This window comes from Nonomuraea sp. ATR24 (assembly GCF_041950485.1).
Classification (GTDB): Bacteria; Actinomycetota; Actinomycetes; order Streptosporangiales; family Streptosporangiaceae; genus Nonomuraea; species Nonomuraea ceibae.
This window is the reverse complement of sequence record NZ_JBGNUU010000005.1, coordinates 273,188-327,098: the sequence shown is the minus strand read 5'-3', so window position 1 is coordinate 327,098 and position 53,911 is coordinate 273,188. Positions and strand designations below refer to the sequence as shown.

General features: G+C 70.1%; 60 protein-coding genes and 1 pseudogene (2 of these 61 cut by a window edge). 45 read left to right on the top strand and 16 right to left on the bottom strand.

Features of this window, described 5'->3' with window-relative positions; all coding sequences use genetic code 11:
* Together ACBI99_RS15815 and ACBI99_RS15810 are read left to right on the top strand one after the other, a co-directional pair.
* On the top strand, positions 1-520 hold the 3' portion of the coding sequence (locus ACBI99_RS15815) for an RNA polymerase sigma factor (RefSeq protein WP_219509598.1). It extends 65 nt beyond the left edge of the window; the window shows 520 of its 585 coding nt (coding positions 66-585); its start codon lies beyond the left edge, outside the window; it ends in the stop codon at positions 518-520.
* A 2-nt stretch (positions 521-522) separates the two neighbouring features.
* Complete coding sequence (locus ACBI99_RS15810; protein ID WP_375072584.1) at positions 523-1,518, top strand: LCP family protein; 996 nt, start codon at positions 523-525, stop codon at positions 1,516-1,518.
* A 20-nt stretch (positions 1,519-1,538) separates the two neighbouring features.
* Here the strand turns inward: ACBI99_RS15810 and ACBI99_RS15805 are convergent, their stop codons facing one another.
* From ACBI99_RS15805 to ACBI99_RS15795, 3 genes are all read right to left on the bottom strand, one after another.
* Positions 1,539-2,414 (bottom strand): HAD family phosphatase, encoded by an 876-nt coding sequence (locus ACBI99_RS15805; RefSeq protein ID WP_219509600.1) that lies wholly within the window; start codon positions 2,412-2,414, stop codon positions 1,539-1,541.
* A 10-nt stretch (positions 2,415-2,424) separates the two neighbouring features.
* On the bottom strand, positions 2,425-3,126 hold the full coding sequence (locus ACBI99_RS15800; RefSeq protein ID WP_375072583.1) for a DUF5667 domain-containing protein: 702 nt from the start codon (positions 3,124-3,126) through the stop codon (positions 2,425-2,427).
* A 71-nt stretch (positions 3,127-3,197) separates the two neighbouring features.
* A complete protein-coding gene (locus tag ACBI99_RS15795; RefSeq protein WP_219504424.1) occupies positions 3,198-3,836 on the bottom strand; it encodes a sigma-70 family RNA polymerase sigma factor in 639 nt (212 codons plus the stop codon).
* A 178-nt stretch (positions 3,837-4,014) separates the two neighbouring features.
* Here ACBI99_RS15795 and ACBI99_RS15790 point away from each other — a divergent pair, with 178 nt between their 5' ends.
* Positions 4,015-5,469: a putative quinol monooxygenase gene (locus tag ACBI99_RS15790; RefSeq protein WP_219504425.1), complete on the top strand. Its 1,455-nt coding sequence runs from the start codon at positions 4,015-4,017 to the stop codon at positions 5,467-5,469.
* On the opposite strand, the gene ACBI99_RS15785 is transcribed toward ACBI99_RS15790, so the two are convergent.
* Positions 5,466-5,702: a glutaredoxin family protein gene (locus ACBI99_RS15785; RefSeq protein ID WP_219504426.1), complete on the bottom strand. Its 237-nt coding sequence runs from the start codon at positions 5,700-5,702 to the stop codon at positions 5,466-5,468. The two genes, ACBI99_RS15790 and ACBI99_RS15785, sit on opposite strands and share 4 nt — an antisense overlap.
* A 125-nt stretch (positions 5,703-5,827) precedes the next feature.
* Between ACBI99_RS15785 and ACBI99_RS15780 the strand changes: the two genes are divergently transcribed.
* From ACBI99_RS15780 to hemL, 7 genes are all read left to right on the top strand, one after another.
* Positions 5,828-6,505: a redox-sensing transcriptional repressor Rex gene (locus ACBI99_RS15780; RefSeq protein WP_219504427.1), complete on the top strand. Its 678-nt coding sequence runs from the start codon at positions 5,828-5,830 to the stop codon at positions 6,503-6,505.
* The gene (locus tag ACBI99_RS15775; protein ID WP_219504428.1) at positions 6,502-7,758 is read left to right on the top strand and encodes a glutamyl-tRNA reductase; all 1,257 of its coding nucleotides are present in this window, start codon (positions 6,502-6,504) and stop codon (positions 7,756-7,758) included. Before ACBI99_RS15780 ends, ACBI99_RS15775 begins: the two co-directional genes overlap by 4 nt.
* Complete coding sequence (hemC, locus tag ACBI99_RS15770) at positions 7,755-8,675, top strand: hydroxymethylbilane synthase (RefSeq protein ID WP_219504431.1); 921 nt, start codon at positions 7,755-7,757, stop codon at positions 8,673-8,675. Before ACBI99_RS15775 ends, hemC begins: the two co-directional genes overlap by 4 nt.
* The gene (locus ACBI99_RS15765; protein ID WP_357584707.1) at positions 8,672-10,216 is read left to right on the top strand and encodes a uroporphyrinogen-III synthase; all 1,545 of its coding nucleotides are present in this window, start codon (positions 8,672-8,674) and stop codon (positions 10,214-10,216) included. Before hemC ends, ACBI99_RS15765 begins: the two co-directional genes overlap by 4 nt.
* Complete coding sequence (gene hemB, locus ACBI99_RS15760; RefSeq protein ID WP_219504435.1) at positions 10,213-11,196, top strand: porphobilinogen synthase; 984 nt, start codon at positions 10,213-10,215, stop codon at positions 11,194-11,196. The genes ACBI99_RS15765 and hemB overlap by 4 nt, the downstream gene beginning before the upstream one ends.
* Before the next feature lie 129 nt (positions 11,197-11,325).
* Entirely contained in the window at positions 11,326-11,955 is a 630-nt protein-coding gene (locus tag ACBI99_RS15755; RefSeq protein WP_219504444.1) for a bifunctional DNA primase/polymerase, read from the top strand.
* 17 nt (positions 11,956-11,972) lie between these two features.
* On the top strand, positions 11,973-13,262 hold the full coding sequence (gene hemL, locus ACBI99_RS15750; RefSeq protein ID WP_219504446.1) for a glutamate-1-semialdehyde 2,1-aminomutase: 1,290 nt from the start codon (positions 11,973-11,975) through the stop codon (positions 13,260-13,262).
* A 59-nt stretch (positions 13,263-13,321) separates the two neighbouring features.
* On the opposite strand, the pseudogene ACBI99_RS15745 reads toward hemL, so the two are convergent.
* Positions 13,322-14,020, bottom strand: a pseudogene (locus ACBI99_RS15745) (EamA family transporter); the annotation flags it as partial.
* Between the two features lie 249 nt (positions 14,021-14,269).
* Here ACBI99_RS15745 and ACBI99_RS15740 point away from each other — a divergent pair.
* The 6 genes from ACBI99_RS15740 (at position 14,270) to ccsA (ending at position 19,791) form a co-directional block, all read left to right on the top strand.
* On the top strand, positions 14,270-15,190 hold the full coding sequence (locus ACBI99_RS15740) for a LysR family transcriptional regulator (protein WP_219504448.1): 921 nt from the start codon (positions 14,270-14,272) through the stop codon (positions 15,188-15,190).
* Positions 15,191-15,318: 128 nt separating this feature from the next.
* Positions 15,319-15,960: a histidine phosphatase family protein gene (locus tag ACBI99_RS15735; protein ID WP_219504451.1), complete on the top strand. Its 642-nt coding sequence runs from the start codon at positions 15,319-15,321 to the stop codon at positions 15,958-15,960.
* A gap of 56 nt (positions 15,961-16,016) precedes the next feature.
* Entirely contained in the window at positions 16,017-16,583 is a 567-nt protein-coding gene (locus ACBI99_RS15730) for a TlpA family protein disulfide reductase (protein WP_375072582.1), read from the top strand.
* The gene (locus tag ACBI99_RS15725; protein WP_219504455.1) at positions 16,576-17,298 is read left to right on the top strand and encodes a cytochrome c biogenesis CcdA family protein; all 723 of its coding nucleotides are present in this window, start codon (positions 16,576-16,578) and stop codon (positions 17,296-17,298) included. The genes ACBI99_RS15730 and ACBI99_RS15725 overlap by 8 nt, the downstream gene beginning before the upstream one ends.
* Entirely contained in the window at positions 17,298-18,857 is a 1,560-nt protein-coding gene (locus tag ACBI99_RS15720) for a cytochrome c biogenesis protein ResB (protein ID WP_219504457.1), read from the top strand. Before ACBI99_RS15725 ends, ACBI99_RS15720 begins: the two co-directional genes overlap by 1 nt.
* Positions 18,847-19,791, top strand: a complete 945-nt coding sequence (gene ccsA, locus ACBI99_RS15715) for a cytochrome c biogenesis protein CcsA (RefSeq protein WP_357584704.1) — start codon at positions 18,847-18,849, stop codon at positions 19,789-19,791. The genes ACBI99_RS15720 and ccsA overlap by 11 nt, the downstream gene beginning before the upstream one ends.
* Positions 19,792-19,939: 148 nt before the next feature.
* Here the strand turns inward: ccsA and ACBI99_RS15710 are convergent, their stop codons facing one another.
* Positions 19,940-20,236 carry a PLD nuclease N-terminal domain-containing protein gene (locus tag ACBI99_RS15710; protein ID WP_219504470.1) on the bottom strand — a complete coding sequence of 99 codons (297 nt, stop codon included), beginning with the start codon at positions 20,234-20,236 and terminating at the stop codon, positions 19,940-19,942.
* 276 nt (positions 20,237-20,512) lie between these two features.
* Between ACBI99_RS15710 and ACBI99_RS15705 the strand changes: the two genes are divergently transcribed.
* Both ACBI99_RS15705 and ACBI99_RS15700 read left to right on the top strand, forming a co-directional pair.
* A complete protein-coding gene (locus tag ACBI99_RS15705; protein WP_375072581.1) occupies positions 20,513-21,406 on the top strand; it encodes a hypothetical protein in 894 nt (297 codons plus the stop codon).
* A 10-nt stretch (positions 21,407-21,416) separates the two neighbouring features.
* Positions 21,417-21,659, top strand: coding sequence for a hypothetical protein (locus ACBI99_RS15700; RefSeq protein ID WP_219504474.1), 243 nt, complete (start codon positions 21,417-21,419; stop codon positions 21,657-21,659).
* 130 nt (positions 21,660-21,789) lie between these two features.
* Here ACBI99_RS15700 and ACBI99_RS15695 read toward each other — a convergent pair whose 3' ends face one another.
* Entirely contained in the window at positions 21,790-22,011 is a 222-nt protein-coding gene (locus tag ACBI99_RS15695) for a BldC family transcriptional regulator (RefSeq protein WP_181616591.1), read from the bottom strand.
* A gap of 257 nt (positions 22,012-22,268) precedes the next feature.
* On the opposite strand from ACBI99_RS15695, the gene ACBI99_RS15690 reads away from it, so the two are divergent.
* Complete coding sequence (locus ACBI99_RS15690; protein ID WP_219504476.1) at positions 22,269-22,487, top strand: DUF4229 domain-containing protein; 219 nt, start codon at positions 22,269-22,271, stop codon at positions 22,485-22,487.
* Here the strand turns inward: ACBI99_RS15690 and ACBI99_RS15685 are convergent.
* Positions 22,484-23,689 carry a hypothetical protein gene (locus tag ACBI99_RS15685; protein ID WP_219504477.1) on the bottom strand — a complete coding sequence of 402 codons (1,206 nt, stop codon included), beginning with the start codon at positions 23,687-23,689 and terminating at the stop codon, positions 22,484-22,486. The two genes, ACBI99_RS15690 and ACBI99_RS15685, sit on opposite strands and share 4 nt — an antisense overlap.
* Before the next feature lie 79 nt (positions 23,690-23,768).
* On the opposite strand from ACBI99_RS15685, the gene ACBI99_RS15680 reads away from it, so the two are divergent.
* From ACBI99_RS15680 to ACBI99_RS15600, 17 genes are all read left to right on the top strand, one after another.
* Complete coding sequence (locus ACBI99_RS15680) at positions 23,769-24,485, top strand: demethylmenaquinone methyltransferase (RefSeq protein ID WP_219504479.1); 717 nt, start codon at positions 23,769-23,771, stop codon at positions 24,483-24,485.
* Between the two features lie 149 nt (positions 24,486-24,634).
* Entirely contained in the window at positions 24,635-25,879 is a 1,245-nt protein-coding gene (locus tag ACBI99_RS15675) for a geranylgeranyl reductase family protein (RefSeq protein ID WP_219504481.1), read from the top strand.
* A 67-nt stretch (positions 25,880-25,946) separates the two neighbouring features.
* Entirely contained in the window at positions 25,947-26,342 is a 396-nt protein-coding gene (locus ACBI99_RS15670) for an NADH-quinone oxidoreductase subunit A (RefSeq protein ID WP_219504483.1), read from the top strand.
* Positions 26,343-26,344: 2 nt separating this feature from the next.
* On the top strand, positions 26,345-26,896 hold the full coding sequence (locus ACBI99_RS15665; protein WP_219504486.1) for an NADH-quinone oxidoreductase subunit B family protein: 552 nt from the start codon (positions 26,345-26,347) through the stop codon (positions 26,894-26,896).
* Positions 26,893-27,588 (top strand): NADH-quinone oxidoreductase subunit C, encoded by a 696-nt coding sequence (locus ACBI99_RS15660; RefSeq protein WP_219504488.1) that lies wholly within the window; start codon positions 26,893-26,895, stop codon positions 27,586-27,588. Before ACBI99_RS15665 ends, ACBI99_RS15660 begins: the two co-directional genes overlap by 4 nt.
* Positions 27,589-27,634: 46 nt before the next feature.
* Positions 27,635-28,960 (top strand): NADH-quinone oxidoreductase subunit D, encoded by a 1,326-nt coding sequence (locus tag ACBI99_RS15655; protein WP_219504490.1) that lies wholly within the window; start codon positions 27,635-27,637, stop codon positions 28,958-28,960.
* Positions 28,957-29,613: an NADH-quinone oxidoreductase subunit NuoE gene (gene nuoE, locus ACBI99_RS15650; RefSeq protein WP_219504492.1), complete on the top strand. Its 657-nt coding sequence runs from the start codon at positions 28,957-28,959 to the stop codon at positions 29,611-29,613. Before ACBI99_RS15655 ends, nuoE begins: the two co-directional genes overlap by 4 nt.
* Complete coding sequence (nuoF, locus tag ACBI99_RS15645; protein WP_375072580.1) at positions 29,610-30,899, top strand: NADH-quinone oxidoreductase subunit NuoF; 1,290 nt, start codon at positions 29,610-29,612, stop codon at positions 30,897-30,899. Before nuoE ends, nuoF begins: the two co-directional genes overlap by 4 nt.
* On the top strand, positions 30,896-33,283 hold the full coding sequence (locus ACBI99_RS15640; RefSeq protein WP_375072579.1) for an NADH-quinone oxidoreductase subunit G: 2,388 nt from the start codon (positions 30,896-30,898) through the stop codon (positions 33,281-33,283). Before nuoF ends, ACBI99_RS15640 begins: the two co-directional genes overlap by 4 nt.
* A complete protein-coding gene (gene nuoH, locus ACBI99_RS15635) occupies positions 33,280-34,593 on the top strand; it encodes an NADH-quinone oxidoreductase subunit NuoH (protein WP_219504498.1) in 1,314 nt (437 codons plus the stop codon). Before ACBI99_RS15640 ends, nuoH begins: the two co-directional genes overlap by 4 nt.
* A complete protein-coding gene (gene nuoI, locus ACBI99_RS15630; protein WP_219504500.1) occupies positions 34,580-35,095 on the top strand; it encodes an NADH-quinone oxidoreductase subunit NuoI in 516 nt (171 codons plus the stop codon). The genes nuoH and nuoI overlap by 14 nt, the downstream gene beginning before the upstream one ends.
* Positions 35,088-35,846, top strand: coding sequence for an NADH-quinone oxidoreductase subunit J (locus ACBI99_RS15625; RefSeq protein ID WP_219504501.1), 759 nt, complete (start codon positions 35,088-35,090; stop codon positions 35,844-35,846). Before nuoI ends, ACBI99_RS15625 begins: the two co-directional genes overlap by 8 nt.
* Positions 35,843-36,139, top strand: coding sequence for an NADH-quinone oxidoreductase subunit NuoK (gene nuoK / locus ACBI99_RS15620; protein ID WP_082309927.1), 297 nt, complete (start codon positions 35,843-35,845; stop codon positions 36,137-36,139). The genes ACBI99_RS15625 and nuoK overlap by 4 nt, the downstream gene beginning before the upstream one ends.
* Before the next feature lie 73 nt (positions 36,140-36,212).
* The gene (gene nuoL / locus ACBI99_RS15615; RefSeq protein ID WP_219504694.1) at positions 36,213-38,066 is read left to right on the top strand and encodes an NADH-quinone oxidoreductase subunit L; all 1,854 of its coding nucleotides are present in this window, start codon (positions 36,213-36,215) and stop codon (positions 38,064-38,066) included.
* Entirely contained in the window at positions 38,066-39,631 is a 1,566-nt protein-coding gene (locus tag ACBI99_RS15610; protein ID WP_375072578.1) for an NADH-quinone oxidoreductase subunit M, read from the top strand. The genes nuoL and ACBI99_RS15610 overlap by 1 nt, the downstream gene beginning before the upstream one ends.
* Complete coding sequence (nuoN, locus tag ACBI99_RS15605) at positions 39,628-41,214, top strand: NADH-quinone oxidoreductase subunit NuoN (protein ID WP_219504506.1); 1,587 nt, start codon at positions 39,628-39,630, stop codon at positions 41,212-41,214. The genes ACBI99_RS15610 and nuoN overlap by 4 nt, the downstream gene beginning before the upstream one ends.
* A gap of 10 nt (positions 41,215-41,224) precedes the next feature.
* A complete protein-coding gene (locus tag ACBI99_RS15600; RefSeq protein ID WP_219504508.1) occupies positions 41,225-42,214 on the top strand; it encodes a polyprenyl synthetase family protein in 990 nt (329 codons plus the stop codon).
* Here ACBI99_RS15600 and rarD read toward each other — a convergent pair.
* Entirely contained in the window at positions 42,182-43,108 is a 927-nt protein-coding gene (gene rarD / locus ACBI99_RS15595) for an EamA family transporter RarD (RefSeq protein ID WP_219504509.1), read from the bottom strand. The two genes, ACBI99_RS15600 and rarD, sit on opposite strands and share 33 nt — an antisense overlap.
* A 114-nt stretch (positions 43,109-43,222) precedes the next feature.
* On the opposite strand from rarD, the gene msrA reads away from it, so the two are divergent.
* Positions 43,223-43,882, top strand: a complete 660-nt coding sequence (gene msrA, locus ACBI99_RS15590) for a peptide-methionine (S)-S-oxide reductase MsrA (protein WP_375072577.1) — start codon at positions 43,223-43,225, stop codon at positions 43,880-43,882.
* Positions 43,883-44,234: 352 nt separating this feature from the next.
* Here the strand turns inward: msrA and ACBI99_RS15585 are convergent, their stop codons facing one another.
* Positions 44,235-44,735, bottom strand: a complete 501-nt coding sequence (locus ACBI99_RS15585; RefSeq protein WP_375072576.1) for a helix-turn-helix domain-containing protein — start codon at positions 44,733-44,735, stop codon at positions 44,235-44,237.
* Between the two features lie 304 nt (positions 44,736-45,039).
* On the opposite strand from ACBI99_RS15585, the gene ACBI99_RS15580 reads away from it, so the two are divergent.
* The 5 genes from ACBI99_RS15580 (at position 45,040) to ACBI99_RS15560 (ending at position 46,965) form a co-directional block, all read left to right on the top strand.
* The gene (locus tag ACBI99_RS15580) at positions 45,040-45,351 is read left to right on the top strand and encodes a hypothetical protein (RefSeq protein WP_219504514.1); all 312 of its coding nucleotides are present in this window, start codon (positions 45,040-45,042) and stop codon (positions 45,349-45,351) included.
* Positions 45,327-45,743 carry a type II toxin-antitoxin system VapC family toxin gene (locus ACBI99_RS15575; protein WP_219504516.1) on the top strand — a complete coding sequence of 139 codons (417 nt, stop codon included), beginning with the start codon at positions 45,327-45,329 and terminating at the stop codon, positions 45,741-45,743. The genes ACBI99_RS15580 and ACBI99_RS15575 overlap by 25 nt, the downstream gene beginning before the upstream one ends.
* A gap of 349 nt (positions 45,744-46,092) precedes the next feature.
* Positions 46,093-46,440 (top strand): type II toxin-antitoxin system RelE/ParE family toxin, encoded by a 348-nt coding sequence (locus ACBI99_RS15570; protein WP_375072575.1) that lies wholly within the window; start codon positions 46,093-46,095, stop codon positions 46,438-46,440.
* Positions 46,440-46,739 carry a helix-turn-helix transcriptional regulator gene (locus tag ACBI99_RS15565; RefSeq protein ID WP_219504518.1) on the top strand — a complete coding sequence of 100 codons (300 nt, stop codon included), beginning with the start codon at positions 46,440-46,442 and terminating at the stop codon, positions 46,737-46,739. The genes ACBI99_RS15570 and ACBI99_RS15565 overlap by 1 nt, the downstream gene beginning before the upstream one ends.
* 49 nt (positions 46,740-46,788) lie before the next feature.
* Positions 46,789-46,965, top strand: coding sequence for a hypothetical protein (locus ACBI99_RS15560; protein WP_375072574.1), 177 nt, complete (start codon positions 46,789-46,791; stop codon positions 46,963-46,965).
* A 721-nt stretch (positions 46,966-47,686) separates the two neighbouring features.
* Here the strand turns inward: ACBI99_RS15560 and ACBI99_RS15555 are convergent.
* Both ACBI99_RS15555 and ACBI99_RS15550 read right to left on the bottom strand, forming a co-directional pair.
* Positions 47,687-48,652, bottom strand: coding sequence for an ankyrin repeat domain-containing protein (locus tag ACBI99_RS15555; protein ID WP_375072573.1), 966 nt, complete (start codon positions 48,650-48,652; stop codon positions 47,687-47,689).
* An 84-nt stretch (positions 48,653-48,736) separates the two neighbouring features.
* Positions 48,737-49,153 carry a VOC family protein gene (locus ACBI99_RS15550; RefSeq protein ID WP_219504520.1) on the bottom strand — a complete coding sequence of 139 codons (417 nt, stop codon included), beginning with the start codon at positions 49,151-49,153 and terminating at the stop codon, positions 48,737-48,739.
* Positions 49,154-49,245: 92 nt separating this feature from the next.
* Here ACBI99_RS15550 and ACBI99_RS15545 point away from each other — a divergent pair, with 92 nt between their 5' ends.
* On the top strand, positions 49,246-49,869 hold the full coding sequence (locus ACBI99_RS15545; protein ID WP_219504521.1) for a DUF2306 domain-containing protein: 624 nt from the start codon (positions 49,246-49,248) through the stop codon (positions 49,867-49,869).
* Here ACBI99_RS15545 and ACBI99_RS15540 read toward each other — a convergent pair.
* From ACBI99_RS15540 to ACBI99_RS15530, 3 genes are read right to left on the bottom strand one after another with little or no spacing between them, the layout of a single operon-like run.
* On the bottom strand, positions 49,866-51,041 hold the full coding sequence (locus ACBI99_RS15540; protein WP_375072572.1) for a CU044_5270 family protein: 1,176 nt from the start codon (positions 51,039-51,041) through the stop codon (positions 49,866-49,868). The genes ACBI99_RS15545 and ACBI99_RS15540 overlap by 4 nt on opposite strands.
* Positions 51,034-51,600: an RNA polymerase sigma factor gene (locus ACBI99_RS15535; protein ID WP_219504523.1), complete on the bottom strand. Its 567-nt coding sequence runs from the start codon at positions 51,598-51,600 to the stop codon at positions 51,034-51,036. The genes ACBI99_RS15540 and ACBI99_RS15535 overlap by 8 nt, the downstream gene beginning before the upstream one ends.
* Positions 51,601-51,659: 59 nt before the next feature.
* On the bottom strand, positions 51,660-52,046 hold the full coding sequence (locus ACBI99_RS15530) for a hypothetical protein (RefSeq protein WP_219504525.1): 387 nt from the start codon (positions 52,044-52,046) through the stop codon (positions 51,660-51,662).
* A gap of 89 nt (positions 52,047-52,135) precedes the next feature.
* On the opposite strand from ACBI99_RS15530, the gene ACBI99_RS15525 reads away from it, so the two are divergent.
* Positions 52,136-52,432, top strand: coding sequence for a GNAT family N-acetyltransferase (locus ACBI99_RS15525; protein ID WP_375072571.1), 297 nt, complete (start codon positions 52,136-52,138; stop codon positions 52,430-52,432).
* Here ACBI99_RS15525 and ACBI99_RS15520 read toward each other — a convergent pair.
* Entirely contained in the window at positions 52,419-53,048 is a 630-nt protein-coding gene (locus tag ACBI99_RS15520) for a hypothetical protein (protein WP_375072570.1), read from the bottom strand. The two genes, ACBI99_RS15525 and ACBI99_RS15520, sit on opposite strands and share 14 nt — an antisense overlap.
* Positions 53,049-53,174: 126 nt before the next feature.
* On the opposite strand from ACBI99_RS15520, the gene ACBI99_RS15515 reads away from it, so the two are divergent.
* Positions 53,175-53,911, top strand: the 5' portion of a protein-coding gene (locus tag ACBI99_RS15515) for a helix-turn-helix domain-containing protein (protein WP_375072569.1). Its footprint extends 361 nt past the window's final position; 737 of the gene's 1,098 nt are visible here — the first part of the coding sequence; the start codon lies at positions 53,175-53,177; its stop codon lies beyond the right edge, outside the window.

Genomic DNA, 53,911 nt, shown 5'->3' with positions numbered 1-53,911 from the left:
ACCCGAAGCGTTCGCCAACCTGTTCGACCGCTACTCCGCCATGCTCTACCGGTACGCCTCCCGGCGTCTGGGCCCCGAGCCCGCCGAGGACGTCGTCGGGGAGACGTTCCTGGTGGCCTTCTCCCGCCGCACCAGCTACGACCTGAGCTGCCCCGACGCCAGGCCGTGGCTGTTCGGCATCCTCACCAAGCTCATCTCCCGGCACCGCCGCACCGAGGCCGCCCGCTACCGCGCGCTGATGCGCGTCGCCGCCGACCGGGACGTGGAGTCGCCCGCCGACCGGGTGGCCGCCGGCGTGAGCGCGCAGGCGGCCGGTCCCGGCCTCGCCAGCGCGCTGGCCGCGCTGCCCGCCAAGGACCGCGACGTCCTGCTGCTCATCGCCTGGGGCGATCTCACGTACGAGGAGGCCGCGCGGGCGCTCGGCATCCCGATCGGGACCGTGCGCTCCCGCCTCAACCGGGGCAGGCGGAAGGTACGCGCGGCGCTCGGCGACACCAATCCGCTGCTGGGGGAGGAGTGACGATGGACGATCTGAAGCTGCTGCGTGACTTCGGCCGGCAACTGGAGCACGAGCCGCCTCCCACGCTGGTCCGCCAGCGTGACCGCCTGCTGCGGTCGGGGACCCGCGGGCCGGGGCGGCGCAGGCTCGGCTGGATGACGGCCGGGCTGGTCGCGGTCGCCACCGCGCTGGCCGTGGCCGTGCCCGCGCTGCTGGTCGGCGGCCACAACACGGCGGGCGTCGCCACGGGGCCGCTCGGGGCGAAGGCGACCGGCGCGCTCAACGTGCTGCTGGTCGGCACCGACAGCCAGGCGGGCACCGAGCGCTTCCGCAACGGCGCGCGTACCGACGCGATGATGCTCGTCCACCTGACCGCCGACCGCGAGAAGGTCACGGTCCTCAGCATCCCCCGCGACTCGCTGGTGAAGATCCCGTCGTGCGGCGGCAAGCCGGCGCGGGAGGGAATGATCAACTCCGCCTACGACACCGGCGGGATGGCGTGCGCGGTCAAGACCGTCGAGTCGCTGACCGAGGTGCGGGTCGACCACACGGTCGAGGTGGACTTCTCCGGGTTCGCCGCCCTGGTGGACGCGCTCGGCGGCGTCGAGGTCAAGCTGCCGCAGGCGGTGGACGACCGGGCCGCCAAGCTGCGCCTGCCCGCGGGCCGGCAAGAGCTCGACGGTGAGCAGGCCGTCGGCTACATGCGGCTGCGTCACGTCGGCGACGGCTCCGACATCGCCCGCATCAAGCGCCAGCACGCGGTGGTGATGGCCATGCTGAAGAAGGCGAAGAGCGAGCTGGCCGACCCGGACCGGCTGCGGGAGTTCGTGACGGCGGCGTCACGGGCGGTCAGGACGGACGCGGGGCTGAACGTGGACACGCTGATCGAGCTGGCCGGCGCGGTGCGGGGGAGCAAGGTCAGCCTCGTGACGGTCCCTTGGCGCCCCCACCCGGAGGACCCGAATCGGGTGGCCTGGCAGCAGCCGGACGCCGACCGGCTCTTCGCCCGCTTCCGCTGACGGACCGGCGAGCGCGGGGGTCAGCGGGAGGAGCGGTAGTGGCGGCGCAGGGCCAGGCCGGCGGCCACTCCTCCCGCCACGGCGCCGACCCCGGCGGCGATCGGCAGCGCCGTCATCGTGGCCTTGCGGCCGGTGCGGAAGTCCTTGATCGGCCAGTCGTGCTTCCTGGCGTGCTCGCGCAGCTCGCTGTCGGGGTTGATGGCCACCGCCTGCCCGACCAGCGACAGCATGGGCAGGTCGTTGGAGGAGTCGCTGTAGGCGGTGCACCGGGTCAGGTCGAGGCCCTCGCGGCGGGCCAGCGCGCGCACCGCCTCGGCCTTGGCCGGGCCGTGCAGCAGGTCGCCGACCAGGCGGCCGGTGTAGATGCCCTCGCTGGTCTCCGCCACCGTGCCGAGCGCGCCGGTCAGGCCCAGCCGCTGGGCGATCACCCGGGCCAGCTCGACCGGCGTGGCCGTCACCAGCCACACGCGCTGCCCCTGGTCGAGGTGGCTCTGCGCGAGCGCCCTGGTGCCGCCCCAGATGCGGTCGGCCATGACCTCGTCGTAGATCTCCTCGCCCAGCCTGACGACGTCGTCGACCTTGGCCCCGGCGACGAACGCCAGCGCCGTCTCGCGGGCCACCGCGATGTGCTCGGGGTTCTCGTTGCCGCGCATGCGGAAGACGGCCTGCCCGACGGCGAACTTGAACAGGTCGGAGGTGTTGAACATGCCCCGCGTCGCCAGCCCCCTGGCGAAGTGGTAGATCGACGCCCCGCGCATCATCGTGTTGTCGACGTCGAAGAAGGCCGCGGCCTGGAGGTCGGGCTCGGCGGGAGGCGCCACGACGGCGGCCGCCGCGGCGGCCTCACCGGCGATCTCCGCCTCGACCTCGTGTCGTCGTCGGATTAGGCGCCACATGGGCCTCAGCTTACCTAGGCGGGACGAGCCCCTCGATGTAGTCCAGGTAGCCGACCGCCTGGTCCTGCTGCGGGCCGTCGAGGCGTTCGAGCATCGGCCCGACCATGTTGCGCTGGTCCTCGGCGAACTTGTCGATCTTGGGGGAGCGCGGCTCGGCGCGGCGGAGCCTGCTGATGCCGGCCCGGGTCGCGCGCTCCATGTCCTTGAGCGTCCTGCTGACGAGCGGGCCGGCCTCCGACGAGCCGAGGAGCTGGGCGACCTCCTCGGCGCGCGTCTTGGCCGACACCAGCTCGCGCTCGCCCCGTACGACGTCGTCGGTGCTGAGGCGGACCAGCGTGCTCTCGGCGGCGCGCTTGAGCGGGTAGAGGGCGTCGCCGGGCACCGAGTCGTACGTGACGACCGCGGTCAGCATCATTGCGGTCACCAGCCCGAACGAGACCAGCGCGGAGGCGGGCGAGCGCCGCCGAGGGCGCGGCCTGCGGCGGGAGTGACGCCCGCCGGCCCGGCTCGCCGAGCGCGGCCGGGACGCGACCCCGGCGGCCCCGGCGGTGGCTGCCGTGGTGGCCGCCGGGGTGGTCGCGGCGCGGGCGGCGGCGAGCTCGTCGCGCAGGCGGGAGCGGAAGGCCGGGTCCGGGCCGCCGCCCAGCGGGGTCCTGCTGAGCTCGGCGAGATGCTCCAGCACCCGCTCCTGCGATCTGCGCGCCCTACTCATGGCGGCCCCCTGATGCCCCCGCGGCTCGGTCCTGTGGTGATACCTGCCTAACGACGTTCCGTGGCGAAAGGTTACGCAAGGTCGTGTTTGAGCGCCCTGGCCAGCGCCCTGACGGCACGGAACTGCAGCGCTTTGATCGCTCCACTCTTCTTCCCCATGATCAGCGCGGTTTCCGCGAGCGACAGGCCGTGCAGGAATCGCAGGACGACGCACTCCTGCTGTTCGGGGTTGAGATCCCGGACGGCGCGCAGCACCCGGTCGTTGATGATGGCGGTGACCACGGCGTTCTCGGGGATGTGCGAGCCGTCCAGGGGGACGTCGAGCACCTCGCCGGTCGGGACCTCCAGGCGGTAGCGTCCGGACTTGAAGTGGTCGGTCACCAGGTTTCTGGCGATGGTCACCAGCCAGGCGCCGAAGTCGCGGCCCTGCCAGGTGAAGTCGGCGATGCGCCGCAGCGCCCGCAGGAAGGTCTCGCTGGTCAGGTCCTCGGCGAGCGGGTGGGAGCCGACCCGGAAGTAGATGTAGCGGTAGACGAGGTCCACGTAGCGGTCGTAGAGCGTGCCAAAGGCGTCCGAGTCGCCGGTCTTGGCGTGCAGGACGAGGGTGCGCAGGTCGTCGGGGAGGTCTTCGCGCACGGCAGGCTCGGTCGCCGGAGCGGGGCCAGCGACTGCTGGCGCGAGCAGCCCGGCGAACGGCCACGAGTCAGGCATCCGTTATCCCTAGGGCGAAGGGGTGCGGCGTGCTCGAACACTCTAGAAATCAACCGGAAATTCCACAATCCGCATCCTCTTGGTAAGACTCCCCGCAATCGGCAGATACGGTGTGGACGCACCCGTTCCCTTTTCGGCTACCGGTTGAGAGGCGTAGTCCGGCAGCATTGGAGTCACCATGGAGATCCTCGTTGCTGTCATCGCCTTCGCCGGAGCCATCCTGGCAGGAGTCGCCTCGGGCGCCCTGGTCAGCCGGTTGCGTGAGGAGCCCGAGGGCTGGCTGATCGCCTGGACCGTTTCAGCGGCGGCGCTCTGCCTCGCGCTGGGCGTGGCGGGATTCGGCCACCTCATGGGGTTCGGGACCGTCACGTTCAAGCTCGTCCAGATCACCGGATCGCTGCTGGCGCCGCTCTGGCTGGCGATCGGGCTGATCCAGCTCCTGGCGGAGAAGACGCCGCCGAAGTTCCTCGGCTGGCTGTTCGGCATCGCCTACACGTTCGTCGCCTTGGTCATCATGGTCGTCGACCCGCTCGTCAGCGACGAGATGGGCAAGTCGCTGCCCGACGCGTCGGCGCACTGGGCGCTCATCCCGTCGTCGCTGCTGACCGGCGTGCACGCGATCGCCGCGCTGATCATGCTGGCGGCGGTGGTGGTCGCCGCGCTGCGCTGGCGCAACGGCGACGAGTACGACACCGACAACCTCCACGCCACCGTCATCATCGCCCCCTCGGGGCTCGCGCTGATGGGCGCGATGCAGTTCCTGAGCAACGGGTTCTTCATCATCGTGCTGCTCCTTGTCGCCGCCGCGGCGATCTGGTACTGCGTGCTGCGCCCGCTCGCCCCGTACGAGGACGACGACGAGGACGACGAGCTCGCGGCGGCGGAGAGCCGGCGCGCCGAGCGGGCGGCCGGGCACCGCGACGACCGGCCGGTGGCCGGGCACCGCCAGGAGCCGGTGGGCCGCCGTGAGGCGCCGGAGCCGATCGCCGAGCCGGTACGGCCGCGCAAGTCGGGGCTGGGCGACCTGGTGGCCGAATACCGGGCCACCGACGACGTCGACTACGCCGCCCGCATGTCGCCGCCGTCCGACCCTGGCCCGTCGACCGGCTACATCATGAACGGCGAGCGTGCCGACTACGCCATGCCCGCGCCGAGCGAGCGGCCCGACCCCACGATGCCGTCCACCGGCTCGATGCCCGCCGCCGGCGCCGCCTTCTCGGGCGCCGAGCTGTTCTCCCCGCGCACCGGCCCCCAGTCGGTGCCCCAGCCGGTCGTGCAGCCCGCCCCGCAGACGGGCAGGCTCTCGCCGAGCATCTACGGCATGCTCACCGTCTTCACGCTCATGGACGGCTCGGGCGCGGCCTTCGACCGGCTCGCCGAGCAGACCGTCGAGGCGGTGCGCCGGGGCGAGCCCGACACGCTCGTCTACGCCTGCCACTCGGTCAAGTCGGCGCCGCTGCAGCGCATCGTCTACGAGCTCTACCGCGACGAGGTGGCCTACCGCGACCACCAGCGGCAGCCGCACATCGAGCGCTTCATCGCGGACCGGCAGTCGATGGTGCTGGCCACGAACATCATCGAGCTCAACGTCAACGCGGCCAAGGTCGTGCCGCTGCCGACGGCCATGTTCTAGCCGGTGAGCGCCGCCCGCAGGCGCTCCTCGGACACCCGCCAGAAGTCGTGCTGCTCCCCGTCGATCAACGTGACCGGGATCATCTCCCAGTAGCGTTCGCGCAGCTCGTCGGAGGAGTCGATGTTCACTTCCTCCCACGGCACGCCCAGCTCGCCGGCCACGCGGGCGATGATCTCGCGCGCGTCGTCACACAGGTGGCAGCCGGGCTTGCCGAGCAGGGTGATGCGGTGCATGGCCTCCACGGTAGCGCTCGCTGGAAGGTGACTTTGTGCATCGGTTCACAAAAGGATTAACCTGAAAGACGGTTCTAATCCACTCACGCGGCCTGAGGCCGCCCGTTCCCCTGGAGCTCCGGCACGTGAAGAGCCCGTCCCACCCCCGTGATCGCGGCATTCCCGAGGCAACGGTCGCCCGGCTGCCGCTCTACCTGCGGGCGTTGCACGGGATGGCCGAGCGCGGGGTGGCGACCGTGAGTTCGGAGGACCTCGCCGTGGCCGCCGGCGTCAACTCGGCCAAACTCCGCAAGGACCTGTCACATCTGGGCTCCTACGGCACCCGTGGCGTCGGCTACGACGTCGAGTACCTCGTCTACCAGATCTCCCGTGAGCTTGGTCTCACGCAGGACTGGGCCGTCGCCATCGTCGGCGTCGGCAACCTGGGCCGCGCGCTCGCCGGTTACGGCGGGTTCGTGTCGCGGGGATTCCGCATCGCCGCCGTGTTCGACGCCGACCCCGAAATCGTGGGCGACGACATCGCGGGGTTGAATGTGGAGCACATCGACGAACTGGAAGCCGTGATCAAGCGGCGTGGAGTCTCGATCGTGGTTCTGGCGACACCGGCGGCGGCCGCACAGGAAGTATGCGATCGTGTGGTGGCCGCCGGGGTGACCAGCATCCTCAACTTCGCCCCGGTCGTGCTCACCGTTCCGGACGGCGTCGATGTCCGTAAAGTCGACCTATCCATCGAACTGCAGATCCTTGCGTTCCACGAGCAACGCAAAGCTGGGGGGCCACTCATGGCAGTGGACAGTCAATGAGTGTTCTGGCGATCGGGCTCAGCCACCGCACGGCGCCGGTGGCCCTGCTGGAGCGTGTCTCCGTAACGGGTGACGCGCTCGTCAAGCTCCTGCACGACGTGCAGCAGGACCCCTGCGTGGCCGAGGCCTTCGTGGTCTCGACCTGCAATCGGGTCGAGGTCTTCGTCGCCGTGGACCGCTTCCACGCCGCCGTCAACGCCGTCACCGGGATGCTCAGCCTCCACTCGGGCGTGCCGGTCGACGAGCTGACCCCGCACCTCTACGTGCACTACGAGGAGCGGGCCGTCGAGCACCTGTTCTCGCTGGTGTGCGGCCTCGACTCGATGGTCGTGGGCGAGGGCCAGATCCTCGGCCAGGTCCGGCGGGCGCTCAAGCTGGCGCAGAAGCAGGGCACGGTCGGCGCGACCCTCAACGAGCTGGCGCAGCAGGCGCTGCGCGTGGGCAAGCGCGCCCACACCGACACCGGCATCGACCAGGCGGGCGCCTCCCTGGTGACCGCCGGGCTGGCGCTGGCGGGCGACCTGACCGGCCTGCGCGCCCTGGTGGTCGGCGCGGGCTCGATGAGCTCGCTGGCCGCCGCCACGCTGGCGCGCGCCGGCGTCACCGACATCGTGATCGCCAACCGTACGTACTCGCGCGGCGCGCGGCTGGCCGAGACCGTCGGCGGCCGGGCGGTGGAGTTCGCCGCGGTCGCCGGTGAGCTGGCCGAGGCCGACCTGGTGATCACCTGCACCGGCGCGGGCAAGCACGTGATCACCGCCGACATGGTCACGCGCGGCGCGTTCCTGCTGGACCTGGCGCTGCCGCACGACATCGACCCGGCTGTGCGCGCCGTCCCCGGCGTGACGCTGGTCGACCTGGAGACGATCCAGGAGTCCGGCATCGGCTCGCGCGAGGGCGACGCGGTCAGGGCCGTGCGCGCGCTGGTCGCCGAGGAGCTGACGGCCTACCTCGACGCCGAGCGGGCGGCCCGGGTGACCCCCACCGTGGTGGCGCTGCGCAGCAAGGCGGCCGGCGTGGTCGAGTCGGAGTTGGGGCGCCTGCTGATGCGGGTCCCCGAGCTTGACGGCAAAATCAAGGACGAGGTGACGCTCACCGTGCAACGGGTCGTTGACAAACTGCTCCACGAGCCGACCGTGCGTGTCAAGCGGCTCGCCACCTCGCCCGGAGGCGATCATTATGCCGAGGCGCTGCGCGAGCTGTTCGACCTGGATCCGAAGATGCCCGAGGCCGTGAGGGAGGTGGAGCTGTGACTCCGCAGACGGGGCCGCTGCGGCTCGGCACGAGGCGCAGCCTGATGGCGACGACGCAGTCCCAGATGGTCGCCGACGCCTACACCGAGCGCACCGGCAGGGCGATCGAGCTGGTCGGCGTCACCACGTTCGGCGACGTGAGCAAGGCCCACCTGGCCCAGCTCGGCGGCACCGGCGTGTTCGTCAGCGCGCTGCGCGACAAGCTGATCGAGGGCGAGGTCGACTTCGCCGTCCACTCGCTGAAGGACCTGCCCACCAAGCCCGACCCGCGCATCGCGCTGGCCGCGCTGCCCGCCCGCCACGACCACCGCGACGCGCTGGTCGGCCGCTGCTCCTTCGCCGACCTCCCGGCCGGCGCCAAGGTCGGCACCGGCTCGCCGCGCCGTGTCGCCATGCTCCGGGCCATGCGCCCCGATCTGGAGTACGTGCCGATCCGCGGCAACGCCGACACCCGGATCGGCAAGGTCACCTCCGGCGAGCTCGACGCCGTCGTGCTGGCCTCGGCCGGCCTCACCCGGATCGGGCGGACCGCCGAGATCGCCCAGATCTTCGAGGTCGAGGAGCTGCTCCCGGCCCCCGGCCAGGGCTCGCTGGCCGTGGAGTGCCTGGCCGACCGCGACGACCTGGTCGCCTTCCTCGGGCAGCTCGACGACCCGCGGACCCGCTCCGCGGTGGCCGCCGAGCGGTCGGTGCTGGCCGCCCTGGAGGCAGGCTGCTCGGCGCCCGTGGGTGCGTTCGCGCTCGATGACGGGCACACTCTGAACCTGACCGCAGCGGTCGTCGCCATCGACGGCGCCCGCGCGGTGCGCAAGTCCACCGCCGGCTCTCCTTCGGAGGCGGAAGATCTGGGTCGCCGGCTCGCGGCCGAGATGCTTCACGAAGGGGCCGACAGATTGATGGGGGAGCATTCCCATTGAGCTCCGATAGTCCGACCTCCGGTTTCGTCGCGTTCGTAGGCGCGGGGCCCGGCGACCCGAACCTTCTCACGCTCCGCGGCGCCGAGCTGCTGGGCAAGGCCGACGTGGTGATCCTCGACGAGGACCTGCACGGCCCCCTGCTCAAGCACTGCCGCCCCGGGGTCGAGGTCGCCGCCGACGACCTCGTCAAGCACGCCAAGTCAGGCCGGCTCGTGGTGCGGCTGTGCGAGGGCGACCCGATGCTGTTCTCCTCGATCACCGAGGAGGCCGCGGCGCTCGCCGCGGCGGAGGTGGACTTCGAGATCGTGCCCGGGGTGCCGCCCGCGACGGCCGTGCTCGGCTACGCGGGCATCCCGCCGGCGTCGTCGGTGCCCGAGTTCCGGGTCGTCGACGCCGCGCAGGACCAGGACTGGTCCTCGCACGCGGCCTGTCCCGGCACGCTGGTGATCTACAACGGCATCACCGAGGCCGTGGCGATCGGCAAGGCGCTGATCGCCGGCGGCAAGCCCGACAGCACCCCGGTGGCCGTCAGCAGCGGCGGCACCACCACCGAGCAGTACACGGTCGTCTCCTCGCTCGGCAGGCTGCAGGCCGACCTCAAGCACGCGGGCTTCACCGAGCCGGCGCTGATCGTCGTCGGCGAGGCCGTGGGGCTGCGCGACAAGCTGTCGTGGTTCGAGACCAAGCCGCTGTTCGGCTGGCGGGTGCTGGTGCCGCGCACCAAGGAGCAGTCCAAGAGCCTGTCGGAGCAGCTCACCTCCTACGGCGCGGTGCCCGAGGAGGTGCCGACCATCTCGGTCGAGCCGCCGCGCACCCCGCAGCAGATGGACCGCGCGATCAAGGGCCTGGTCACCGGCCGCTACGAGTGGGTGGCCTTCACCAGCGCCAACGCGGTCAAGGCGGTGCGCGAGAAGTTCGAGGAGTACGGGCTCGACGCGCGGGCGTTCGCCGGGCTCAAGGTGGCCGCCGTGGGCGACGCCACCGCGCGGGCGCTGGTCGAGTTCGGCGTCAAGCCCGACCTGCTGCCGTCGGGCGAGCAGTCGTCGGAGGGCCTGGTGGCCGAGTGGCCGCCCTACGACTCGATGCTCGACCCGATCAACCGGGTGCTGCTGCCGCGCGCCGACATCTCCACCGACACGCTCGTGGCCGGGCTGACCGAGCTGGGCTGGGAGTGCGACGACGTGACGGCCTACCGCACCGTGCGGGCCGCGCCGCCGCCCGCGCCGATCCGCGAGGCCATCAAGGGCGGCGGTTTCGACGCGGTGCTGTTCACCTCGTCCTCCACGGTCCGCAACCTGGTGGGCATCGCGGGCAAGCCGCACAACGTCACCGTGATCGCCGTCATCGGGCCGCAGACGGCCAAGACGGCCGAGGAGTTCGGGCTGCGCGTCGACGTGATGGCCGACAAGGCGTCCGCGTCGGCGCTGGCGGCCGCGCTCGCCGAGTACGGCGCCAAGCAGCGCAGCGCCGCGCTGGCCGCCGGTGACACGCCGCGCAGGCCGTCGCAGAACCGCAGAGGAGCCAGGAGGAGAGCCAAGTGAGTGCCGAGTTCCCCGTCGCCCGTCCGCGACGGCTGCGCCGCTCCCCGGCGCTGCGCCGGATGGTCGCCGGCACCCGCCTGCACCCCGCCGACCTGATCCTGCCGATGTTCGTCAAGGAGGGCATCGACGAGCCGAGCCCGGTCGCGTCGATGCCCGGCGTCGTCCAGCACACCCGCGACTCGCTGCGCAAGGCCGCCCACGAGGCCGCCGAGGCCGGGGTCGGCGGGCTGATCCTGTTCGGCATCCCGGCGGTCAAGGACGCGCGCGGCTCGGCGGGCGACGACCCCGACGGCATCCTCCAGGTGGCGCTGCGCGAGGTGAGCGCCGAGGTGGGCGACGCCATCGTGGTGATGGCCGACACCTGCCTCGACGAGTTCACCGACCACGGGCACTGCGGGATCCTCACCGAGTCCGGCGACGTCGACAACGACCTCACGCTGGAGCGCTACGCCTCGATCGCGGTCGCGCAGGCCAGGGCGGGCTCCCAGGTCGTGGCGCCGAGCGGCATGATGGACGGCCAGGTGGGCGTGATCCGGGCGGCGCTCGACGCGGAGGGCTTCTCCGGGGTGCCGATCCTCGCCTACTCCGCCAAGTACGCCTCCGCCTTCTACGGGCCCTTCCGCGACGCCGCCGAGTGCGCGCCGCAGTTCGGCGACCGCAGCACCCACCAGCAGGACCCCGCCGGGCCGCTGGAGGAGGCGCTGCGCGAGGTGCGGCTCGACCTGGCCGAGGGCGCCGACGCCGTCATGGTCAAGCCCGCGCTGGCCTACCTCGACGTCATCCGCGCCTTCCGCGACGAGGTGGACGTGCCGGTGGCCGCCTACCAGGTGAGCGGCGAGTACGCGATGGTCGAGGCCGCCGCCGCCAACGGCTGGATCGACCGCGAGCGCACGATCATGGAGTCGCTGGTGGCGATCAAGCGCGCCGGCGCCGACCTGATCCTCACCTACTGGGCGACCGAGGTGGCACGCCGCCTCTAACAGGGGGTTTCCCGTCGGGTCCTGGGACCTGTGCGTTAGAGTGCCATGACAAGTGCTGGTGTGTCCCGCGTGGCTATTGAGCCCGGAGAGCCGGGGCCTCCTCAGGCACCGAAGCGACGGGAGACACCAATGGTGGGGGTACCTCTGGCTCGGCGTACCAGGAAACGGTCCCGGCCGACGCGGATCGACGCCGTGCTGGGCTACGCCGCACTGGGCTGGCCGAGCGTGCCGGGAGCCTTCCCGCTGCGGCGGGGCACCCGAGCGTGTTCCTGTGACCGGCTCGGCTGTCCCGACCCGGGCGCGCACCCCATCTCCCCCGCCTGGAGCATTCAGGCCACCACCGACGCCACCCAGCTCACCCGCTGGTGGCAGCGGGAGCCCGAGGCCAACGTCATCCTGCCCACGGGGCGGGTGTTCGACGTCTTCGACGTGCCCCTCGCGCTCGGCCTGTCGGCCCTCACCCGGATCGACAACGCAGGCGCGGACTCCGGCCCGGTCGCCGCCAACGGCGACCGGGTCTTGTTCTACGTGGCCACGCGCGGCAACCCGGAGGACGAGGACGAGTGGTGGTCGTGCCAGCTCGACTGCGACCCGGCCACGATCGAGGACACGCCGGGGCTGCGCTGGCACTGCCGCGACAGCTACGTGCTGGCCCCGCCCTCCACGCTGCCCACCGGACAGCCGGTCTCGTGGCTGCGCCCGCCCGACGGCCGGCCGCTGCCCGACCCGCTCCGCCTGCTTGAATGGCTGGCCGACTAGGGGACTAACCTGGTCTGGTGAGCCGTACACGCATCTCCGAGGACCTGTTCGCCCGCGCCAGCGCCGTCGTGCCGGGGGGTGTCAACTCGCCGGTCCGCGCGTTCGGGGCGGTGGGCGGCACTCCGCGTTTCATGGCCTCCGGGCAGGGCCCGTACATCACGGACGTCGACGGCAACCGCTACGTCGACCTGGTGTGCTCGTGGGGCCCGATGATCCTGGGGCACCGGCATCCGGCCGTGGTGGAGGCCGTGTCGCAGGCGGTGGCCCACGGGTTCTCGTACGGGACGGCCACGCCGGGCGAGGTGGAGCTGGCGGAGGAGATCGTCCGCCGGGTCGCGCCGGTGGCGAAGGTGCGGCTGGTGAGCTCCGGCACCGAGGCGACGATGAGCGCGGTGCGGCTGGCGCGCGGGTTCACCGGACGGTCCAAGGTGATCAAGTTCGCCGGGTGCTATCACGGGCACGTCGACGCGCTGCTGGCCTCGGCGGGGTCGGGTGTCGTGACGTTCGGGCTGCCGGACACGCCCGGGGTGACGGGGGCGTCGGCGGCCGACACGATCGTGCTGCCCTACAACGACGTCAAGGCGGTGGAGGAGGCGTTCGCCTCGGCCGAGATCGCCTGCGTCATCACCGAGGCGTGCCCGGCCAACATGGGCATCGTGCCGCCGCTCGACGGGTTCAACGCCCGGCTGCGCGAGCTGTGCACGGCCAACGGGGCGCTGCTCATCGTCGACGAGGTGCTGACCGGCTTCCGCGTCTCGCCGTCGGGCTGGTACGGGCTGGACCCGGTGGAGGCCGACCTGATGACGTTCGGCAAGGTGATGGGCGGCGGACTGCCGGCGGCGGCGTTCGGCGGCCGGGCCGAGGTGATGGCCCATCTGGCGCCTGAGGGTCCCGTCTACCAGGCGGGCACGCTGTCGGGCAATCCGCTGGCCTGCGCGGCCGGGCTGACCACGCTGCGCACGCTCGACGCCGACGCCTACGCGAAGGTTGGCGCGGCCGCTTCGGCGGTGGCGCGAGCGGCCACCGAGGCGCTGTCGGAGGCGGGGGTGCCGCACCGGCTGCAGACGGCGGGCAGCCTGTTCTCGATCTTCTTCACCGACCGGCAGGTGACGAACTTCGCCGACGCCCAGACGCAGAGCACGGCCGCGTACAAGGCGTTCTTCCACGCGATGCTCGACCGGGGCGTCTACCTGCCGCCGTCGGCGTACGAGGCGTGGTTCCTGTCGGCGGCGCACGACGAGGAGGCGCTGGAGCGGGTCGCCGACGCGCTGCCCGCCGCCGCCAAGGCGGCCGCCGCGGTCCTCTGATTGGCGAACAGCACCCCGGCCACGATGAGCACGGCCGCCACCGCCTTGAGCCAGGTCAGCGGCTCACCGGTGAAGAGGGCGGCCGACGACATGCCGAAGACCGGCACGAGCAGCGTGTACGGGGCCACGGTGGAGGCGTCGTAGCGGCGCAGCAGATAGCCCCACACGCCGAAGCCGCCGAGCGTCGAGACGAACGCCACGTACGCCAGCGACAGCCAGCCCTCGGCCGGGGCTGCGAGTGACGGGACGCCCTCGACCAGCAGCGACAGCAGCAGGAGCGGGGGCGCCGACAGGGCGCTCACCCAGACCATGAAGCGCAGCGAGTCGGGCGGGGCGGCCTTGCGCTGGGCGACGTTGCCGAGACCCCAGGCGGCGGCCGCGGCCACGCAGAGGGCGAAGGCGCCGGCCGGGCCGGACAGGCCGAAGTCGACGGCGACCAGGGCCAGGCCGCCGAAGGCGACGGCCAGGCCGGCGACGCGACGGGCGGTGAGCCGCTCGCCGAGGAGCGTCACCGCGAACACGATGGTGAACAGGACCTGCGCCTGCAGGACCAGGGAAGTCAGCCCGGCCGGCATCCCGGCGCGCATGCCGATGAGCAACAGCCCGAACTGGCCGACTCCGAGAGTGGCAGCCACCGCGCCGACCCATCGCCAGGGAACTCCGGGCCGCCCCACGAGGAGCAGCGCGGGCAACGCCGCCAGCGCGAACCGCAGGCCCGCGTACAGCAGGGGCGGGAAGTGCTCCAGCCCCACCTGCATGACGACGAAGTTCACTCCCCAGACGGCCGCGAGGCCGACGGCGAGGGCCAGGTGGCCAGGTCTCACGCGGCGGACGTCTTGCGGTAGCGGATGCGCTGCTCGCGGGCCTGCTCGGCGAGGGCCTTCAGGTAGGAGGTGGTCTGGTGGGTCTGCTTCTTCGTCTTAAGGATTCGCATGCATATATTTTCCAACGCTACACCTTTAACGACAAGCGAGACTTTCTATGCTTAACCCTTTAGACTGGCTTACATGTTGGACTTGAACCGGCTCAAGGCCCTACATGCCGTGCACGTCTACGGCTCGGTCGGCGCCGCCGCCGACGCGCTCATGGTCACGCCGTCGGCCGTCTCGCAGCAGATCGCCAAGCTGGAGCGCGAGACCGGCGCCAGGCTGGTCGAGCGCAACGGGCGCGGCGTGCGGCTGACCGACGCCGCCGGGCTGCTCGCCGAGCACGCCGAGCGCATCCTGGCCCTGGTCGAGACCGCCGAGGCCGACTTCGAGGCGCTGCGCGGCCAGGTCGTCGGCCGGCTCAACGTGGGCGCGTTCCCCACCGCCGCGCGCGGCCTGATGCCCGCCGCGCTCGCCGAGCTGCGCGAGCGCCACCCCGACCTGCTCATCCAGCTGTACGAGCGCGAGCCCGAGCGGGTGATCCGCGAGGTGGCCAGGGGCGAGCTCGACCTGGTCATCGTCCAGGACTGGCTCAACCGGCCGATCGCCATCCCCGAAGGACTGTCCCGGAAGTCGCTGCTCGAAGACGTGGCCGACGTGGCCGTCCCGGCCGACCACCCGCTGGCCGGCCACAAGGAGATCGCGCTGTCGGCGCTCCAGGGCGAGCGCTGGATCAGCTCCACGCCCGGCACGATCTGCCACGACTGGCTGGTGTTCACGCTGCGCAGCGCCGAGGTCGAGCCGGAGATCGCCTGCATGGCCGACGAGTATCCGACCCACCTCGCCCTCGTGGCCGCCGGGCTGGGCTGCGCGATCGTGCCCAGGATGGGCCGCGACCCGGTGCCCGACGGCATCCGCTTCATTCCGATCCGTCCTGGTCAGAGCCGCCGCATCTACGCGCTCTGGCGCACCGACGCGGCCCGCCGCCCCGCGATCCGCGCCACCGTCGAGGCGCTCGTACGCTCCAGCAGCCGCCACGAGAACGCCTGGGCGGTCACCTAGGACAGGGCGATGACCACCAGGCCGCCCAGGATGACCCCCGCGGCCAGCAGCCGGTGGTCTCCTTCCGACCGGCCAGACTCCATCCACCCGCGAGCCGGGCCCGGCGAGCGGCTAAGCTGAAGCCCACCATGGCTGAAACCACTGTCGTTCACCTTTTGCGCCACGGTGAGGTGCACAACCCTGGCGGCATCCTCTACGGCAGGCTCCCTGGTTACCACCTGTCCGAGACCGGCCAGCTGATGGCCAAGACCGTCGCCAAGTCCGTGGCGGGGCGCGACATCGTCGCCCTCTACAGCTCGCCGCTGGAGCGTGCGCAGGAGACCGCCGCGCCGCTGGCCGCCACGCTCGGCCTCGACATCGTCAGCGACGACCGGCTGCTGGAGGCCGGCAACCTGCTGGAGGGCCGGATCTCCGGGCCCGGCCTGCAGTTGCTGCGCAGCCCGCGCAACTACCGCTACTTCTGGAACCCGATGCGGCCCTCGTGGGGCGAGCCCTACCCGGTGATCGTCGCGCGGATGAAGTCGATGGTCGAGGATGCCAGGGAGGCGGCGCGCGGGCACGAGGCGGTGCTCGTCAGCCACCAGCTCCCGATCTGGGCGATCCGGATGGCGGCCGAGGGCCGGCGCAGGCTCTGGCACGACCCTCGCCGCAGGCAGTGCGCGCTGGCCAGCCTCACCACGTTCACCTTCGACGGCAACCGGCTCGTCAGCGTCGGCTACAGCGAGCCGGCGGGGTCGCTGGACCGGGGACCCAGCGTCCCGGGCGCATGACAGCGCCGGTAGAGTTGCAAGCTCTACCGCTTGTAGTACAAGGAGATCATCCTCCCGTGCGCGCGACGTCAATCTCACTGGCCCTCATCGCCGTCCTGGCCGCGGGCTGCGCGGGCAACCAGGGCGGTCAGCCCGCGGCGGGTGACACCCGCTTCGTCGCCGGCGACGGGAAGATGCAGGTGTTCGCGACGGCCGAGCGCGAGCCGGCGCCCGCCGTCGAGGGGCCCACGCTGGAGGACGGCACCGCCTCCCTGGCCGCCCACAAGGGCAAGGTCGTCGTGCTCAACTTCTGGGCCTCCTGGTGCGGGCCCTGCCGGGCCGAGGCGCCCGTGCTCAAGGAGGTCGCGGCCAAGACCAAGGGCACCGGCGTGGAGTTCATCGGCATCGACTTCAAGGACCGCAAGGCCGACGCGCTCGCCTTCGAACGCACCGAGAAGACCGGCTACCCGAGCATCTTCGACCAGCCGGGCAAGATCGCGCTCGCCTTCCAGGGCACGGTGCCGCCCGCGGCCATCCCGTCCACGCTGATCATCGACAAGCAGGGCCGGATCGCCGCCCGGGCGCTCGGCGCCGTCCGCTACACCGACCTGATGGACACGGTGACCAAGGTGCGCGATGAGTGACGTGGTCGCGTCCGGCTCGCTGCTGCTGGCGGTGCCGATTGCGGTGCTGGCCGGCGTGGTCTCGTTCCTGTCGCCGTGCGTGCTCCCGCTCGTCCCCGGCTACCTGTCGTACGTCACGGGCATGAGCGCCGACCCCAAGCGGGGGCGGCTGGTGCTGGGCACGCTGCTGTTCGTGGCGGGGTTCGCCGCCGTGTTCGTCGTCAGCGGGGCGCTGTTCGGCGGGCTCGGCGCGGCGCTGCTCGGCAACGCCGAGATCATCACGCGGGTGCTCGGCGTGCTCACCATCCTGCTCGGGCTGGCGTTCCTCGGCGTGGTCCCCGGGCTGATGCGCGACGTGCGCATCCACAGGATGCCCTCCGCGGGGCTGGCCGGCGCGCCGCTGCTCGGCGTGGTGTTCGGGCTCGGCTGGACGCCGTGCATCGGCCCCACCCTGGCCGTCGTCCTCACCCTCGGACTCAACGAGGGCAGCGCCTCGCGGGGCGCCCTGCTCGCCGTGGCCTACGCGCTCGGGCTCGGGCTGCCGTTCGTGGCCGCCGCCCTGGCCTACAGCAAGGCGCTGCACACGTTCCGGGCGATCCGCAAGCACTCGCGCCTGATCACCCGGATCGGCGGCGGCATGATGGTGGCCGTCGGCATCGCGCTGGTCACCGGCCTCTGGGGAGAGATGATCGCCACCATGCAGGGCCTGATCGGCAACTTCCGGCCGGTGATCTGATGAGCGTCGACGAGCTGGAGAGGGAGCGCGCGGCCAAGCCCGCGGGCATGGGCCTGACCGGCTGGCTGCGCTGGTGCTGGCGCACGCTCACCTCGATGAAGACCGCGCTCATCCTGCTCTTCCTGTTCGCGCTGGCCAGCGTGCCCGGCTCGCTGATCCCGCAGCGCAGCGTCGAGCCCGACAAGGTCGCGCTGGTCTACAAGGACAGCCCGGCGCTGGCCGAGTGGTACGACCGCTTCCAGCTCTTCGACGTCTTCACCTCGGTCTGGTTCGCGGCCATCTACCTGTTGCTGTTCACCTCGCTGATCGGCTGCATCATCCCGCGCACCGCCACCTACCTGCGCGAGCTGCGCCGCAAGCCGCCGGCCGCGCCGCGCAACCTGACCAGGCTCCCGCACTCCGCCTCCTTCGACGGCGACCTCACGGTCACCGAGGCCGCCAGGCGGCTGCGCAAGCTGCGCTTCCGCGTCGAGACCGGCGACGGCTGGGTCGCCGCCGAGAAGGGCTACCTGCGCGAGACCGGCAACCTGCTCTTCCACATCGCGCTGCTCGGCGTGCTGGTCGCCGTCGGCTTCGGCTCCCTGTACGGCTACCGGGGCAACGTGCTGGTCGCCGAGGGCGACGGGTTCGCCAACACCGTGGCCGCCTACGACCGGTTCATCCCCGGCCCCCAGGTGTCGGCCGAGTCGCTGGAGCCGTTCAGCTTCGAGATGACCGACTTCCAGGCCACCTACCAGGTCGAGGGGGAGAAGCGCGGGCAGGAGCTCGACTACTCCGCCTTCCTCAAGGTCACCGACGCTCCCGGGGCCGCGCCGCGCGACTACGAGCTCAAGGTCAACGAGCCGCTGGAGGTCAACGGCACCCAGACCTACCTCATCGGCCACGGCTACGCCCCCGTCTTCCGCGTCACCGACGCCAAGGGGCACGTCGCGTTCGAGGGACCGGTGCCGTGCATCATCGCCGACAAGCCCACGCTCACCTCCGACTGCGTGGTCAAGGTCCCCGACGCGCAGCCGACGCCGCTCGGCTTCCTGATGCGCTTCCTGCCCACCAGCGTGCCGCTGACCGACGGCAGCTACGCCTCGGCCTTCCCCGGGGCCATCCAGCCCGGAGTGCAGGTCCTGGGGGCGTTCTCCGGCGACCTCGGCATGCGCTCGGGGGAGCCCCGGTCGGTCTACGAGCTGGCGCCGCCCGAGCTGATGAAGAAGCTCAAGCCGCTGGTCATGGGCAAGGACGTGCCCGCGCCGCTGGCTCCCGGCCAAACGCTCGACCTGCCCGACGGGGCGGGCAAGCTGGAGTTCGTCGAGGTCAAGGAGTGGATGACGCTCCAGATCGCCTACGACCCCGGCCGGCTGCCCGCGCTGCTCGCCGCCTCGACGGCCACCGTCGCCATCGTGCTCTCGCTGGTCATCCGGCGCCGGCGGGTGTGGGTGCGGGTCAAGGACGGCACCGTCGACGTGGGCGGGCTGACCCGCACCGAAGGGTCCGCGGCCGGGTTCGCGGAGGAGTTCGACGACATCGTCAAGGTTCTAGCAGCAGGAGACAAGGATGAGCGCTGAACCACTCGCGGAGCTGAGCGACCTGTTCGTGGTCGCGGCAGTGCTGCTCTATCTGTTCGCGATGGTGGGCTTCGCGCTAGAGCTGGCCTTCGGCCGCGCCCGTGCCGACGCGCCCGTCAAGGGCCGCGCGCGCACCCCCGTGACGGTGGGCGCCGCCTCCTCCTCGGAGGCGGAGGCCGGCGCGCCCTCCGACGACGCGCCGCAGCAGCCCGTCCCCGCGTTCGCCCTGCGCGGCGGGATCGCCGGGCTCGTCCTGGCCTGGCTCGGCTGGGCGGCCAACCTCGGCGCCATCGTCACCCGCGGCCTCGCGGTCGACCGGTGGCCGTGGGGCAACATGTACGAGTTCATCGTCGCCATCTGCTTCGCCGCCGTCTCAGCGTTCCTCATCACCCAGACGCGCACCAACATCCGCTTCCTCGGCGGGTTCGTCATGGTGCCGGCGGCGCTGGGGCTGGGGCTCGCGTCCAAGGTCTTCTACACCTCGGCCGGGCCGGTCGTGCCCGCGCTCAACTCCTACTGGATCGCCATCCACGTCACCGCCGCCATCATCGCCAGCGGGCTGTTCGTGCTCGCGGGCGTGGCGGGGGTGCTCTTCCTGGTGCGCGGCGACGGGCTGTCGCGGCTGCCCGCCAAGGCCGAGCTGGAGAAGGCGGCGCACCGGGCGATCGTGCTGGCGTTCCCGCTGTGGACGTTCGCCGTCATCGCGGGCGCGCTGTGGGCGGACCGGGCGTGGGGCCGCTACTGGGGCTGGGACCCCAAGGAGGTGTGGTCGTTCATCACCTGGGTCGGCTACGCGGCCTACCTGCACGCCCGCGTGACGGCTGGGTGGCGTGGCCGGGCGGCGACCGTCGTGCAGCTCGTGGCGTTCCTGGCGCTGCTGTTCAACCTGGTCGGCGTCAACATCTTCATCGAGGGCCTGCACAGCTACGCCTGAGGCTGAGAGCGCTGTGGAGGCGCTCCGGGCGGTTCCCTCTGCCCGGAGCCTCGCTCCGCCTGCTGGGGGCGTCTGCGGCGCTCCCAGGAGGCGGTCGCTGGAAAGGATTTACCTGAAAGAGTGGGTGACAGGCGTTTCGGAGGGGCGGTTACTTCTCTTCGCCGCGCATGCGACGGTCGAGTTCGCGAAGGAAATCGGGGTCGTCGTCGGGGCCCTTGGGGATGCCCGCGGTGGAACGCGGCTGCACCGGCCAGGACTCCTGGATGGGTCGGGGACGTCCGCGCAGCATCCAGAACAGCCCGCCGATGAGGGGAAGCACGGCGACGACGATGAGCCACACGGCTTTCGGGGAGTGCCTGACCTCTTCCTCGGGGGTGGTGATGACGTCGAACAACGTGAACAGCCAGAAGGCCAGCAGAGCCAGGCCGACAATGACACCTGCCATGCCCCGAACTGTAAGCCATCTCCAGCGTGTTCGTGCCACCTGATGTCGCATTTCGGATGACTGGCGAAGATCAGCGTCGTACCGTGGAACCCGATTCGGCGCCACGGGGCGGTGAGGGGTGCGATGGCCATTTCCAACGACAAGGGGCGCCATCGGCGAGGTCGCTGGTGGCGGCGCGGGTCGTACCTCTTTTCGCGCCGCACCGAGGCTCCGCCCGACGCGGACCGGTCCTTCTGGGCCAACGCGCGGGGAGCCTATCGGCGAGGCCACAGTGAGGTGGGCCGGGCCGCCGGGGAGGGCACGGAGACGCCGGGCTTCCGCCGGCGCGAGCGCGAGCGCCGTGACCAGCCGGCGCGCCGCCCCGACGCCGAGCGCCGTGACCAGCCGGCGCGCCGGCCCGACGCCGACCGCCGTCCCTGGGAGGGCGGGGGACCGGACGAGCAGGGGAGGCGGCGGCCGGAGCGGACGCCCGCCACGGCCCCGGAGCGGCCCCGCTACACGTGGCAGGACTTCGAGCTCGACGGTTCACACGCGCGGGCCCGGCCGCATCCGCCCGACGTGCCGCCGCTGGGCGACGGGCTGCGGCACTGCGGGAAGCTGGAGGCGATCCTGCACCGCCAGTGGGACGCCCGGCTGGGGCCGCCGCCGCCCGATCTCGTCCGGGCCGTGGAGAGCCTGGCCAGGCTGCCCGACCGGCTGAAGGAGCGGCTGGCCGAGGGGCTGGAGGGCATCTACGTCGGGCCGGGCGGCGTGCCGGACCTGGACGACATGGGCTATCTGCGCGGCGCGCCGCTGCCGTCGGGCCGGGCCACGTGGGACGTGTGCGCGGGCGCGTACGGGGACCGGAAGGTCGTGGTGGGGGACCGGCCCTCGCCGACGCCGGACGTGATGATGCACGAGGTCGGGCACGCGATCGACGACATCGATTCGGTGTTCGGCGTATGGGTGTCGGACACGCCGGAGTTCGTGGCACTGTTCGAGAGGGTCACGCCGCTGCTGGCATCGTCGTTCCACCGCCAGGGCGGGGGGCTGGGCCGCAAGGAGTTCTTCGCCGACGCGTTCGCCGCCATCGCCTCACGGCAGCGCCCCGCGCTGGTCGACATGCTCGGCGGCAACACGCGGATGGCGCTCGACGTCATGTTGTTCTTCAACCGGCGCTACGGAATCTAGGTGATCGGCCATGTACGTCATCCGGCTCGCTGACGGGACCCTGCGGGTGCCGAGGAGCCTGGCCAGCGAAGACGGGCGCCTGATCGGGAACGCGTATGTCGAGGTGGAGCCCGGCGAGCCCGGTTACGACGAGTGGTTGCAGGAGTCGTTGACCGAGGAGGAGGCGGCCGAGCGGCGGCGCCGCTGGGCGGAGGAGAACGACGAGCTGGAGCGGGAGTTCCTGGCGTACAAGGCCGACCAGGACGGCGACTGAGAGGCAGGATTCCGCCAAGGCGCCAGCCACGGTCGGCGGATGGCGCCTTCCCGCGCTCGCCTTACGGATGGGCCGGCGAGCACGCCGTCTCGGTGATCCTGGCTGGCAGGATCACCGACTGGGCGGTACGTCAAACACGCGGGGACTCCCCTGTCGGCCTGTCGGCCGTCAGAACGTCCTCGCCTCGAAGAAGGGCGTGCACTTCCGATTCACGGAAGCGCCGGTGCCCTCCGGGGGTGCGGATACTGCTGATGCGGCCTGCCGCAGCCCAGCGCGTAACCGTCTTTGGGTCTACCCGGAAGAGGGCGGCAACCTCTCCAGGGGTCAGCAGACGCTCGCTGCTACTCTCCACCAATCTCTCCCCCTCGCATCCCGCTTCCTGCCAGCGGGCGGACAGGTAACCAGTGTGTCGAGCGAAGCCTGATTTATCCGTGGTTTTCTGCAAAGATCACGGGTTGTTATCAGCTGACTGCCCGATTGTTATATGATAGAGCCTCTTTGGGGCTCTCGTGGGTGTTTCTTTACGAAACACCCTTACTGGGCACAGTAGCAGCGCTCGTGCCCGATGCGAAGAGCGACCGGAGGCATGGGCCGAGTAATCTCGAACCCGTGCATCCCGTTCTCGTTTACACGTTGTCCAGGATCGGCCTGTTCGGCATCGCCTTCTTGGTGCTCTGGCTCCTCGGCGTGCCGAACCTGCTGGTCCTGCTGGTGGCCGCGTTCGCGATCAGCGGCATCGCCAGCTATGTCCTGCTCTCCAAGCAGCGCGACGCCATGAGCGCGCGCATCAGCGGCAGGATCGACCGCGCCAAGCCGCAGGACGACTAGGGCAGAGGGAACATGCCAATCCGGGCATGGTACTCCCGCCCGAGTCGGGTTGTGTCGCTACCGACTAGTAGTCCTGTCCTGTTCGCCAGAAAAGCCTTGACGCCGATCCCGCGCTCGCGGCCGGGATTCCAACTGAGCGCCTTTCCCGTCCGTGGATGAATGGCCCCGATGCCCTCGCGCGGCACCGCCCCCGGGCCGGCCGAGTCATGGCCCTGCGGATTGTCCAGCCAGCGCTGATGCCCTCCGACGTAGACCGCGCTGCCCGTGACCGACACCGCGTAGAGCGAGTCGCCGCCTGTCTTGTTGACCCAGGTGGGCTTGACGTTCCTGCCGGTGGCGTACGTCTCGAACCTGGCCGCGCTGTCGCACGTCCCGCGCCTGGGCCCGCCGGTGGTGACGACCACGAAATAGCGGCCGTCGGGCGCGAAGTCGAGGCCGCGCACGTACCACGGGAAGACGTCCATGCACTTGCCCGTGTACGCGTCGGTCCGCCACGGGGCGAGCTTGGGCGCCGGGCCGCCGATGTCGATGAGGCCGAGCTGCGGCCGTGACTGCCCGTCGAGCGTGGTGAAGCTGCCGTCGACGGCCAGCCGGTCGGCCGTGGCGGCGATCGCGTGCACCCGGACCCGCCGGCTCAGCGGATCGCCCGGCGTGATGGTGAAGGCGGGGTCGGCGCGGCCGGTCGTGGCGTCGAGCCGGGCCAGCGCGGTGCGCGGGCGGGTGAAGTCGCCGCCGGCGTAGAGGTGGGCGCCGCGCCTGGCCAGGGTCGCGACCGCGCCTCCGGAGACGGCCGGGCGGAACGAGGGCACCGGCCGGCCGGTCGCCAGGCTCACCTGCGCCAGCGACCTGGCGCGGTGGCCGTCGACCTCGTGGAAGTCGCCGCCGACGTAGACGGTGCCGTCGTCGCCGGCGGCCAGGCTGTGCACGGGCCCGCCCACGCCGGGGGCGAAGCGGGGCAGCACCCGCCCGGTCGTGAGGTCGAAGGCGAACAGGTTGTCGCGCCGGTAGGTGGTGGTCCTGGTGGCGTCGGCGACCGCCGAGAACGAGCCGCCGACCACCACGGTGTCGCCGACGAGCGTGATGGCGTTGACGATGCCGTCGAGAACGTGCGGGGTGTGGTCGACCGGGTTGGCCGAGACCACGCGAGGGTGCGCGGCGGGAGCCGCTGCGATGATCGCCGCAAGGGCGACTCGGGCAAGCATTTGCCCATTCTTAGCAGACGCAATGTAGTCGTGCCGCTACTTTCCGTTGATTGTCGGGAATGGCCCTAGGCTGTTACGCATGACGCGCGCTCAGTTGGACAAGCAGCCGGACGAGGTCGCCGCGATGTTCGATCGCACCGCCCGGCGCTACGACCTCGTCAACGACGTGATCTCGATGGGCCAGGTCAGGGTGTGGCGCAAGGCCGTCGCCGCGGCCGTCGACGCCGGGCCCGGGGAGGTCGTGCTCGACCTCGGAGCCGGCACCGGCACCTCGACCGACACGTTCACGACGCTGGGCGCGCGGGCGATCGCCTCCGACTTCTCGCTCGGCATGCTGAGCACCGGCGTGCGCCGCCGCGGACGCAACGCGCTCACGGGCGAGGGGGTGCCGTTCGTCGCGGGCGACGCGATGCGGCTGCCGTTCGCCGACGACGTCTTCGACGCGGTGACGATCTCGGTGGCGCTGCGCAACGTGCAGGACACCGGTCAGGCGCTGCGCGAGATGCTGCGGGTGACCAAGCCGGGCGGCCGGCTGGTGATCCTGGAGTTCTCGCACGTGACGTTCGCGCCGTTCGATCTGGTCTACCGCGAATATCTGATGCGGCTGTTGCCGAAGGTGGCCAAGATTTTCGGCTCCAACGACGATTCGTACGAATATCTGGCCGAGTCGATCCGTGACTGGCCGGACCAGGCGACGCTGGCGCGCATCATCCAGGACGCCGGATGGCGGCGGGTCGCCTGGCGCAACCTCGACTTGGGGATCGTGGCCATGCACCGCGCGTTCAAAGCCGCGTGATCTACTAGGCTCTGACGGCCCCCCGGCTGCCACTTTGTCCAGGAAAAGGGTTAGACTGCGGGCCGACAAGTTTGTGAAGGGGTTCACAAAGGAACGAAGGCGAGACACCCCGAGGCCAGGCCTTCGAGCGTGTAGGACAGGACAGTCCAGTGACCGTGCCAGCAGTTGACGCTGACGTCATCGTCGTCGGCGCCGGTCCCGCCGGATCCGCGACCGCCTTCTACCTGGCCCAGGCGGGTCTCGACGTGCTGGTCCTGGAGAAGACCCGCTTCCCCCGGGAGAAGGTCTGCGGTGACGGCCTGACCCCGCGAGCCGTCAAGCAGCTCCTCAACATGGGCGTCGACGTCGACGCCCCCGGCTGGGTGCGCAACAAGGGCCTGCGCGTCGTCGGCGGCGGCCTGCGCTTCGAGCTCGACTGGCCCAAGCTTGAGCGCTTCCCCGACTTCGGTCTCGTACGGACCCGCCAGGACTTCGACGAGATCCTGGCCGCCCACGCGGTCAAGGCCGGCGCGCGCCTGATGGAGGGCGTGACCGTCACCGGGCCGGTCCTCGACGACCGCAGCGGCCACATCACCGGCGTCACCACGAAGGACGGCACGGTCTACCGCGGCCGGCTGGTCGTGGCCGCCGACGGCAACAGCACCCGGCTGGCTCTCGGCATGGGGCTGCAAAGGCGCGAGGACCGCCCGATGGGCGTGGCCGTGCGCACCTACTTCACCAGCCCGCGCCACGACGACGACTACCTGGAGACGTGGCTGGAGCTGTGGGACGACCAGACGCTGCTGCCCGGCTACGGCTGGGTGTTCGGCGTCGGCGACGGCACCGCGAACGTGGGGCTCGGCCTGCTCAACACCAGCACCCACTTCAAGAACATCGACTACCGCGACCTGCTGCGCCGGTGGTGCCGGTCCATGCCCGCCGAGTGGGGCTTCACCGAGGAGAACATGACGGCCCCCATCCGCGGCGCCGCGCTCCCGATGGCCTTCAACCGGCAGCCGCACTATACGCGCGGCCTCCTGCTCGCCGGCGACTCCGGCGGTTCGATCAACCCGTTCAACGGCGAGGGCATCGCCTACGCCATGGAGACCGGCGAGATCGCCGCCGAGGTCGTCGCCAAGGCCCTCAAGGGCACCACCCCGGCGCAGCGAGAACGTGTCCTGCGGACGTATCCTCAGACGTTGAAGGACGCCTATGGCGGATATTTCACGCTGGGCAGGTTGTTCGTGCAGGCGATCGGGAAGCCGGGTGTGATGAGCTTCGGCACCAGGCACGGGCTTCCCCACCCGAGGCTGATGCGCTTCGCGCTCAAACTCCTTGGTAATCTCACCGACCGGCGAGGCGATGCGTCGGACAAGATCATCAACGCACTCTCGAAGGTCGCGCCACGAGCATGAATCCCACACCCATCCATAGATCAGGCTGCGCGCCCGCGCGCGCGGCGACTCCGGAGGAGGCGTAGCGATGGACCTGTACGTGCCCATCCTGGTGCTCGCCGTTCTCGCGGGGGGCTTCGCGATCTTCTCGGTCGCCATCGCCCCCTTCACCGGTCCCAAGCGCTGGAACCGCGCGAAGCTTGACGCCTACGAATGCGGCATCGAGCCGACGCCCCAGCCTGTCGGTGGCGGACGGTTCCCGCTCAAATACATGATCACGGCGATGCTCTTCATCGTCTTCGACATCGAGATCATCTTCCTCTACCCGTGGGCGGTCTCGTTCGCTCCGCTCACCAACGACGCGGGCAGCGTGATCTCCTCCGGCCTCGGGGTGTTCGCGCTCGTCGAGATGCTGCTGTTCATCGTCACCGTGCTCGTGGCCTACGCGTACGTGTGGCGCCGCAAGGGTCTGGACTGGGACTGAAAATGGGACTTGAAGAGAAACTCCCCAGCGGGTTCATCCTCAGCACGGTCGAGCAGGCCGCGGGCTGGGCGCGCAAGAACTCCGTATGGCCCGCCACCTTCGGGCTCGCCTGTTGCGCCATCGAGCTGATGGCCACCGGTGGCCCCCACTACGACCTGGCGCGCTTCGGCATGGAGCGCGCTTCGGCGTCTCCCCGGCAGGCCGACCTGATGATCGTCGCCGGTCGCGTGTCGCAGAAGATGGCTCCCGTCCTGCGGCAGATCTACGACCAGATGGCCGAGCCCAAGTGGGTCATCGCCATGGGCGTGTGCGCCTCCAGCGGCGGCATGTTCAACAACTACGCCATCGTGCAGGGCGTCGACCACATCGTGCCCGTCGACATCTACCTGCCCGGCTGCCCGCCGCGCCCGGAGATGCTCATCGATGCGATCGTCAAGCTGCACGACAAGATCCAGAACATGAAGTTCGGCGCGCACCGGGCCAAGCAGATCGAGGACCTCGAGCTCAAGGCGCTGCGCACGCTGCCGCTGATCGACCAAGGGGCCGCCAAGTGACCTCCCCTGACAACCTCCCCGAGGTCCCCGGCGCCGAGGTGCCCGAGGTCGCCAAGACCCCGGAGGCGCCCGTCGCCCGGCGCGGCATGTTCGGCGCCGCCGACTCCGGCGACACCTCCGGCTACGGCGGCCTCGTCGTCCGCCGCGCGCCGCAGATCTCCACGCCGCGCCCGTACGGGGGCTACTTCGACGAGCTCGTCGACGCCCTCGGCCTCGACGACGCCATCGAGCGCGTGGTCGTCGACCGCGGCGAGCTGACCCTGCACGTCAAGCGGGAGCGGCTGGTCGAGGTCTGCCAGAAGCTGCGCGACGACGCGGCGCTGCGCTTCGAGCTGTCGCTGGGCGTCACCGGAGTGCACTACCCGCACCTGGCGGGCGAGGAGCTGCACTCGGTGATCCACCTGTGCTCGATCACCCACAACCGGCGCGTCCGCGTCGAGACGAGCTGCCCCGACGCCGACCCGCACATCCCGTCGACCGTCGGCGTCTACCCGGGCCACGACTGGCACGAGCGCGAGGCGTACGACTTCTTCGGGATCATCTACGACGGCCACCCGGGCCTGACCCGGATCATGATGCCGGACGATTGGGACGGGCACCCCCAGCGCAAGGACTACCCGCTGGGCGGCATCCCGGTCGAGTACCGCGGGGCGACCATCCCCTCGCCCGACCAAAGGAGGTCGTACGCGTGAGCGAGTTCTTCGAGCAGCGCGTTGACGACCGGAGGGAGGATCACGCGTGAGCACCGCATATGACGAGGCGACCGAGGGCAAGGTCTACTCGGTCACCGGCGCCGACTGGGACGAGGTCGTCAGCGGGGTCCGCGACTCCGACGACGAGCGCCTGGTCGTCAACATGGGCCCGCAGCACCCGTCCACGCACGGCGTGCTCCGCCTGGTCCTGACCCTCGACGGTGAGACGGTCACCGAGGCGCGCGGCGTCATCGGCTACCTGCACACCGGCATCGAGAAGAACATGGAGTACCGGACGTGGACGCAGGGCACCACGTTCGTCACTCGCATGGACTACCTGTCGCCGATCTTCAACGAGACGGCCTACTGCCTGAGCGTGGAGAAGCTGCTCGGCATCGAGGACCGCATCCCGGACCGGGCGCAGGCCATCCGCGTCATGATGATGGAGCTCAACCGGATCGCCTCGCACCTGGTCGCGATGGGCACGTTCGGCATGGAGCTCGGCGCGACCACGCCGTTCCTGTTCGGCTACCGTGACCGCGAAATGGTCATGGAGCTGTTCGAGTACATCACCGGACTGCGCATGAACCACGCCTACGTGCGGCCGGGCGGCGTCAGCGTCGACCTGCCCGCCGGAGCCGTGGACAAGGTCGGCGAGTTCCTCAAGGAGATGCCCAAGCGGATCAAGGACATCCGCAAGCTTCTCGACGAGAACCCGGTGTACGTCCGCCGCACCAAGGACGTCGCCTACCTCGACCTGACCGGCTGCATGGCGCTCGGCATCACCGGCCCCATCCTGCGGGCCGCCGGCCTGCCGTGGGACCTGCGCAAGTCGCAGCCCTACTGCGGTTACGAGACCTACGAGTTCGACGTGGCGACCCAGCGCGGCTGCGACGTCTACTCCCGCTACCTCGTGCGCATGCAGGAGATGGAGGAGTCCCTCAAGATCATCGAGCAGGCCCTGGACCGGATCGCCGGCCCGCTCAAGGGCGACCCGGTGATGATCGAGGACAAGAAGATCGGCTGGCCCGCGCAGCTCGCGCTCGGCCCCGACGGCTTCGGCAACTCCCCCGACCACATCGCGCACATCATGGGCAGCTCCATGGAAGCCCTGATCCACCACTTCAAGCTGGTGACGGAGGGCTTCCGCGTGCCGGCCGGCCAGGCCTACGCGCCGATCGAGTCGCCCAAGGGCGAGCTCGGCGCGCACGTCGTCAGCGACGGCGGCACCCGGCCCTACCGCGTCCACTTCCGCGAGCCGTCGTTCTGCAACCTGCAAAGCTTCCCCGCCATGGCGGAGGGCGGCCAGGTCGCCGACGTGATCGCCGCGGTGGCTTCTATCGACCCCGTCATGGGAGGTGTGGACCGGTGACTTATTCACCGGAAGTCCGCGAGCGTCTCGAACGCGACGCCAAGGAGATCATCGGCCGTTACCCGAAGACGCGGTCGGCGCTGCTTCCGCTGCTGCACCTGGTGCAGTCGGAGGACGGCTACGTCTCCGACGACGGGCACGAGTTCTGTGCGGAGATGCTGGGCCTGAGCAAGGCGGAGGTCGTCGGCGTCTCGACCTTCTACACCATGTACAAGCGCAAGCCCGCCGGCGAGTTTCACGTCGGCGTCTGCATCAACGCGCTCTGCGCCGTCATGGGCGGCGACGAGATCTGGGACGAGCTGTCCGAGCACGTCGGCGTCGGCCACGAGGAGACGACCGGCGACGGCAAGATCTCGCTGGAGCGCCTGGAGTGCAACGCGGCCTGCGACTTCGCCCCGGTCATGATGGTCAACTGGGAGTTCTTCGACAACCAGACGCCCGAATCGGCCAAGCAGCTCGTCGACGACCTGCGTGACGGCAAGGACGTGCGGCCCACCCGCGGTCCGAAGAAGCTGTGCACGTTCAAGGAGGCGTCGCGGGTGCTCTCCGGCCTGCCCGACGAGCTGGCGGGCGACGGCCCCTCGGCCGCCGGCCCCTCGCTGGAGGGCCTCAAGCTGGCCAAGGCCAACGGATGGAAGGCCCCCGAGGCATGAGCACGACCCTGACACCGGTCCTGACCGCCAACTGGGACCGCCCCGACTCCTTCACCATCGACGGCTACGGGCCGTACGAGGCGGCCAAGAAGGCGCTGGGCATGGACCCGGACGCCGTCATCCAGGCCGTCAAGGACTCGGGCCTGCGCGGCCGCGGCGGCGCCGGCTTCCCCACCGGCATGAAGTGGGGCTTCATCCCGCAGGGTGACGGCAAGCCGCACTATCTCGTCGTCAACGCCGACGAGTCGGAGCCGGGCACCTGCAAGGACATCCCGCTCATGATGGCCAACCCGCACTCGCTGGTCGAGGGCGTCATCATCACGGCGTTCGCGATCCGCGCCAACCACGCCTTCATCTACGTGCGCGGCGAGGTGCTGCACGTCATCCGGCGGCTGCACGCGGCCGTGCGCGAGGCGTACGAGAAGGGCTATCTCGGCAAGGACATCTTCGGCACGGGCTACGACCTGGAGCTCGTCGTGCACAGCGGCGCCGGGGCGTACATCTGCGGCGAGGAGACGGCGCTGCTGGACTCGCTGGAGGGCTTCAGGGGTCAACCGCGGCTCAAGCCTCCGTTCCCGGCCGTGGCGGGCCTTTACGCCTCGCCTACTGTCGTGAACAACGTCGAGTCCGTGGCCAGTGTTCCCTCGATCATCGCCAACGGGGCCGACTGGTTCGCCGGGATGGGCACCGAGAAGTCCAAGGGCTTCGGCATCTTCTCGCTGAGCGGCCACGTCACCAGGCCGGGCCAGTACGAGGCTCCGCTCGGCATCACGCTGCGCGAGCTGCTCGACATGGCGGGCGGCATCCGCGCCGGGCACCGGATCAAGTTCTGGACCCCGGGCGGCTCGTCCACGCCGATCTTCACCGACGAGCACCTCGACGTGCCGCTCGACTTCGAGGCGGTCGGCGCGAAGGGCTCCATGCTCGGCACCCGGGCGCTGCAGATCTTCGACGAGACCACCTGCGTGGTCCGCACGGTGCTGCGCTGGACCGAGTTCTACGCCCACGAGTCGTGCGGCAAGTGCACGCCGTGCCGTGAGGGCACCTACTGGCTCAAGCAGGTGCTCAAGCGCCTGGAGAAGGGTCAGGGCACCGAGGAGGACCTGTCGACGATCACCGACATCGCCGACAACATCCTGGGCCGCTCGTTCTGCGCGCTCGGCGACGGCGCCACCAGCCCGATCCACTCCTCGGTGAAGTACTTCCGCGAGGAGTACCTCAAGCACTTCGAGGTCGGCGGCTGCCCGTTCGACGCGAAGAAGTCCACTCTGTGGGGTGACCAGTGACCGTGACAGAAACTGAGACCACCCTGGTGACCCTCACGATCGACGGGTTCCAGGTCAGCGTCCCCAAGGGCACGCTGATCATCAGGGCGGCCGAGCTGCTGGGCATCCAGATCCCCAGGTTCTGCGACCACCCGCTGCTCGACCCGGCGGCCAACTGCCGCCAGTGTCTCGTCGACATCCCCGACGCCGGCAACGGCCGCGGCTTCCCCAAGCCGCAGCCGTCGTGCGCGATCGAGGTCGCCGAGGGCATGGTCGTGCAGACCCAGCTGACCTCGCCGGTGGCGGAGAAGGCGCAGCGGGCGGCGATGGAGTTCCTGCTCCTGAACCACCCGCTCGACTGCCCGGTCTGCGACAAGGGCGGCGAGTGCCCGCTGCAGAACCAGGCCATGTCCAACGGCCAGGGCGAGTCGCGCTTCCAGGAGCAGAAGCGGACGTTCGCCAAGCCGCTGCCGCTGTCCACCCAGGTGCTGCTCGACCGCGAGCGCTGCGTGCAGTGCGCGCGCTGCATCCGCTTCTCCGACCAGATCGCCGGTGACCCGTTCATCGAGTTCTTCGAGCGCGGGGCCAAGGAGCAGGTGGGCGTCGCCGACGGCGAGCCGTTCCAGTCCTACTTCTCGGGCAACACGGTGCAGATCTGCCCGGTGGGCGCGCTGACCGGCGCCGCCTACCGGTTCCGGGCCCGCCCGTTCGACCTGGTGTCCACGCCGAGCGCGTGCGAGCACTGCGCCTCCGGGTGCAGCCTGCGCACCGACCACCGGCGCGGCCGCGTCACCCGCCGCCTGGCGGGCAACGACCCGCAGGTCAACGAGGAGTGGAACTGCGACAAGGGCCGCTGGGCGTTCACCTACGCCACGCAGCCCGACCGGCTCAGGACGCCGCTGGTCCGCAATGAGGAGGGCGTGCTGGAGCCCGCCTCCTGGCCGGAGGCGCTGAGCGTCGCCGCCCAGGGCCTGGCCGCCGCCCGCGGCAAGGCCGGCGTGCTGGTCGGCGGCCGGGTCACGGTCGAGGACGCCTACGCCTACGCCAAGTTCGCCCGGCTCGCGCTCGGCACGAACGACGTCGACTTCCGCGCCCGGCCGCACTCCGCCGAGGAGGCCCGCTTCCTCGCGCACGCGGTCGCCGGCAAGGGGATCGAGGTCTCCTACGCCGACCTGGAGAGCGCCCCCGCGGTGCTGCTCGTCGGGTTCGAGCCCGAGGAGGAGTCGCCGATCGTCTTCCTGCGCCTGCGCAAGGCGTGGCAGAAGCGCGGCCTCAAGGTCACCGCGATCGCCCCGTTCGCCACCAACGGCCTGGCCAAGATGGGCGGCACGCTCATCCGCACCGCGCCGGGCGGGGAGGCCGACGCGATCGGCGACCTGGTCGGCACGCTGGCCGAGGGCACGATCGTGCTCGCCGGCGAGCGCCTGGCGACCGTCCCCGGCGCGCTGTCGGCGCTGGTCCGGCTGGGCGCCGCCTCCGACGCCCGCATCGCCTGGGTCCCGCGCAGGGCCGGCGAGCGCGGCGCGGTCGAGGCGGGCGCGCTGCCCAACCTGCTGCCGATCGGCCGCCCGGTCGACGACGAGAGCGCCAGGGCCGAGATCGCCCGCGCCTGGAACGTGTCCTCGCTGCCCGCCACCCCGGGCCGCGACACCGACGCGATGCTCGCCGCCGCCCGTGACGGGGAGCTCGACGCGCTGGTCGTGGCCGGCGTCGACCCCTACGACCTGGCCAACCCGGTCGCCGCGCTGGAGGCGCTGGAGAACACGCCGTTCATCGTCAGCCTGGAGACGCGCGCCAGCGCCGTCACCGACCGGGCCGACGTGGTGCTGCCGGTCGCCACCGTGCAGGAGAAGAGCGGCACGTTCGTCAACTGGGAGGGCCGGGGCCGCTCGTTCGAGGCCCCGCTCAAGGTGCCCGGCCTGCGCAGCGACCTCGCGGTCGTCGGCGACCTGGCCGACCGCATGGACGTGCACCTGGGCCTGCCGGACGCCAAGGCGGCCCGGCGCGAGCTGTCGGGCATCGGCTCCTACCGGGGCACCCGCGTCGCCGCGCCGAGCGTCGGCGCCGGCTCGCCCGCCGCCCCCGCCGCCGGCGGGGCCGTGCTGGCGACCTGGCACCTGCTGCTCGACGACGGCCGCCTCCAGGACGGCGAGCCGTACCTGGCCGGCACCGCGCGGGCCGCCGAGGCGCTGCTGTCGGAGAGCACGGCCGCGGAGATCGGCGTCGCCGACGGTGACAAGGTCGTCGTCGGCGGGCCCGGCCCGAACGCGGTCACGCTGCCCGTCCGCATCGCCGACCTGCCCGACCGCGTGGTCTGGGTGCCGTCGAACTCGGGCGGCTGCTCGGTCACGCGCGACCTCGGCGCGGTGGCCGGCGACATCGTCACCATCGGGAGCGCCTCATGACCTTCGTTCTCGCGGCCAGTCCGACCGTCGAAGACTTCGGCAAGGACCCGCTCTGGATCACCATCATCAAGGCGGTCATGCTGTTCGCCTTCCTGATGCTGGGCATCCTGTTCGGCGTCTGGTTCGAGCGCAAGCTCATCTCCCGGATGCAGAACCGCTACGGCCCCAACCGGGCGGGCAAGTTCGGCCTGCTCCAGTCGGTGGCCGACGGTCTGAAGATGGGCCTGAAGGAGGACATCTTCCCGCGGACCGTGGACAAGGTGCTCTACCTGCTGGCCCCGGTCATCATGGTGATCCCGGCCTTCCTGGCCTTCTCCATCGTGCCGTTCGGGCCGATGGTGAACCTGTTCGGCGTGCAGACGCCGCTCCAGCTCGTCGACCTGCCGGTGGCCGTGCTGTTCATGCTGGCCATGGGCGCCGTCTCGGTCTACGGCGTGGTGCTGGCCGGCTGGTCGTCACGCTCGCCGTACGCCCTGCTCGGCGGCCTCCGGTCGGCGGCGCAGGTGGTCTCGTACGAGATCGCGATGGGCCTGTCGTTCGTGGCGATCTTCCTGTTCGCCGGGACGCTGTCCACCTCGGAGATCGTCGGCGCGCAGCAGCAGACCTGGTACGCCGTGCTGTTGCTGCCGTCGTTCCTGGTCTACGTGGTCTGCATGTTCGGCGAGGCCGCGCGCATCCCGTTCGACCTGCCCGAGGGTGAAGGCGAGCTGGTCGGCGGGTTCCAGACGGAATACTCCTCGTCGCTGAAGTTCGCCCTGATCATGATGGGCGAATACCTGCACACCTTCACCGCCTCGGCCATCGCCGTGACGCTGTTCATGGGCGGCTGGCGGGCACCGCTCCCGATGAGCTGGGAGTGGGCGCACACGGGCTGGGTTCCGGTGCTCTGGTTCTTCATCAAGTTCGTGCTGACGTTCTGCTTCATCGTCTGGGTGCGCGCCTCGCTGCCGCGTGTCCGGTACGACCAGCTGATGTCGCTGGGCTGGAAGGTCCTGATCCCGGTCAACCTGGCGTGGATCCTTCTCGTCGCCGCCGTTCGCAACATCATCTACGTGAACAACGGCACGTTCGAGGGGAGCATCTACGTCTCCGCCGGGCTCGGCGCGATCGTCGTCATCGGGGCGCTGGCCATCTGGATGCGGTTCGACACCGTGAACCAGCGGCGCAAGGAAGCCAGGAAGGCGGAGGTCGAAGCCGAGTTCGAGGAGCTGTCCAACGAGCCGACGGCAGGCGGCTTCCCTGTGCCGCCGCTCGATCTGCCGCACTACCACGGGGTGCAGCACAAGGAGATTCCCAGTGGGACTAACTGATTGGCTGAACCCCGTCAAGGGCTTCGGGGTCACCTTCCACACGATGTTCAAGAAGCCCGTCACGACCAACTACCCGGAGGAGAAGAAGCCGACGGCTCCGCGCTTCCACGGGCGGCACCAGCTCAACCGCTGGCCTGACGGGCTGGAGAAGTGCGTCGGCTGCGAGCTGTGCGCGTGGGCGTGTCCGGCCGACGCCATCTACGTGGAGGGCGCGGACAACACCGACGAGGAGCGCTTCTCGCCGGGCGAGCGCTACGGCCGCACCTACCAGATCAACTATCTGCGGTGCATCCTGTGCGGCCTGTGCATCGAGGCGTGCCCGACCCGGGCGCTCACCATGACCAACGAGTACGAGCTCGCCGACAGCAACCGCGAGAGCCTCATCTACACCAAGGAGATGCTCCTCGCGCCGCTCACCCAGGGCATGGAGCAGCCGCCGCACCCCATGCGGCTCGGCGAGACCGAAGAGGACTACTACCGGCTGGGACGGACCAATGGGTGAGACCATCACTTTCTGGGTGCTCGCCGTCGTGTCCGTCGGCGCCGCGCTCGGCGTGGTCTTCAACCGGAAGGCCGTCTACTCGGCGCTGATGCTCGGCACCGTGATGCTCTGCCTCGCGGTCCTCTACGCCGTGCAGGACGCGCCCTTCCTGGCCGCGGTGCAGATCATCGTCTACACCGGCGCCGTCATGATGCTGTTCCTGTTCGTGCTCATGCTGGTCGGCGTCGACTCCTCCGACTCGCTCGTGGAGACGCTCCGCGGCCAGCGGTTCTGGGCGATCATCGCGGGCGTCGGATTCGCCGCGCTGATCATCCTGGCCGTGGGCAACGCGATCTTCGCGCCGCAGACGGGCCTGGCGATGGCCACCGGTCAGGGCGGCTACATCCGCTCGATCGCGCTGCTGCTGTTCACCAAGTACGTCTTCGCGTTCGAGGTCACCTCGGCGCTGCTCATCACCGCCGCGCTCGCCGCGATGGTGCTGGCGCACCGCGAGCGGCTGGCCAAGAAGGCCACGCAGAAGGACCTGTCCAAGGCCCGCTTCCTCGGCGACCGCCCGTCGCCGCTGCCCGGCCCGGGCACGTACGCGACCGGCAACGCCATCGACATGCCGGCGCTGCTGCCCGACGGGTCCGTGGCCGAGTCCTCGGTCAACCGCTACATCGCCCGCTACGACGTGGAGCATGGGCACCTGCCCGAGGACCCCAAGCTCGCCGAGGCCATCAAGCACCGGGCCGAGGAGGAGTCCAAGTGACGACGCATTACCTCATCCTGTCGGGCCTGCTGTTCGCGATCGGCGCCATGGGCGTGCTGATCCGGCGCAACGCGATCGTCGTGTTCATGTGCGTGGAGCTCATGCTCAACGCCTGCAACCTGGCGTTCGTCACGTTCGCCAGGCAGGTCGGCAACCTCGAAGGCCAGATCATCGCGTTCTTCGTGATGGTGGTGGCCGCGGCCGAGGTCGTGGTCGGCCTGGCAATCATCGTGACGATCTTCCGAACCCGCAGGTCCGCGTCGGTCGACGACGCCAACCTGCTGAAGTACTAAGAGGTGACTGGTGGAATCTCCTGCTGAGATCATCCAGCACACCGCTGGTGGCGCGATCGGCGTGTCCTGGCTGATGATCGCCCTCCCGTTGCTGGGGGCGTTCATCCTGCTGGTGTTCAACCGGTTCACCAACCGGTGGGGCCATCTGCTGGGCGTGGCCATGTCCCTCGCCTCGTTCGCCGTGGCGGTGCTGGCGTTCGTCGAGTTGCTCGGACTCGGCGAGGATCAGCGCCGCAGGGCCGTGCGGCTGTACGAGTTCATCCCCAGCCTGAAGCTCGACATGGGGCTGCTCGTCGACCCCCTGTCGGTCAGCTTCGCGCTGCTGATCACCGGTGTCGGATCGCTGATCCACATCTACTCGATCGGCTACATGTCGCACGACCCCGACCGGCGCAGGTTCTTCTCCTACCTGAACCTGTTCGTCGCCGCGATGCTCCTGCTGGTGCTGTCCGACAACTACGTCGGGCTGTTCATCGGCTGGGAGGGCGTCGGCCTGGCCTCGTACCTGCTCATCGGGTTCTGGCAGTTCAAGCCGTCGGCGGCGGTCGCGGCGAAGAAGGCGTTCGTCGTCAACCGCGTCGGTGACTTCGGGCTGCTGGTCGGCATGTTCATCATCTGGACGTCGTTCGGCTCGCTGGCCTTCAAGGACCTGGGCGCCCAGCAGATCGGCACCGCCTCCGACGGCACGCTGACCGCCATCGGCCTGCTGCTGCTCCTCGGCGCGTGCGGCAAGTCGGCGCAGCTCCCGCTGCAGTCGTGGCTCCTGGACGCGATGGAGGGCCCGACCCCGGTCTCGGCCCTCATCCACGCCGCGACCATGGTCACCGCCGGCGTCTACCTGGTGGTCCGCTCGGGCGCGTTCTTCGAGGCGTCCGACGTGGCCTCGCTGGTCGTCACGATCGTCGGTGTGGCCACGCTGCTCGCCGGTGCGATCATCGGTTGTGCCAAGGACGACATCAAGAAGGGCTTGGCCGGCTCGACGATGTCGCAGATCGGCTACATGATGCTCGGCGCGGGTCTCGGCCCGGCGGGCTACGCCTTCGCCATCGCGCACCTGATCGCGCACGGCTTCTTCAAGGCCGACATGTTCCTCGGCGCCGGCTCGGTCATGCACGGCATGAACGACGAGGTCGACATGCGCAAGTACGGCGGTCTCCGCAAGTACATGCCGATCACCTTCGCCACGTTCATGGTCGGCTACCTGGCCATCATCGGCTTCCCGTTCCTGTCCGGCTTCTACACCAAGGACGGGATCATCGAGACGGCCATGGAGCACGGCGCCTGGATGGGCTGGCTGGCCGTCCTCGGCGCGGGCATCACCGGCTTCTACATGTCCCGCATGATCTTCATGACGTTCTTCGGCGAGAAGCGCTGGGAGAAGGACGCGCACCCGCACGAGTCGCCCTCGGTGATGACCGTGCCGCTGATCCTGCTGTCGATCGGCTCGATCGTGCTCGGCTACTTCCTCATCATGGACAACAGGCTCATGCACTTCCTGGCGCCCGCGGTGGGCATGCCGGAGCACGCGCCCGTCCCGCACGTGTTCAGCACCACCACGGTGGGTCTGTCCACGCTGGCGCTGGTGGCCGTCGGCGCGGCGATCGCGTGGATGAAGTACGGCCGCGCCCAGGTGCCGGCCGTGCAGCCGCGCGGCTCGTTCCTCACCACCTTCGCCCGGCGTGACCTGTACGGCGACGCGCTCAACGAATCGCTGTTCATGCGCCCCGGCCAGTGGCTGACCCGCATCGCGGTGTACTTCGACAACCGCGGCATCGACGGGCTGGTCAACGGCCTGGCCGCGGGCATCGGCGGGAGCTCAGGGCGCCTGCGGCGGCTCCAGACGGGCTTCGCCAGAACGTACGCGTTGTCCATCCTGATCGGCGCCGCCCTGCTGACCGGCGCCCTGCTCCTCGTTGGGAACATCTGATGTCGTCACTCTGGCTCCCGATACTCATGGCGGTGCCCGTGCTGGGCGCCATCGTGGTAGCGCTGCTTCCCAAGGGCAGCGACAAGCTGGCCAAGCAGGTCACGCTGCTGGTCTCGCTGGTCGTGCTGGCGCTGACGCTCGTCATGGCGTTCCAGTTCACCGGCGCCCCCGGTGACCGGTTCAAGTTCGCGGCCACGTACGACTGGATCCCGAGCTTCGGGGTGCACTTCGGGGTGGGCGTCGACGGCATCGCGCTGGTGCTGATCGCCCTGTCGGCCGTGCTGGTGCCGATCGTGGTGCTCGCCTCGTGGCACGACGCCTCCGGCGTCAAGGCCGCCGACGGCACCGTGGTCGCGCCCAAGCGGTCGGTCAAGACGTACTTCTCGCTGCTGCTCGTGCTGGAAGCGATGATGATCGGCGTCTTCGCGGCGACCGACATCTTCCTGTTCTACGTCTTCTTCGAAGCCATGCTGATCCCGATGTACTTCATGATCGGGTCCTATGGCGGGGCGCAGCGGTCCTACGCGGCGGTCAAGTTCCTGCTGTACTCGCTCTTCGGCGGCCTGCTCATGCTGGTCGCGGTCATCGGCCTGTACGTCGTCGCGGGCAAGGGGACGTTCATGTTCCCCGAGCTCGTCGGCGCCATCCAGGACCCGGTGACGCAGAAGTGGCTGTTCGCGGGCTTCTTCATCGCCTTCGCCATCAAGGCGCCGCTCTGGCCGGTGCACACCTGGCTGCCCGACGCCGCCGCGCAGGCTCCGGCCGGCGCCGCGGTGCTGCTGGTCGGCGTGCTGGACAAGGTCGGCACGTACGGAATGCTCCGGTTCTGCCTGGAGCTGTTCCCCGACGCCGCCAAGGCGTTCACCATGCCGATCATCGTGCTGGCGGTCATCAGCATCATCTACGGCGCGATCGTGGCCATCGGCCAGACCGACATGAAGCGCCTGATCGCCTACACGTCGATCTCGCACTTCGGCTTCATCGTCATGGGCGTGTTCGCGATGTCGCAGGTGGCCCAGGAGGGCGCCGCCCTCTACATGGTCAACCACGGCTTCGCGACCGGCGCGCTGTTCCTGGCGGCCGGGTTCCTCATCGCCAGGCGCGGCTCCCCGCACATCGCCGACTACGGCGGCGCGCAGAAGGTCACGCCGCTGCTGGCCGGCTTCTTCCTGGTCGCCGGTCTGGCCGGGCTCTCGCTGCCGGGGCTGTCCTCGTTCGTCAGCGAGTTCATGGTGATGATCGGCACCTACTCCAGCCCGGCGTTCGGGTCGGGGGCGCTCACCGTCGCGGCGATCGTCTCCGCGCTGGCCGTCATCCTGGCCGCCGTCTACATCCTGTGGATGGTGCAGCGGACGCTCAACGGGCCGACCGCCGAGCCGGTCAAGGCGTTCAAGGACCTGAACGCGCGCGAGGTGTGGGTGCTCGCGCCGCTGGTCGCCCTGATCATCGGCTTCGGGTTCTTCCCCAAGCCGCTGCTCGACGTGATCGCACCCGCGGTGACCAGCACGCTGTCCAACGTGCAGGTCGACAACCCGGCTATCGCTGAGAAGGGAGCCGGTCAGTGAACAACGTCATCGAGGCGCCGACGATCGAGTACGGCACGCTGGCGCCGCTGCTGCTCGTGTTCGCGGCCGCCGTCGTCGGCGTGCTGGTGGAGGCGTTCGCGCCCCGCTACCTGCGCAGGTCCATCCAGGTGCCGCTGACGCTGCTCAGCCTGGTCGGCGCGTTCGCGCTGGTGCTCGTGACCGTCGTCGGCGGCGGCGTGCCGACCGAGCCGGTCGCGATGGGGGCGCTCGCGGTCGACGGGCCGGCGCTGTTCATCTGGGGCGTCATCCTCGTCCTGTCCATCGTCTGCGTGCTGCTGATCAACGACGAGGGTCACTTCGTCGCCTCGGCGGCGTCGGTGCCCGGCAGCGCCGACGAGGAAGAGGCCGAGCGGGCCGGCAGCGCGCACACCGAGGTCTACCCGCTGGCGCTGTTCGCGGTGGGCGGCATGCTCATGTTCCCCGCCGCGAACGACCTGCTGACCATGTTCGTCGGCCTTGAGGTCATGTCGCTGCCGCTGTACCTGCTGTGCGGCCTGGCCCGGCGTCGCCGCCTGCTCTCGCAGGAAGCCTCGCTGAAGTACTTCCTGCTGGGCGCGTTCTCCTCGGCGTTCTTTCTGTACGGCATCGCGATGCTGTACGGCTACGCCGGGACCGTGTCGCTGGCCGGGATCGGCCAGGCCATGACGACCGGGGCCGCGCTGGACCCGCTGCTGCTGATCGGCTTCGCGCTGGCCGGCGTGGGCCTGCTGTTCAAGATCGGCGCGGCGCCGTTCCAGGCGTGGAAGCCGGACGTCTACCAGGGCGCCCCGACGCCCATCACCGCCCTCATGGCCTCCGGCACGCTGGTGGCCGCCGTGGGCGCGCTGCTGCGCGTCTTCTGGGTGGCGCTGGGCAACCTCGACTGGAACTGGCGTCCGGTCATCTGGGTCATCGCGGCCCTGACGATGATCGTCGGCGCGGTGCTGGCGATCACGCAGACGGACATCAAGCGGATGCTCGCCTACTCCTCGATCGCGCACGCCGGCTTCCTGCTGGTGGGCGTCATGGCCACCTACTCGGCCGCCGAGGGCAACGCGGTGTCGCTGCAGGCGATCCTGTTCTACCTGCTCGTGTACGGCATCACCACGGTCGGCGCGTTCGCCGTGGTCACGCTGGTACGCGATCCCGGCGGCGAGGCCAACCACCTCTCCCGCTGGGCGGGGCTGGGCAAGCGGTCGCCGATCCTGGCCGGGGTGTTCGCCTTCTTCCTGCTGGCGTTCGCTGGAATCCCGCTCACGAGCGGCTTCTTCGGCAAGTACGCGGTCTTCACGGCGGCGCTGGGCAGCGCCTCCGAGGCCGGCGACTCGCTGGGCGGCTGGATGACCGGACTGGTCGTGGTCGGCGTCATCGCCTCGGCGATCGCCGCGTTCTTCTACGTCCGCGTCATCGTGCTGATGTTCTTCAGCGAGCCCGCGGCCGACGGCCCGGCCATCGCGATCCCCAGTGCGGGGACCGTGGCGGTCATCGCGGTCTCGCTGCTGGTTACGGTAGGAGTCGGGCTGTACCCGGAGCCCGTGCTCGACCTTGCCCAGCAGGCTGCATCTGGCCTTTTCGTTAGATAGGGGATCCCATATGTCCGCGCCTCCCGTTGTTGACCTTCCCATCGAGGACGAGCGGTTGGCGCAGGACGTGTCCAACGGGCTGGCCGCGGTGGAGAAGCTGCTGCGCTCGTCGGTGGAGAGCGAGGACGCCTTCGTCACGGAGGCGTCCAAGCACCTCATCGAGGCCGGTGGCAAGCGTTTCCGCACGCTGATGGTGCTGCTGGCGGCCCAGTTCGGCGACCCGTCGGCGCCGGGCGTGGTGCCCGGCGCCGTGGTGATCGAGCTGACCCATCTCGGGTCGCTCTACCACGACGACGTGATGGACGAGGCCCCGGTGCGCCGGGGCTCCCCGTCGGCCAACGCCCGGTGGGACAACACCGTGGCCATCCTGACCGGCGACTACCTGTTCGCCCAGGCTTCCGATCTGCTCGCCGACCTCGGCCCCGAGCTGATCCGGGTCCAGGCGCAGACGTTCTCCCGCCTCGTGCAGGGGCAGATCCGCGAGACCATCGGCCCTCAGGCCGGTGACGACCCGGTGGCCCACTACATCAGCGTGCTGGCCGACAAGACCGGCTCGCTCATCGCGGCCTCGGGCCGCTTCGGGGCGCTGCTGTCCGGTGCTCCCGCCGACGTGGAGGAGCGGCTGAGCCGGGCCTGCGAGGCGATCGGCGTGGCCTGGCAGCTCGGCGACGACCTGCTGGACGTGGCCTCCACCTCCACCGAGTCGGGCAAGACGCCCGGCACCGACCTGCGCGAGGGCATCAAGACGCTGCCGGTGCTCTACGTGCTGGCCTCCGACCCGTCGTCGCGGCTGGCCGAGCTGCTGTCGGGGCCGGTGGCCGAGTCGGACCTGGACGAGGCGCTGACGCTGCTGCGGGCGCACCCGGCGATGGCTCAGGCGCGGGCCGAGCTGGACGCGTGGGTGGACCGGGCTCGGCACGACATCTCCGGCCTGCCTGACATCCCGGCCAAGTCCGCCTTTTTGGCGCTATGTGACTACGTGGTCGAGCGGTCGGGCTGACGCCTTCTTCTTCGGCCGCCGCGCCCGTGCCGCGCGGAAGCTGTCGTACGTGAAGATCGCCAGCGCGATCCACACGATGGCGAAGCCGGCCCACCGGCTCGGCGGCATCGTCTCCTTGGCGATCAGCACCCCGACCAGGAACTGCAGCACCGGCGCGATGTACTGAAGCAGCCCGATCGTGCTGAGCGGCACCCGGATCGCCGAGGCGGTGAACGCCAGCAGCGGCAGCGCCGTGATCACCCCCGCCCCCACGAGCAGCGCGGCGTGCCCCGCCCCCAGGGTGCCGAACGTCGACTGCCCCTGCTGCTGCAGGAACGTCAGATACGCCAGCGCCGGCACCAGCAGCACGAGCGTCTCCACGGTCAGGCTCTCGGCCGCCCCCACGTTCGCCTGCTTCTTGACCAGCCCATACACCGCGAAGCTCACCGCCAGCACCAGCGCCATGTACGGCGGCCGCCCGTAGTTGACGGTCAGCACCAGCACCGCCAGCGCCCCGAACCCCACGGCCGTCCACTGCAACGGCCGCAGCCGCTCCTTCAGCAGCAACACCCCGAACAGCACGCTGACCAGCGGGTTGATGAAGTAGCCCAGCGCGCTCTCGACCACGTGGCCGGTGTTGACCGCGTAGATGTACGTGCCCCAGTTGACCGTGATCACCACCGCGGCCACGGTCAGCAGCCCGAGCTTGCGCGGCTGCCGTACCAGCTCCTTGACCCACGACCAGTGCCGGCGCACGAGCAGCACCGCCACGACGGCGACCAGCGACCAGACGATGCGGTGCGCGAGGATCTCCACCGCCCCGGACGGCTTCAGCAGCGGCCAGTAGAGGGGGAACAGTCCCCACATGGCATAAGCGGCCACCCCGAACAGCACACCGCGTCGCAAGTCAGGCATGTCCCCTATCTTCGGGCATTACCATGCTTAAACACAAATGTGCACATCTATACGGGACTATGTAGAAGGTGTTAAGCGTTGTGCCCTCTGTAGAGTGAACCGTGGAGGTGCGCTATGGGTTGGCTGTTCGGAACCAAGACATCGATGGTCAGTCGCGAGGACGCCCTGCCGGGCCGCCCCGACCCGATCCCCGTCCCCGCCCGCCACGCCGTCCTCGACGCCCCGCTGGCCCCGCCCTACCCGCCGGGCGTGGAAGTCGCGGACTTCGGCCTGGGCTGCTTCTGGGGCGCGGAGCGCAAGTTCTGGCAGACGCCCGGCGTCGTCACCACGGCCGCCGGCTACCAGGGCGGCTACACCCCCAACCCGACGTACGAAGAGGTCTGTAGCGGCCGCACCGGACACACCGAGGTGGTGCGCGTCGTCTTCGACCCGGCCGTGATCTCGTACGAGGAGCTGCTGAAGGTCTTCTGGGAGGCGCACGACCCCACCCAGGGCATGCGCCAGGGCAACGACGTCGGCACCCAGTATCGGTCGGCCGTCTACTACCACTCGCCGGAGCAGCAGAAGGCCGCCGAGACCTCGCGCGACGCGTACCAGAAGGTGCTGACGGAGGCGGGCTACGGCGCCATCACGACAGAGGTGGCACCGGCGGGGCCGTTCTACTTCGCGGAGGACTACCACCAGCAGTACCTCTTCAAGGTGCCCGACGGGTACTGCGGGATCGGCGGCACAGGCGTGAGCTGCCCTGCGGGGCTGACCTCCGGCGACGCGTAGACCTGGGGGGAGATAGTTGGATCGTGGCCCATGGTCGCCGATACGTTCGGCGTCGATGATGGGCCAGCGCTGTCTTGGGGTACAGCCTTCACTACGAGGTTGTGGCGGCGACGGCTGCGCGCCGCCAGCGCGGGCGGCAGCACGGCCGCCTTCCCGCCGGGCGTGCGGCCTTGGGGACTGTCCCGGCGGAGAGAGGCCAAGCCGCCCGTAGTCAGGTATACGGGCCCAGCCGCCCTATTTTAGATCGCTTCACGGGTTGCCAGAGCGGCTGATGCTCGATGGAGGCTGAGGGCGATCGACGCTCCAGGGCTTCGTTCCTCAGTCTTGCCCCACCGCATCAGCCGTCGTTCGGCTAGTGAAGTTCTGCGCGCGCGATCTCAAGCATCGTCCATTCGTCGAACGACATCTCGTAGACGGAAGAAAGCGCCTTTAGGGTTTGGGCGCTCGGAACGGCCAGCGCATGTTCGAAGTCGTTGATCGTCGCTTCCGCGATCCCCGACTGGGCTGCGGCCTCTTCCCGTGAAAGGCCGGCCTTCTCGCGTATGTCGCGAAGTTGCGCGGCCAGTCGTCCTTCGGGGCCTTCGGGGAGCCTGGACGGCTCGGGGGGCGCTGACTGCGATTTCTTGTTCGTCTCGGAAGCGACCGGCGACGAGTTCACCAAGGCCGTGACCCCGCCGGACAGCAGCCCGAGAAAGAGCAGCAACAGCACCAACAAAAACACACCGGACATGCCGGCGTCGGAACCGACGACGGGCGCGGGAGCGACGGCGGCGGAACCGCGTCGCGTGTGGGCCCTAACTCGAACGGTCTTGCCGCTCCTGAGGCGCCGCAAGTGGGATCGTACGGAAACCATGGTGCGAGGGTAAATGGCACATCCGACACTTCTCGCCGAGAGCAAATAGGGGTAAGTGAAGTACATCGATTTGGTAAGCCGGGCCTTCCTTCACAGAGAGCTTAGGGTGTGTTAAGGAGCGTCCTCTATTGCGAATAGGGTGTACCAGTACGAGGGGGTCGCTCTTTCATGCCTCGCTTCCCGGCGCTGGCTCACTGCTGGCTCACTGGGCTGCCCAACGTGTGGCGGCGGGGAGGTGCTGTGCGGCTGACCGGCAGCCAGGGCGGAGTCAGCATTTTGCTACTTCGAGTAGTAAACTCAGGCCATGAGCATGCCAGAACGAGACTTCGGGCCGGGGGACGGTCCGGCTGCCAAGGTCAGTGTGTCTCTGAGAACGGGCAACATCCGCGCTGTCCGAGAGCGGGTCGGAGCCCGCGGGTTTTCCGCCTACGTTGATGCCGCTGTGGAGCGTCAGATCGAGCGGGACCTTCTGGAGGAAGCCCTGCAGGTGAACGAGGCCGCCTCCGGGCCTATCCCGCAGGACTTGCGTGACGAGGCGGCGGAGTTGTTCCGCCACGTGAAGTCCGCGCCCGAACTCCAAGAGGAGGACTCATGGCGCGCGCACGAAGCCGGTTGAGCGCGGGCACCGTCGTCCTCGATTGCGAGGGGCTGGTGAAGTGGTGCGAGGCCGACCAGCGGGTGACGGCGTTCGTCAGGGAGGCGCAGGACAACGATTTTCGGGTTGTGGTCAGCGCCATGACGCCGATCGAGGCGCAAGACGTTCGGGTCAAAGGGGATCGTCTCAGGTGGTATCTGTCCCGGTTGAAGATCGAACCGGTGACCGAGGACATCTCCTCGCGAGCGATCGAGCTTCTTCGAGATGCCCGGCTGCATGGGCACAAGTACGCCATTGACGCCGTGGTCGCGGCCACCGCGCTGCGTTCGGTGCGCCCTGCCGTCGTCCTGACGTCTGATGAGGACGACATGAGCAAGCTGTGCGGGAAAGCAGTGCAGGTGGTCGCTGTCTAGGCTGCGTGAGGGCCGCACGGATGTCGGCGGCACCGCGGTTGTCGTCGGCGTCGGCCTGTCGTAGCCAGTTCTGCAGGCGCGACCGGCTGACGCGCAGGTCTTGGCGAGCTGGACGAGTGGTTTGTCGCCTTGGCGTGCGAGCTCGACCGCGCGGCGCCGGAACTCTGGTGGGTGAGGTGCGGGCCTGGGGGACATCCTTCTGCGGCACTGGCAAGGGCGCGGCCTGACCGGGCGGCTTGAGGCCCGGTGAGGCGTAGCGGTTTGCAGGGCGACTCGGGTACGTGACTCTTAGTAGCCGAATCCTGGTAATCGCAGGACGCTGTGCTCGCGCGGCCATAGCATCGTTGCTATGGCCTGGGGTACCGTGGAGCTCGAGCCGGAGGTTCGGGAGTGGCTGGAGAAACTATCGGCGGAGTCGTTCGCGCGTGCGGCTTTTTACATCGACTTGTTGGCGGCGGAGGGTCCGCTCTTCGGGGACCCATACACGCGACAGCTTGATGGCAAGCTGCGCGAGCTACGGTTCTACCTTGATGATCTGACCATGCGGATCAGCTACTGGATCGCACCGCAGCGGCGGGTCATCCTTCTGACCGTTTTCCGCAAAACGCGAATGAGGGAAGATCGAGAAGTTGACCGGGCGCGGCGGGCGCTGTACCGCTGTAGGGACGAGGCGCACTCGGTAGACGAGGAGTGGTGATGACCGAGCGGACCGATTGGGCCGATCTCCGGGATCGACGGCTGTCCGAGCCGGGTGCGGCCGAGGCTTACGATGCGACTCGTCTTGCCTTCGAACTCGGTCGGGCAGTGCGGCGCATGAGGGAATCCCGTGGCTGGAGCCAGAGCGAGTTGGCCCGGGCTGCCGACATGACGCAGTCGGCCGTGGCTCGTTTCGAGGCTGGAGGCACCGTTCCGACGTTGCCGGTCCTCGAGCGCCTGGCCCGAGCTCTGGACGCCGATCTGGAAGTACGGATCCTTCCACGTGCTCCTGCGGCCTGAGGGTGAACCGTGGGTTCGCCACCTGGCTCCCGACGAACTTCGTGCTTTCATGCTGGAGCTCGGCGGAGCACTTTCCGACGAGGCCGAGCCGGACGTCGACGCCACCAGCCAGGAGGTCATTGCGGGCTGGCGGGCCACTGCCAGGATCAAGGCGGATCCTGCTCACTATGCCGAGGCGCGTAAGGGAACGAGCGGTGATTTCGGGCCGGTGCAGGTTTCTGCGTGAGGCTGTGGCCAATACGCGTCGGTGCTTCGAGATCCTGCGGCTTGATCCTCGAACGGGCGCGGGTCATGATCGACAACATCGGCTACGTGGCGACCTCGCGATTCATCGTCACAACAGCAAGGATCTGGAGCAGTGGGAGTTCGAGGTCACCAGCGGCGGACGCGTCCGCTACGTCATCGATGACGACGCTCGTACCGTCTGGGTGATCTACGCACCTCGACACCCTAAGGACACCGAGTAGGCGGCTGTTGTCGCATGAGGTTTCGGGCTGTAAGGCTCGATCCTGAGGAGGGCAGGTTGCCCGGACGTGAATCACAGGCCGGTGAGCTGGGTCATGGCGTTCTCTGGGCACTCAGGCGGTGGGAGGAGCTGATCGAGGACATGGAGGGGTGGCCTGGTCAGGGCTCTTGCATGGTCTATGAGTACCTCGATGATCTGACCTGTCGGGATGCTCTGGAGGACTGCTGCGAGACTCTGCGCGGGGCGGCTCGCGCCAGGGTCGTCAGCAGGCTGAGCCGTCTCGACGACCGCTATCGCGCTGTGACGTACGACGACGGCGGGGGTGAGCTCGCTCAGTACTGGCGGGCTCTCGCCGAGGGGCGCGAGACCCGATGGTGGTGGACTCGAAGGCCGAACCATCTGCCTCCGGGCTGGTAGCCGCCCGTGGCGATGGCGGCGGCGTCCCTCCTCTGGGTGAGGTGGCCGCTGCGAAGCGGTCGGATCAGGGCCAGTAGTCGGCTTCTGGTAGGCGTAGGTGGGTGTCGGGGCTGGTGAGGGAGCGGGTGTCGGTGGGGCGGAGGGCGGCGGCGGCGAAGCAGTAGGCCTCGGCGTGGCCCTCGTACAGGAACTCGAGCAGGATCTCCTCGGCCGAGGCGTCCGGGGAGACGTTGCCGCCGCCCGGGTGGGTGTCCCAGTCGACGACCTCGCCGTCGCGGAAGACGCAGCCCTGGTTGCCGCTCTTGGGGTTGGCGAACATGCCGTACGCGACCGTGCCGGCGGAAAGGGCCTTCATGACGCCGGGGGCGTCGGCCATGTACCCGGACGCCTGGCTGACGACGCAGCCGCCGGGGACGTCGGTTACGCCGATGAGCCGCAGTGCCTCGTCGTGGAAGGGGTCTTCGAGGATCTCGTCCACCTCTGCCTCGTCGGCGGGTTCGGCGGCCAGGCGGCGTGCCGCTTCGGCGGCGGTGATGCCGCGGACGCAGGCCAGGCTGAAGCCGTCCTCGTCCTCCAGCTCGTCCAGCACGGCGATCAGGCGGTCGGCCTCGGCGACCGCGGCGGCCTCCGCCTCGGTCAGGCTCGGGTGACCCTGGGGGAAGGGGAAGAACAGGCCGGGGGTGGGGCCGGCCAGGCTGAGGCGGCCGGGCGACCAGCCGTTCATCATGGGGCGCCACGGGTCGGCTCCGGCGGCGACCAGGGCGCGGGCGATCCCGGGCCGCTTGTTGAAGACCGCATCCCAGAGCGCGGTGCGGCCCTCACACTCCGCGTCGACGTCGTCGACCCGGGCGGCCAGTTCGGCGATCACCTCCGGGGAGCCGCGTTCCGCCGCGGCGTGCAGGGGACGCGTGTACGGGTACGCCCCGTCGTTCGGGTCGGCGCCGGCGTCGAGCCTGGCGCGGACGAGGGCGAGGTCGTCCCAGGAGTGCCACCCCAGATCGGACCATCCGGCGGATGCGTTGGCGGTCATGACGGCTCCCTCGGGATCACGTGAGCGGATGCGAGCGGAGCAATCATGGCGGAGGGGAAGGACAATTTCGCCGGGCAGCAGGAGTCACCTGGGCTCAGAGGGCTCGGTGGTGGCGACCAGTTCGACCTCGAAGCCGTCCTCGTTCTCCAGGTAGGCGGCGTAGTGCTGCCTTCCGCCCGCGTACGGGTGGCGGTCGGCGTACATCAGGGTCCAGCCGTGGGAGGGGGCTCGTTCGACCAGCGCGTCCAGGCGGGGGCGGGGGCCGGCGTGGAAGGCGAGGTGGTTCAGGCCGGGGCGGGAGCGGTCGTGGTGGTCGGCGGTGAGTGCGGGGGACTGCTCCAGGACGATGTACGTGGCTCCCAGGCGCCAGCTCCGGCCGTCGGCCCAGCTCTGGAACGCGACGTAGCCGAGCGATTCCAGCAGCCATTGCCAGCTGGTCCGGGCCCGGTGGAGGTCGGGGACCCAGATTTCGACGTGGTGCAGCATCCCGGTGGTGTCCATGCTTGGTCACTGTCTCATCAGCCGAAAGTACGGTTCGGGGCGGGATCTTATGGCTGAGGTGGTTCGGGGCGCCGGTCGTCACCATCGGAGGCATGAGGGATGCGAAGGCGGCAACGCGTGGCGGGTGGCGGGTTCCGGCCGGGCTGATCGGGCTCGGTGTCGTCCCGCTGGTCGCGGGGGGCATGCGGATGGTCGAGCTGGCCGGGGGGCCGGTGGGCATGCCGGAGAGCGCGGCTTCCGGGATGCCGGTGCCGCTGGTGTCGCACATTCTCTGCGTGACCGCGTACACCGTGCTGGGGGCGTTCCAGTTCGTCCCGAGGTTACGGGGGCGTGGGGGGAACGGCTGGCATCGGCGGGTGGGGCGGGGGCTGGTCGGGTTCGGGCTGGTCGCGGCGTTCACGGGGGTGTGGATGGCCGTTCGTCCTGAGGACGGGTGGCTGCTGGTGGGCATCAGGGTCGGGTTCGGGACGGCGATGGCCGTCTGCATCGTGCTCGGGTTCGCCGCGATCCGGCGGCGGGAGGTCGCCCGGCATCGGGCGTGGATGATCCGGGGGTACGCCATCGGCCTGGGGGCGGGGACCCAGGCATTCACGCAGGCGCTGTGGGTTTCCGCGGTGGGGGTTCCGGGGGAGTCGGCCAAGGCGCTGCTTCTCGGCGCCGGGTGGGTGATCAATGTGGTGGTGGCTGAATGGGTGGTCCGGCGCGGTGCCCGCTAGCCAGGCCGGCCGCTCTCCGGTGGCGTGTCGGTCCATTCCACCTCGTACGTCTCGTACGCGGACACCTCGCCCGGCTGGTGGAAGCGTTCGGGCTGGGTGGCAGCGGTCAGGCGGCGCGGTTTGCCGTCGTCGCCGGGCGGGAGGGCGCGGGAGCCGCGTGGGGGTGTCGCCACGAGGTCGCGCATGGCCAGCAGGGTGCCGCCGGCGGGGTCGATGATCCACTGGCGTCGGTAGGTGCCGAGCTGCTGCGGCGCGGTCGAGGTGCCGAGGGGGATGGTCGTCTCCAGCGGCAGGGAGATCACCACGCCGGTGCGGCCCAGGGGGTCGGGGGCGCGACCCTCGATCGTGACGCCGGGCAGGGTGGCGAGCATGCGGTACGCGGCGGCGCGGACGGCCGGTGGGGCGGGGGCCTGGGCCAGCAGGGTGCCGGCCACGTCGCTGAGCGCTCGGACGCGGGCCTCGCCGTTGAGGGCGCGAATCGGTTGCCTCTTCACCTTCGGGGCGTAGGGCTCCCAGTTGCCTTCGAGGTCGAGCAGGGCTTCTTTCAGCGGCTCCGGGTCGGTGGGCAGGGCGGCCAGGTCGCGGGGCGTCATGCCGTGGACGCGCGGGTCGCTCATCCGGCGGCAGGCCGGCTCGTGGCCGGACGCCTCGAAGAACAGGGTGCCGCCGCCGGGCTCACGTACCTTCGCGGGCGAGCCCGCCTGCTGCCATCTGCGCCGGTCGCGGGCGGTCCAGGGGCGGGCGGGCAGGTCCCGGAGCGCGGTGCAGGACGCGCCGGTCCGGTCGGTCCACTGGTCGTAGCGCATCCTGGAATCGACCTTGTAGTGGTTCGCCGCGCTCGTGCCGACCGCGTAGATCTTCCCGCTGACGCGGGTGGTGTGCCAGTACGTGCCGGGCGGGTCGGCGCGGACGTTGGCCGCGGCCACCAGCAGGGCGTTCTCCGGGAGGGGCGCGGGCCGGTCGTCACGCGGCGATTCGTCCCGCGACGATGGCAGGGCGACGGCGACCAGCGTGGCCGCGACCAGGGCGGCAGCCGCCAGCATGCTCATCACGGGCGCCCGGCGGCGGCGCGGCGGGGTGGCGCGCCAGTCGGCGCGCAGGGCGAGCGTCTCCGGGCTCTCCTGCTCGGCCAGGGAGACGCGCATCCGGCGGAGCGCGTTCAGTTCATCCATCGTGGTCCTCCCTCGGGATGGCCTTGCGGAGCTTGGCCCTGGCGCGGTGGATCTTGGCCTTGACGGTGCCGAGGGGCAGGCCGAGGACCGCCGCGATCTCGGCGTACGACAGCTCGCCCCAGGCCAGCAGCAGGATGGCGTTGCGGTCCTGGGCGTTCAGCGTGGCGAGGGCCCTGGCCAGGCGGGGGGCGTGCGCGGCGGCGGCCACGCGGTCGCCGACCAGGTCGGCGATGCCGTCCTCGGCCGGGTCCACGCCCGTGCGGGCGAACGCCTTGTACATGCGGGTCTCCTGCCTGTGGTGCCTGGCGATCGCGTTGGCGGCGATGCCCCACAGCCAGGCGGCGAACTCCGCCCGCCCGTCGAACCGTTCCCGCTGCCGGAACGCCGTGGCGAACGTCTCCGCCACGACGTCGTCGGCGAGCGTGGGCCCGAGGCGGCGCTTGACGTAGGCGTGCAGGCGCGGCGCGTGGCGGCGGAACAGCTCGCCGAACGCTTCGGGGTCGTGCGAGGAGATGGCGACGATCGCCGAGTCGTCGAGCTGCTCCGCGGGTCGGCTCACCACGCCGGCCGTAGCCCCATGATGGATTCCTCTCGTGTCCGAGACGCTGACATATCCCTCTATCCCGATGGCCGCTCCCCGGTTGCGTCCGCCGTTAGGGTGCGCAAGTGATTTCCTTCCGCAGCATCAGCGCCGACGACCCCGCCGCCGGTGATCGCGCCGCCGTGGCCGCCGAGCTGGTCCGGGCCGCGCTGGCCGGGTTCGGGGAGCCGGTGCAGTACGCGATCAAGGTGGCCGGCGACCGGCGCGACGACCCCGCCGTGGCGTGGCGGCGGGCGGCGGCGCACGCCGCGGGCCTCACCAGGGAGGTCGAACGGCTGCAGTTCGAGTGGACGCCCGCCGACGGCGCGCCCGCGACGGCAGGCACGCTGCGGTTCGCCGAGGCGTCCGACGAGGAGTTCCTGGCCGTGTTCGCGCGGATCGCCGAAGGCAGCCTGGACGCGCACACCCGGGTGAGCGTGGCGGCCAACGGCGTCGAGGCGACCGCCCGCGAGGAGATGGACTTCTACCTGGACGCGCCGGGCGAGCGTGCGTGGTGGCGGCTCGCGTACACACCGGAAGGCGAGGTCGCGGGCTGGCCATCCCGTCGGCGACGCCGTACCACCGGAACGTCGGCTACCTCGGCGTGGTCCCCGAGCTGCGGGGGCGCGGCTACGTGGACGAGGTGCTGGCCGAGATCACCCGCTTCCACGCGGCGAACGGGGAGCCGCGCGTCACCGCCACCACCGACGTGGGCAACGCGCCGATGGCCGCCGCGTTCCGGCGCGCCGGATACCGCAATACGGAGATCCGCATCAACCTGTCCAACGACCTGCCGGTCAGCACACCTTAGGCAGCGAGCACACCTTGGCCGCCATGCGGGAGGCCGACGCGCGCAGCTTCTTGACCGCGCCCTTCCGCGAGTGGCCGAGGGTGTCCAGGTCGCCGGTGTAGAGGATCAGCGCCCGGCCCTTGCGCGTCGCGATGCCCGACATCAGGGGCGCCCACTCCCTGTTCAGCTTGTCGTACATCATCAGCCGGACCACCGCCGCCTCGTCGCCCACCCGCGTGCGCGCCACCTCCCAGCGCGTCCTCCCGTCGCCGGACCACGAGTACGGCTTGCCGTCCGGCTTCGTGCGGCAGCGGCGGGCGTCGGCGAGCAGGCCGCGCATGGCGCTCCTGGCGGCGGCCTCGCTCCGGTGGATCACGAGCTGCTCGGCGGAGTGCGAGGGCGCGCTGGTGTCGTGCGTGATCGTACGCGCCGCCGCCCGGCCCGCCGCCGGGACGCGCTTGCGGCCGCACGGGTTCAGGGTGAGGGGCGCGGTCTTCCTGTCGCTGATCTTCCACCACACCTCCGACTTCTCCATCTCGGACAGCGGGGTACGGGCTTCCTTCTCGGTCAGCAGGAAGTTCTCGGGCACCTGGACAGGCGACAGCGCCAGCGTGGCGGCGAGCAACGTGATCAACATGCCAGGTTGGATGCCCCGAATGCCGCACTTGTTCGCCGTCAGCAGGGAGCTTCATTCGAGGTAACGATTGCCGAAAAGAATCGGGGATGCCTCGTTCCTCGGATCGGCGTGTGCGAATATCGCACTATGAAGGAGCCCGGGGAGTGGGCCGATATTGGCGAGCGTGTCCGGGAATGCCGTGTAGCAGCGGACATGTCTCAAGAGCAGCTCGCGTCGGCCCTGAAGCTCGATCGCACGATGATTGCCAAGATCGAGCGTGGAGTCCGTCGTGTCGACGCGCTTGAGCTGTCCCGCCTGTCCACGGTGCTCAGGGTTCCGCTGAACTACTTCCTCACTCCGCCGCCACAGGTTGTGTCCCGCCGGACCGAGTTGGCTGAAGACACGGCGACCGACGCGGCCCGGCAGTCCTTTGGCATGGAAATCGCACTCTCCACCTGGCTCGACGACATTCGCCAGCTTGTGGAACTCGGTGAATATGCGCCGCCACGCGGCGAAAAGTACCCGGAGGCGATCGAGGATGTCCGCAGTGCTCGCCGTGCGGCTCACTGGGTGAGGGCTCGGCTCGCCCTCGAAACAGGACCCATCAATTCCCTCATGAGCGTTTGCGAACGGCTGGGGCAACTGGTCGCCGTGGTGGAGGCGCCAGGCGATGGCGCCTCCCTCATTGACGGCGATCTCGCCGTGGCGGTCGTCAGCAAGGCGGGCGAACCGGGCCGCCGGAGGTCGACAGCGGCTCACGAGCTCGGCCACATGATCATCGGGGACGAGTACTCCTCGGACATGGGCATCCATGCCTCAAGGGACGAACGCGAGGCGATCATCGACGCCTTCTCCGCAGAGCTTCTGTTGCCGGTGGAGGCCTT

Excerpts from the sequence above, each read along its gene's own strand:
- ACBI99_RS15610 (WP_375072578.1), top strand. The coding sequence starts at position 38,066 with ATGTCGTCACTCTGGCTCCCGATACTCATGGCGGTGCCCGTGCTGGGC.
- ACBI99_RS15580 (WP_219504514.1), top strand. The coding sequence starts at position 45,040 with ATGAGCATGCCAGAACGAGACTTCGGGCCGGGGGACGGTCCGGCTGCC.
- ACBI99_RS15710 (WP_219504470.1), bottom strand. The coding sequence starts at position 20,236 with ATGGCAGGTGTCATTGTCGGCCTGGCTCTGCTGGCCTTCTGGCTGTTC.
- ACBI99_RS15555 (WP_375072573.1), bottom strand. The coding sequence starts at position 48,652 with ATGACCGCCAACGCATCCGCCGGATGGTCCGATCTGGGGTGGCACTCC.
- ACBI99_RS15570 (WP_375072575.1), top strand. The coding sequence starts at position 46,093 with ATGGCCTGGGGTACCGTGGAGCTCGAGCCGGAGGTTCGGGAGTGGCTG.
- ACBI99_RS15540 (WP_375072572.1), bottom strand. The coding sequence starts at position 51,041 with ATGGATGAACTGAACGCGCTCCGCCGGATGCGCGTCTCCCTGGCCGAG.
- ACBI99_RS15600 (WP_219504508.1), top strand. The coding sequence starts at position 41,225 with ATGTCCGCGCCTCCCGTTGTTGACCTTCCCATCGAGGACGAGCGGTTG.
- ACBI99_RS15755 (WP_219504444.1), top strand. The coding sequence starts at position 11,326 with ATGGTGGGGGTACCTCTGGCTCGGCGTACCAGGAAACGGTCCCGGCCG.
- ACBI99_RS15790 (WP_219504425.1), top strand. The coding sequence starts at position 4,015 with ATGGAGATCCTCGTTGCTGTCATCGCCTTCGCCGGAGCCATCCTGGCA.
- ACBI99_RS15545 (WP_219504521.1), top strand. The coding sequence starts at position 49,246 with ATGAGGGATGCGAAGGCGGCAACGCGTGGCGGGTGGCGGGTTCCGGCC.
- ACBI99_RS15680 (WP_219504479.1), top strand. The coding sequence starts at position 23,769 with ATGACGCGCGCTCAGTTGGACAAGCAGCCGGACGAGGTCGCCGCGATG.
- ACBI99_RS15670 (WP_219504483.1), top strand. The coding sequence starts at position 25,947 with ATGGACCTGTACGTGCCCATCCTGGTGCTCGCCGTTCTCGCGGGGGGC.
- ACBI99_RS15665 (WP_219504486.1), top strand. The coding sequence starts at position 26,345 with ATGGGACTTGAAGAGAAACTCCCCAGCGGGTTCATCCTCAGCACGGTC.
- ACBI99_RS15795 (WP_219504424.1), bottom strand. The coding sequence starts at position 3,836 with ATGCCTGACTCGTGGCCGTTCGCCGGGCTGCTCGCGCCAGCAGTCGCT.
- ACBI99_RS15700 (WP_219504474.1), top strand. The coding sequence starts at position 21,417 with ATGTACGTCATCCGGCTCGCTGACGGGACCCTGCGGGTGCCGAGGAGC.
- ACBI99_RS15625 (WP_219504501.1), top strand. The coding sequence starts at position 35,088 with ATGGGTGAGACCATCACTTTCTGGGTGCTCGCCGTCGTGTCCGTCGGC.
- ACBI99_RS15805 (WP_219509600.1), bottom strand. The coding sequence starts at position 2,414 with ATGTGGCGCCTAATCCGACGACGACACGAGGTCGAGGCGGAGATCGCC.
- ACBI99_RS15575 (WP_219504516.1), top strand. The coding sequence starts at position 45,327 with ATGGCGCGCGCACGAAGCCGGTTGAGCGCGGGCACCGTCGTCCTCGAT.
- ACBI99_RS15810 (WP_375072584.1), top strand. The coding sequence starts at position 523 with ATGGACGATCTGAAGCTGCTGCGTGACTTCGGCCGGCAACTGGAGCAC.
- ACBI99_RS15785 (WP_219504426.1), bottom strand. The coding sequence starts at position 5,702 with ATGCACCGCATCACCCTGCTCGGCAAGCCCGGCTGCCACCTGTGTGAC.
- msrA (WP_375072577.1), top strand. The coding sequence starts at position 43,223 with ATGGGTTGGCTGTTCGGAACCAAGACATCGATGGTCAGTCGCGAGGAC.
- ACBI99_RS15565 (WP_219504518.1), top strand. The coding sequence starts at position 46,440 with ATGACCGAGCGGACCGATTGGGCCGATCTCCGGGATCGACGGCTGTCC.
- ACBI99_RS15585 (WP_375072576.1), bottom strand. The coding sequence starts at position 44,735 with ATGGTTTCCGTACGATCCCACTTGCGGCGCCTCAGGAGCGGCAAGACC.
- ACBI99_RS15740 (WP_219504448.1), top strand. The coding sequence starts at position 14,270 with ATGTTGGACTTGAACCGGCTCAAGGCCCTACATGCCGTGCACGTCTAC.
- ccsA (WP_357584704.1), top strand. The coding sequence starts at position 18,847 with ATGAGCGCTGAACCACTCGCGGAGCTGAGCGACCTGTTCGTGGTCGCG.
- rarD (WP_219504509.1), bottom strand. The coding sequence starts at position 43,108 with ATGCCTGACTTGCGACGCGGTGTGCTGTTCGGGGTGGCCGCTTATGCC.
- ACBI99_RS15725 (WP_219504455.1), top strand. The coding sequence starts at position 16,576 with ATGAGTGACGTGGTCGCGTCCGGCTCGCTGCTGCTGGCGGTGCCGATT.
- ACBI99_RS15735 (WP_219504451.1), top strand. The coding sequence starts at position 15,319 with ATGGCTGAAACCACTGTCGTTCACCTTTTGCGCCACGGTGAGGTGCAC.
- nuoH (WP_219504498.1), top strand. The coding sequence starts at position 33,280 with ATGACCTTCGTTCTCGCGGCCAGTCCGACCGTCGAAGACTTCGGCAAG.
- ACBI99_RS15550 (WP_219504520.1), bottom strand. The coding sequence starts at position 49,153 with ATGGACACCACCGGGATGCTGCACCACGTCGAAATCTGGGTCCCCGAC.
- ACBI99_RS15560 (WP_375072574.1), top strand. The coding sequence starts at position 46,789 with ATGCTGGAGCTCGGCGGAGCACTTTCCGACGAGGCCGAGCCGGACGTC.
- ACBI99_RS15775 (WP_219504428.1), top strand. The coding sequence starts at position 6,502 with ATGAGTGTTCTGGCGATCGGGCTCAGCCACCGCACGGCGCCGGTGGCC.
- nuoL (WP_219504694.1), top strand. The coding sequence starts at position 36,213 with ATGATCGCCCTCCCGTTGCTGGGGGCGTTCATCCTGCTGGTGTTCAAC.
- ACBI99_RS15800 (WP_375072583.1), bottom strand. The coding sequence starts at position 3,126 with ATGAGTAGGGCGCGCAGATCGCAGGAGCGGGTGCTGGAGCATCTCGCC.
- ACBI99_RS15685 (WP_219504477.1), bottom strand. The coding sequence starts at position 23,689 with ATGCTTGCCCGAGTCGCCCTTGCGGCGATCATCGCAGCGGCTCCCGCC.
- ACBI99_RS15520 (WP_375072570.1), bottom strand. The coding sequence starts at position 53,048 with ATGTTGATCACGTTGCTCGCCGCCACGCTGGCGCTGTCGCCTGTCCAG.
- nuoF (WP_375072580.1), top strand. The coding sequence starts at position 29,610 with ATGAGCACGACCCTGACACCGGTCCTGACCGCCAACTGGGACCGCCCC.
- ACBI99_RS15720 (WP_219504457.1), top strand. The coding sequence starts at position 17,298 with ATGAGCGTCGACGAGCTGGAGAGGGAGCGCGCGGCCAAGCCCGCGGGC.